This window comes from Microbacterium sp. NPDC080005, assembly GCF_040702445.1.
GTDB classification, from domain to species: domain Bacteria; phylum Actinomycetota; class Actinomycetes; order Actinomycetales; family Microbacteriaceae; genus Microbacterium; species Microbacterium oleivorans_D.
The window spans coordinates 1308263-1365933 of sequence record NZ_JBFBLD010000001.1; the positions used below are offsets into that span (position 1 = coordinate 1308263).

Consider the following 57671-nt stretch of genomic DNA (forward strand, 5'->3'; position numbering starts at 1 on the left):
GATCACAGCGGGCCAGGTGATGGGGCGGTCGTTGAAGCGGCGGTTCCCGAGCCAGATGAACGCGGGGGTGAGTGCGAACGACGCGTTCCCGATGGCGATCGCGACGGCGCCGCCGATGCCCGAGGCCCACGAGATGTAGGCGAAGGTCGTCGCCGTTCCGCAGAGGTAGCCCACGGCCCAGAGGCGGCCCGCTCCGGTGTCGCGGCGGCGCAAAGTCTCCACGACGAAGATCCCCGCGGCGGTCAGAGCGACGATGGCCGTCATGACGGTCACCGAGAAGAGGTCCAGGGTCATCGCTCGTCGTCCCCCGAGGCGGAGCGATCAGCCGCTTCGGCCGCGGTGTCCGCCGTGGCGGGCAACCGCACCATGAAGGTCGTCCCGAGCCCCAGCGTCGATGTCACGGTGATGTCGCCGCCGTGGGCCCGGACGATCTCCCTGCTGATGGCGAGACCGAGCCCGGTGCCCGGCACTCCGCTCTCGGCGCGGAAGAAGCGCTCGAACACCCGCTCCTGATCTTCCGAGGAGAGCCCGATGCCGCTGTCACGGACGAGGAACCAGGAGTGCCTGCCGTCGGTCGACGCGCCCACGGTGATGGTGCCGCCGTCGCGATTGAACTTGATGGCGTTGCTGAGCAGGTTGTCGGCGACCTGCCGGACGCGCGCCGCGTCGATGAACGCGGGGGTCGGGAGCAGGTCGCTCGTGTCGATCCGGATCGCCCGGTCGCGCGCCACCGGTCCGAGATCGGATGCCGCCGCCGCCACGACGTCGGCGAGGTCCGTCTCCTGCGGAGAAAGGGTGACCTCGACCGACATGCGCGACGCGGTCGAGGCGGCGAGGATCCCCGAGACGATCCCGAGGAGACGTTCGCTGTTGCGGTAGGCGACGTCGACCTGGCGAGCGATCGCCGGAGGCAGATCCTCGTGGTCGAGGACGAGCTCGAGGTACCCGATGATCGAGGTCAGCGGCGTCCTCAGCTCATGGGAGACCGACGCGACCAGGCTGTCCCGCGCCTTGAGGGCGGTGCGCTCCTCGGTGACGTCGCGCGCGACGAGGACGATGCCTGCGGGCCGCCCGTCGGCATCCTTCATGCGACGTGCGGTCAGGCTGATCGCGGCCCGTCGGGACTCCGAGATGGGGAACCAGACGACGAGGTCGCTGAAGGTCTCGCCCCGGAGGATGCGGGCAAGGGGGCGTTCGTCCGGTGCGAGGGGGGTCTCGCCGTCGGCGGCGTAGATCTCCTGCGTGGCGCCGAGCCGGCCGAAGCTCGGGATCCGCTGCTGGAACTTGCCGAGAGCGTCGTTGACGAAGGTGATCTCCCCGTCCGTGCCGACACGGAGCACCCCGAAGTCGACGGTGTCCAGGACCTCGGTCAGCAGCTGCTCCTGACGGCTGGCGTGCCGGAGGGCCGCCGCCAAGCGGACATTCTGCTTGTCGAGGAGTGCGCGCTGAGCCTGGAAGCGACGCGTGCCGTTGTAGGTGGTGACACCGATCGCTATCACGACCGCGGGGAGGACGATGATCCCCCAGGTGAATTCGAATGACGGCGCGAGGGCGAGCGCGATCCAGTAGGCGCTGATCGATCCGACGCAGCCGACGATCAGCCAGACCCGCCCGAGGCTCGACAGCCACATGGTGGGGAACGCCCACAGCAGGGCGACCCCGGGCACGTCCGACGTGCGCATCAGCCCGATGGCGACGATGTCCACCAGCGGGACGATCGCGACCCACGACGGGGGGATGCGCGACCAGGGCACGGCCAGGCTGGCCAGGGCGGCGACGACGACGAGCACGACGCCAACCGCGAAGGTGGAGGCCTGCGCTATCCATCCACCGGGGAAACCGGACAGGAATATGCCGGCGACGATCGCGGTCAGCAGGATCTGATTGTTCGCGACGACCCGATCGCGCAGCTCCGTCAAGGGCACGCGCGAGCGCGCAGCCCGCTCGGCGCGCGCGCCGGTGGCGGGCGGAGCCGTGGGCACGCTGTCGGCGTGAGCCGCGCCCTGATCCGCATCTGCCACACGAGAACGTTACCGGCCCGGACGCCGCCGCGGCATCCGCCCGGAAACGACCGAGGGGCCGGAGCACTCGGCTCCGACCCCTCGGTGATGCGGGTGTCGATCAGCGACCGGACAGCTTCTCGCGGAGAGCAGCCAGCGCCTCGTCATCGGCGAGGGTGCCGGCACCGCTCGAGACCTCGGACGAGAAGGACGACGAGCCCGAATCGGCGGGAGCAGCAGCCTCGGCCTCGAGAGCCTTGGCGACGGCGGCCTTGTGAGCCTCCCAGCGACCCTGAGCAGCGGCGTACTCGGCCTCCCAGGCGAGGCGGGCCTCGTCGAAGCCTTCCTTCCACTGGTTGGTCTCGGGGTCGAAGCCCTCGGGGTACTTGTACTCGCCGTTCTCGTCGTACTCGGTGACCATGCCGTAGAGGGCCGGGTCGAACTCGGTGCCGTTGGGGTCGACCGACTCGTTGGCCTGCTTCAGCGACAGCGAGATGCGGCGGCGCTCGAGGTCGATGTCGATGATCTTGACGAAGACCTCTTCACCGACGGAGACGACCTGCTCGGCGAGCTCGACGTGCTTGCCCGACAGCTCGGAGATGTGCACGAGGCCCTCGATGCCGTCGGCCACGCGGACGAACGCACCGAACGGGACGAGCTTGGTGACCTTGCCCGGCGCGACCTGACCGATCGCGTGGGTGCGGGCGAAGACCTGCCACGGGTCCTCCTGCGTCGCCTTCAGCGACAGGGAGACGCGCTCGCGGTCGAGATCGACCTCGAGGATCTCGACGGTGACCTCCTGGCCGACCTCGACGACCTCGGATGCGTGCTCGATGTGCTTCCACGAGAGCTCCGAGACGTGGACGAGGCCGTCGACGCCACCGAGGTCGACGAACGCACCGAAGTTGACGATCGACGAGACGGTGCCCTTGCGGACCTGACCCTTGTGGAGGTTGTTGAGGAAGTTCGAACGCGACTCGGACTGCGTCTGCTCGAGCAGGGCGCGGCGCGAGAGCACGACGTTGTTGCGGTTCTTGTCGAGCTCGAGGATCTTCGCCTCGATCTCCTGGCCGAGGTACGGCGTCAGGTCGCGGACGCGACGCAGCTCGATGAGCGACGCGGGCAGGAAGCCGCGGAGGCCGATGTCGACGATGAGACCACCCTTGACGACCTCGATGACGGAGCCGGTGACGACACCGTCGTTCTCCTTGATCTTCTCGACGTCTCCCCAGGCGCGCTCGTACTGTGCGCGCTTCTTGGAGAGGATCAGGCGGCCTTCCTTGTCCTCCTTCTGGAGGACGAGGGCCTCGACCTGGTCGCCGACGTTGACGACCTCGTTGGGATCGACGTCGTGCTTGATCGAGAGCTCACGCGAGGGGATGACACCCTCGGTCTTGTAGCCGACGTCGAGGAGGACCTCGTCGCGGTCGATCTTCACGACGGTGCCTTCGATGAGGTCTCCGTCGTTGAAGAACTTCAGGGTCTTCTCGACCGCGGCCAGGAAGTCCTCAGCAGATCCGATGTCGTTGATGGCGACCTGCTTGGTGGCCGGGGCGGTCGTTGCGTTAGTCATGTAGGGGGTTGTCCTTGGATGGTGTTGTGTTCGGGCCACGGGGCCAGTCCGCACGAGGACGTGCGGCAACCGATCGTGGCAGGGTGGTTGTTCGTGCGATGTCACGCGGGCGCGGCGCAAGGGCCACGCGTGTGACACTCCAGGGTATCAGAGAGCGTCTGCGTAGTACCAGCGACCAGCGCGCCTCAGGAACCGGCTGTCTTCCTCGAGGAGTCCGCTCTCCCCCGTCGCCGTGTCTCGCCATCGGGCCCGGAACGCTACTCGACCCGTGCGGCCGTCGGGAGCCGTCTCAGAACGGAGCACCTCCAGGCCGAGCCACGAGGTCCCGTCATCCACCGAGACGTCATCGGGCCGCGTCGCAGGCCACCAGGTGTCGGCGAGGTGCCGGGCATCCGCCAGCGCGAACGCCGTGTATCGGGACCGCATGAGGTCCTCGGGCGTCTCGGCGGGAACGCCGTCGAGGACGCGTCCGCAGCATGCGGCGAACGCTCGCCGGCCGCAGGGACAGAGCGAGTCCGGCGCAGGCCGACGCCCCCGATGAGCGGATGCCGCAGCCCCGAACGACATGTTCCCTCCCCCGCCGCATGATCGACGCCCGCGAGCTTACGCGCTGTGGAGAACCCGCGAGGAGGGCGGCCCCGGTCACTACCGTGGTCGCATGACCGCTCGACGTTGTGCTGCCCTGCTGGCGACGACCGTGCTCGCGGCGGCCCTCGCGGCGTGCGCGCCCGCGAGTGCACCGACGCCGACGCCCACGCCGACCGGCTTCGCTTCGGAAGAGGAAGCCTTCGCCGCCGCCGAGGCGACCTACCGCGCCTACGTCGACGCCCTAAACCGGGTCGACCTCAGCGACCCCGCCACCTTCGAGCCCGTCTATGCGCTCACAACTGGGGAAGCGAACGCAACCGAGCGGAGGGGGTTAAGCGAATATCACGCGGATGGCCTCAGCGTCTCGGGTGAGACAGTCGTGACGCTCGTAAAAGGTTCAGTTTGGGAATCCGAATTGGATCGAGTCGTACTCGACACGTGCATCGACGTGTCAGGGGTCGACGTCGTCGATTCCAACGGAGTATCTCAGGTCTCACCCACCCGCCCGGATGTGCAAACGCTCCGAGTGACGCTGGCCAGCTCGGCGGCCGCTGATTTGAAGATCGAGAAGATTGACGCACGCGATGAGGGCCCCGCTTGCTAGCGCTGTTAATGGCGGCAGCGATCTCTACGTTGGCCGTTGCCAGTCCTGGTTCGACCAGCTGCGGTCATCAAAGCTGGACAAACGACTGTCACGCCGTGAGCAACGGCTCCTCGGTCTCGATCGGGGCCACACGCACCGAGACCACGACCCCTCCCTCACCCGCCCGCGGCAACGAGAACAACGGCGGCGGCACGAACGCCCCGATCCTGACGCCTCCGCCCCCGCGCGACCCGAACGCGTACTACCCGGGCGGCCGCACGCGGGAGCAATGGCTGGTCGACTGCGCCTTCGACCTCGCCTGCACGGCCCCGGTCACCGCCCCCGGCTCAGCGCCACTGCCCGGTGCCGAGCAGGCGGAGCAGGAACCCGTGGACCCGGATCCCGCGCCCGCGGCACCCGATCCGACCACCGCCACCATCGACGACGTCGCGCAGTTCGCGCCCTCAGCGCCGCAGGTCGTGGGCGAGCCCGACGGGTTCGGCGTGGTGGGCATGCCGACCAACTTCGTGGTCGCTGCCACCGAGCACACGGTGGACGGTGAGATCTTCGACGTCCCGGTGACCGTTCGATTCACCCCTGTTTCCTTCGTCTTCGACTACGGCGACGGCACCACCCGCGAGACTCGGACGCCAGGGCGTTCCTGGCAGGAGCTCGACGTCCCGCAGTTCTCCGCCACCGACACCAGCCACAGCTACAGCGCACCCGGGGAGTACAGCGCGGGCGTCACCATCCGCTACGTCGCGGAGGCCGACGCGGGCGGCGGCTGGTTCGCCGTCCCGGGCACCCTCGCGATCGATGCGCCGTCGACCCTCATCCGCGTCGTCGACGTCGACACGGCGCTGGTGCAGCGCACCTGCGACGAGGACCCGAGCGGTCCGGGATGCTGAATGCGAGGATGAGCACGTGACCGGACGCCTCATGCTGCTCGACTCCGCCAGCCTCTACTTCCGCGCCTTCTACGGCGTGCCCGACACCGTGAAGGCGCCCGACGGGCAGCCCGTCAACGCTGTACGGGGATTCCTCGACATGATCGCGAAGCTCGTCACCACCTACGAGCCGACCCACCTCGTCGCCTGCTGGGACGATGATTGGCGTCCGCAGTGGCGAGTCGACCTCATCCCGTCGTACAAGGCCCACCGCGTCGCGCGGGAAGTCGCGACGGCACCGGACGTCGAGGAGGTCCCCGATCCCCTCGAGATCCAGGTGCCCGTGATCCGCGAGGCTCTCGGGACCCTCCGCATTCCCATCATCGGCGCAGCGGAGCACGAGGCCGACGACGTCATCGGCACGCTGGCCTCGACGAGCGCGATCCCCGTCGATGTCGTCACCGGCGACCGTGATCTGTTCCAGCTCGTCGACGATGCGCGCGGCGTCCGCGTCGTCTACACGGGGCGGGGCATGAGCAAGCTTGAAGAACTCACCGACGCGGTCATCGTCAGCAAGTACGGGATCCTTCCGACCCAGTACGCGGACTTCGCCGCGATGCGCGGCGACGCATCCGACGGACTCCCGGGAGTCGCGGGGGTCGGCGAGAAGACGGCGGCCACGCTCCTCGCGGCCCACGGCGACCTGCCCGGCATCCGTCGGGCCGCCGAGGCCGGCGAAGGGATGAGCGCCGGCGTGCGGACGAAGATCCTCGCGGCGAGCGACTACCTCGACGTCGCCCCGCGTGTGGTCGAAGTCGTCCGCACGCTCGAGCTGCCACAGGTCGACTCGCGCATCGTCGCGCCCGATGACACCGCGGTCGCCGGACTCGCGGAGGCCTGGTCGCTCGGATCCTCCGCGACCCGAGCCGCAGCAGCGCTGTCGGCCCGAGCGTGACTCAGCGCGACGCCTTCCAGTCCCGCAGGCGCGTCAGCGGCCACGTCGTGATGATGCGCTCGGGAGGAACCCCCGCGCGCTCCGCGCGGATCGCACCGTGATCGAGCAGGGACAACTGCCCCGGCGCGTGCGCATCGGAGTCGATCGAGAAGAGGCATCCCGCTTCGATCGCCAGGGCGAGCAGGTCGTCCGGCGGATCCTCGCGCTCCGGGCGCGAATTGATCTCGACGGCGGTGCCGTATTCGGCGCACGCTTCGAACACCGCGCGCGCGTCGAAGGTCGAGGGCGGCCGCGTCCCCCGCGACCCCGAGACGAGCCTGCCCGTGACGTGACCGAGCACGTCCACACGGGGATCGGATGCCGCCGCAACGAGCCGCCGGGTCATCGGCCCGCGTTCCATGCGGAGTGCCGAGTGCGCCGACGCGACCACGACGTCCAGCGAACGCAGGAGCTCGTCCTCCTGGTCCAATGATCCGTCGTCGAGGATGTCGACCTCGATGCCGCTCAGCAGCGTGAACGTCGCGTCGCCGAACCCGGGGATCAGCGTCAGCTGCTCGCGCAGGCGCTCGGCGGAGAGACCGCGGGCGACGCGCAGGCGCGGCGAATGGTCCGTCAGCGCCAGGTACTCGTGGCCGAGGGCACGCGCCGCCTCGACCATCAGGTCGATGGACGTGAGACCGTCCGACCACTCGGAGTGCGCGTGCAGGTCGCCGCGCAGATGCGAACGCAGCGCCGACGCGACGGGCGGTGATACGCGCTCCCGGAGGTCCGCGAGGTAGGTGGGCACCCGACCGGACATCGCCTCGCTGATCACGGCGAATGTGGATTCGCCGATCCCCTTCCGCGCACGGAGGCGGGGCAGGTCGGCTCGCTCGTCCGCGGTCAGGTCCGCCAGGGTCTTCGCGGCGGCGCGGAACGCCTTCGACTTGTACCGGGAGGCGCGATCACGCTCGAGGAGCTCAGCGATCTCCGTCAGCGCCTCGATCGGATCCATGTCGGCCTCAGCGCCCGGATGCCGCGACCCAGGCGTCGAGCTTCGCCGCTGCCGCGCCCGAGTCGACGGCCGCCGCCGCTTCGGCATACGCCTCCGCGAGGCGTTCCACGAAGGACAGCTGCAGCTGACCGGCATCCCGGAACAGGCGGTACGACACGATGCCTGCGGCGGCGTTCAGGAGGACGATGTCGCGCACCGGTCCCGTCTCACCCCGCAGGACACGGCGGACGACGCCCGCGTTGTGCTCGGCGTCCCCGCCGAGGAGGTCGGCGATCTCCGCACGCGGGATGCCCAGATCACGGGGGTCCAAGTCGTGCTCGCGGACGTCGCCTCGACTGATCTCCCAGACCCGGCTGTGACCCGTCGTGGTGAGTTCGTCCATGCCGTCGTCACCCCGGAAGACGAGCGCCGTCGCGCCGCGCGTCTGGAAGACGCCCGTGATGAGCGGCACCCGGTCGAGGTGTGCCACGCCGACGGCGTTGGCCTCCGCGCGCGCCGGGTTGCACAGCGGGCCCAGGAAGTTGAAGACGGTCGGGATGCCGAGCTCGGCGCGCGTGGGGCCGGCGTGACGGAACCCGGGGTGGAAGGCGGACGCGAAGGCGAAGGTGATGCCCACCTCGTCGAGCACCTCGGCGACCCGCTCCGGCGTACTCGTCAGGTCGACGCCGAGCGCGGCGAGCACGTCCGACGACCCCGACTTGGAGCTGGCGGCGCGGTTGCCGTGCTTCACGACCGGGATGCCGGTGGCCGCCACGATCACCGACGCCGTGGTCGAGACGTTCACGGTCCCGTAACGATCACCGCCCGTGCCGACGATGTCCAGCACATCGGCCGGCACCGGGAGAGGCACCGCGGCCTCGAGGATGGCGTCGCGGAACCCGACGACCTCGTCGACCGTCTCACCCTTGGCGCGCAGCGCCACGAGGAAGGCGGCGAGCTGGGAGGGAGTCGCGTCGCCCTGCATCACCTGGCGCATCGCCCACGTCGACTCCGACACGCTGAGGTCCTGCCCGGAGAGCACCGAGGTGAGGATTTCGGGCCAGGAGTACATGTCCGCCATGCCTCCCGATCCTACTCAGCACTCTGTCAGGCGACTCGCGGCCCGGACATCGCACGATCCGATGCCGGAGAAAGGGGCGAGTACCTTCAGGAATGCGAAACCCTCCCCCAACATCGGCCATAATGGGGAGCGTGACGACCACTCCCGCGACATACAACCAGGCACTGCGTTCGGTGAAACGACCGGACCCGGTGGCCGTCGGCACGATCGTGTGGCTCGGCAGCGAAGTCATGTTCTTCGCCGGCCTCTTCGCCATCTACTTCACGATCCGCAACACCTCGCCGGAGCTGTGGGCCGCCCGCACCGAGCTGCTGAACATCCCGTTCGCCGCGGTGAACACCCTCATCCTGGTGCTGTCGTCGTTCACGGCGCAGGCCGGCGTCTTCGCCGCCGAGCGCTTCCAGCCCTACCGCCGCGGTTCCCTCTGGAACTTCCGCCAGTGGGGCATGGTCGAGTGGTTCTACGTGACCTTCATCATGGGCGCCGTCTTCGTGTCCGGTCAGGTGTGGGAGTACGCCACCCTGATCGCGGAGGGCATGCCCATCAGCGCCGACTCGTATGCGTCGGCCTTCTACCTGACGACGGGCTTCCACGCTCTCCACGTGACGGGTGGCCTCATCGCCTTCCTGCTCATCATCGGACGCGCCTTCGCCGTCAAGAACTTCGGTCGAAAGGAGATGACCTCCGCGATCGTCGTGTCGTACTACTGGCACTTCGTCGACGTGGTGTGGATCATCCTCTTCGCCGTCATCTACTTCATCCGGTAACACAGAGCGGAGCTGAGTTCCTCAATGGCATCCAAGACCCCGCGTCGGCAGACGGGCCGTCGCAGCAAGTGGGCGGCCGCCGCTCTGATCGGCGTCGGCCTGCTGCTCACGGGTGGCATCTACGCCGGTGCGTCCGCGGCGATGGCCTCGACGACGTCGACCGAGACCTCCACGCTCACCGTCGAGGACGGCAAGAAGCTGTTCCAGGCGAACTGCGCGACGTGCCACGGCCTCGACCTCGAAGGCACGGCGGACGGCCCCTCCCTTTACGGAGTGGGAGAGCTGTCCGTCGAGTTCCAGGTCTCCACCGGCCGCATGCCGCTGCAGGCCCAGGGTCCGCAGGCTCCTCAGAAGGCTCCGCAGTTCACCGAGGACCAGATCAAGGCGATGGCCGCCTGGGTGCAGTCGGTCGCCCCCGGCCCGACCTACCCGGACGAGCGGATCCTCGACGGTGAAGGCAACCTCACCGAGGGCGCCGAGCTCTTCCGCATCAACTGCGCGATGTGCCACAACGTCGCCGCCGCCGGTGGTGCTCTGACCGAGGGCAAGTACGCTCCGGCTCTGACCAAGACCAGCCCACTGCACATCTACGCGGCCATGGTCACCGGCCCGCAGAACATGCCGGTCTTCAACGACATGACCATCACGCCCGACGAGAAGCGCGACATCATCTCGTCCCTGATGTACCTCCAGAAGAGCGAGCCCGTGGGTGGCTTCACGCTCGGATCGCTCGGACCGGTCTCCGAGGGTCTGTTCATCTGGATCTTCGGGATCGGCACGCTGATCGGCATCGCGGTGTGGATCACCGCGAAGTCCAACTGACCCACCACTGACGCACAGAATTTCACGGACGAGGAGCACAATGTCACACGAGGAAGAGCCGCAGGCGCTCGAGAAGGCTCCTCAGCCTTCGTCGGGTCTCGTCGTCGCGGTCGCCGACCCCGTGCAGAACCCCGGTCTGCCGCCGCACCGCGAGCGCGTGACCGACAAGGATCCGGCGGCCATGGCCCGCGCGGTCCGCACCGTCTACACGCTGTTCTACATCTCTCTCGCCGCCAGCCTCTGGGCTGTCGCCGCGTACATGCTGTTCCCGATCGAGAGCGGCGCCTTCGGCGACATCCGGGCGAACAACCTGTTCATCGGCCTCGGCATCGGGTTCGCGCTGCTGACCATCGGTATCGCTGCGATCCACTGGTCGAAGGCGATCATGCCCGACAAGGAGCACATCGAGGCGCGCCATTCGACCCGCGGCAAGGAGTCGACACGCGAGGCTGCCGTCGACGTCTTCCGCGAGGCCAACGAGGAGTCCGGGTTCGGCCGTCGCACCGCCATCCGTGGCGGTCTCATCGCTGCCCTCGTCGCCTCGATCGTCCCGGGCGTGACGCTGTTCCGCGGCCTGGCGCCGCACGCCTCCGAGGAGCACCCGCTCGCGGGGGACCCGGTCGCGCTGCTCAAGCACACGATGTGGAAGGAGGGTGAGCGCCTCGCGCACGACCCGTCCGGACTCCCCATCCGCGCCGCCGACGTTGCGCTCGGCTCCGCTGTGCACGTCATCCCCGAGTCCCTCAAGGACGTCGACCACCTGGATGGATACCTCGAGGAGAAGGCCAAGGCCATCGTCCTCCTGATGCGGTTGCTCCCCGAGCAGCTGCCCGCCGAGTACAACCGCCTCGACTGGTCCTACGACGGGATCGTCGCGTACTCGAAGGTCTGCACGCACGTCGGATGCCCCGTCGCGCTGTACGAGCAGCAGACCCACCACCTGCTCTGCCCCTGCCATCAGTCGCAGTTCGACGTGTCGCGCGGCGCCGAGGTCATCTTCGGCCCGGCCGCCCGCCCGCTCCCCCAGCTGCCCATCACGGTCGACGCAGACGGATACCTGATCGCCAAGAGCGACTTCGAAGAGCCCGTCGGGCCAAGTTTCTGGGAGCGTCATTGAGCACCGTGACTGAATCCTCGTCCACCACAGCGGTGGCCAAGCCGGCTGAGAAGCCGCTCGGCGGCCGCTTCATCGGCGCCACGGCCAACTACCTCGACGAGCGCACCAGCATCTCCGGGCTCGTCAAGGAGATCGGCCGCAAGATCTTCCCCGACCACTGGTCGTTCATGCTGGGCGAGATCGCGCTCTGGAGCTTCGTCGTCGTCTTCCTGTCGGGCTCGTTCCTGACGTTCTTCTTCGAAGCCTCGATGGCGCCCACGCACTACAACGGCGCGTACGCACCGCTGCGCGGCATCGAGATGTCCGCTGCTCTCGAGTCGACGCTGAACATCTCCTTCGACCTCCGCGGTGGTCTGCTCGTCCGCCAGCTGCACCACTGGGCCGCGCTGCTGTTCATCGCCGCGATCGGCGTGCACATGCTGCGCGTTTTCTTCACGGGCGCGTTCCGCAAGCCGCGTGAGCTCAACTGGGTGATCGGGTTCGTCCTGTTCATCCTCGCCATGGCGCTCGGATTCACCGGCTACTCGCTGCCGGACGACCTGCTCTCGGGCAACGGCCTCCGCATCATCGACGGCATGATCAAGGGTCTGCCGCTGATCGGCACCTGGACCTCGTACCTCCTCTTCGGCGGCGAGTTCCCGGGTATGGCGATCGTCGGCCGCCTCTACACGCTGCACATCCTGCTGCTGCCGTTGATCCTCATCGCCCTGATCGCAGCTCACCTGATGCTGATGATCATCAACAAGCACACCCAGTTCGCCGGTCCCGGCCGCACGAACGACAACGTCGTGGGCTACCCGATGGTCCCGATCTACATGTCGAAGATGGGCGGCTTCCTGTTCATCACGTTCGGTGTGCTCGTCCTCATCGCCTCGATGTTCACGATCAACCCGATCTGGAACTACGGTCCGTACGACCCGTCCCCGGTCTCCGCGGGTACCCAGCCCGACTGGTACATCGGCTTCGCGGACGGCGCCCTGCGTCTGGCACCCTCGAACCTCGACCTGGTCCTGTTCGACCACACGTTCTCGTTCGGCATCCTGCTCCCGGTCGCGGTGCTCGGTCTGTTCATCGTCCTCGTGGCGGTCTACCCGTTCATCGAGGCGTGGGTCACGGGTGACAAGCGCGAGCACCACATCGCGCAGCGGCCGCGTCACGCGCCGACCCGCACCGCCATCGGTGTCGCAGGCGTCATCTTCTACGCCGTCCTGTGGGCAGCCGCGTCGTCGGACATCATCGCCACGCACTTCCACCTGACGATGGAAGGGGTGATCCACTCCCTCCAGGCGCTGCTGTTCATCGGTCCGATCGTCGGCTACTTCGTCTCGAAGCGGATCGCCATCGCACTGCAGAAGAAGGACCGCGAGATCGCGCTCCACGGCTACGAGTCGGGTCGTATCGTCCGCCTGCCCGGCGGCGAGTACATCGAGGTCCACCAGCCCGTCGACGCGTACGAGCGTGTCAAGCTGATCGATTTCGAGGTCCACGAGCCCCTGGTGGTCCGTCCCAACGACAACGGCCGTATCCCCTGGCACCAGAACGTCCGCGCCTCGCTGTCGCGCTGGTTCTTCGAGGACCGCCTCTCGCCGGTCACGCAGACCGAGCTGGATGCTGCGATCGCCCACCAGCACCACGCGCTCGAGCACATCGCGCACGAGGAGCAGGAGGAGCTCCGCGGGGCTCACGAGCGTGCCGGCGTGCCGAACGCGCCGCTGCACCCGATCGACGACGGCCACAACCCCGAGACCGCCAACCGCCCGTCGAACATCATCGTGGTCGACGACGCGCCGCGGAAGAAGGACGACAGCTCGAACAGCTGACCGCCTCTCTGGCAGAAATGCGGCGGGGTCTGACCGACAGGTCAGGCCCCGCCGCATTGTCATTCCCTTAGCGTCGAGACATGACCTCCTCCCCCACAGACGCACTCGCCTACTTCCAGACGAAGCTGCAGCACGAGACGGACCCCAGCGACGTCTACGCCGCTCAGAAGGCCGGCGACCGGTTCGTGCTCGTCGACGTGCGCAACCGAGAGGCGTGGGACCAGGGACACGCGCGTGGCGCGCTGCACATGCCCTACCGGGAGATCGCGACCCGCGCACCGCAGGAGATCCCGGCGGGCACCCCGGTGGTCGTCTACTGCTGGAGCCCCGGTTGCAACGGCGGCGCCCGCGGCGCGGTCGAGTTCGTGCAGCTCGGCTACACCGTGCGCGAGATGATCGGCGGGTTCGAGTACTGGGCTCGCGAAGGGATGCCGGTGGACGCGGCATCCGGCCCGCTCCCCCGGGTCTTCGACCCGCTCGTGATGCCGGTGCGCGCTGAGGCGTAGTCGCCGCCGAGCGCCCGCTCAGGCGCTCGCCAGGCCCGCCTCGATGACCTCGGTCCAACGAGAAGCCGCAGCACCCGCGATCACCGGCACCACGGTGGCGTCCGGCTGATCGCCCACGACGTCGCAGACGACGGCCGTCACGTTGTCGCGGGACGCCGCCTCGAGCGCGAGCTCGACGACAGCGTGTGCCGCTCGGACCGGGTCCGTCTCCCCGTGGAGGACCTCTGCCAGTGCGTCCTCGGGTAGGTAGTCGGTGACGCCGTCGCTGCAGAGGAACCATCGATCGCCGGCACGTACGTCGCGCGTCTCGACCCGGATGACGTCTTCGTCGTTGCCGCCGAAGGATGCGGTGATGACGTTGCGGCGCGGGTGCGTCCAGGCATCCTCGGGACGGACGAGCCCCCGGTCGACCAGGGCCTGCACGAAGGAGTCGTCCCGCGTCTGACGCACGAAGCCGCCGTCCCGCAGGAGGTAGGCCCGGGAGTCGCCGGTGTGCGCCACGATGAGCTCCTCACCGGCGGTGAGCCACACACCGGTCAGTGTGCTCGCCATCCCCGCGAGTGCGGCATCGCGGCGGATGTGTGCACCGATGTCCCAGTTCGCGGCTTTCAGCCGCTCGATGAGCTCTGCCGCGGACGGGAGTGCACCACGCAGGGTGATCAGCTTGTGGATGATCGCTGCGGATGCGAGGTCGCCGGACGGACCACCGCCGACGCCGTCCGCCACAGCTGCGGCGAACGGCGATGCGAAGGCGGCGTCCTGGTTGACGTCGCGGTAGCCTCCGACGTCCGATCGGACGCCTGCATGGATGCGCACGGGGACTCAGCGGGCGAAGTAGCCCCGGTAGTACTCGTAGACCCAGCCGACGATCGCGACGACGAAGATGCCGAGCCCGATCGGGATCATGAACTCGCCGACGGCGAGCCCGATGAACGCGACGGCTGCCGAACCGGCGAGCACCAGCGGCCACCAGGACCAGGGGGAGAACTCGCCCATCTCGGGGTCGCCGTCGTCGATGTCAGCGGTGAGCGAATCCTCGGGGAGGACGCCGCCCTGCGCCTTCTCGACACGGCTCGTGTAGAACGCGATCATCGCACCCATCGCCGTCACGAAGACGAGGGCGACGGAGCCGACCCACTCGATCCGGTTGAACACCGGGAGCTGCGGGTGGGCGATGATGTTCCACGCCACGTAGACGACGGCGACGAGACCGAAGAACGCGGTCAGGATCCACCAGAGGTTGACGTTGGTCTTCACTTACTTGACCTCACCGTTCGTCAGATCGACCACCGGGGCGTCGGGTGCGTCCTTCGCGGGACCCACGCCGACCGGAATGCCGGCTTCGGGGTGGTTCAGGTCGAATGCGGGGCGTTCGCTGCGGATACGCGGGATCGACGTGAAGTTGTGGCGGGGCGGCGGGCAGCTGGTCGCCCACTCGAGCGAGCCTCCGTAGCCCCACGGGTCGTTGACCGTGACGCGAGGCGCGGTGCGGGCCGTGATCCAGACGTTCAGAAGGAACGGGACCATCGATGCCGCGAGGATCATCGAGCCGATCGTCGACACCTGGTTCTGCCAGGTCCAGCCGTCCTGCATCGCGTAGTCGGCGTAGCGTCGCGGCATGCCATCGGCGCCGAGCCAGTGCTGGATGAGGAACGTCATGTGGAAGCCGATGAACAGGAGCCAGAAGTGCACGAGGCCGAGGCGCTCGTTCAGCATCTTGCCGGTCCACTTCGGCCACCAGAAGTAGAAGCCGGCGAACATCGCGAAGACGACGGTTCCGAAGACGACGTAGTGGAAGTGCGCCACGACGAAGTACGAGTCGGAGACGTGGAAGTCCAGCGGCGGCGAGGACAGGATGATGCCCGTCAGACCACCGAAGACGAACGAGACCAGGAAGCCCAATGCGAAGACCATGGGCGTCTCGAACGTGATGGAACCCCGCCACATCGTGCCGATCCAGTTGAAGATCTTCACGCCCGTGGGGACGGCGATGAGCATCGTCATGAGGGCGAAGAACGGCAGCAGGACGGCACCCGTCACGTACATGTGGTGCGCCCAGACCGACACCGAGAGGGCCGCGATCGCGATGGTCGCGTAGACGAGGGTCTTGTAGCCGAAGATCGGCTTGCGGCTGAACACCGGGAAGATCTCCGAGACGATGCCGAAGAACGGCAGCGCGATGATGTACACCTCGGGGTGGCCGAAGAACCAGAACAGGTGCTGCCAGAGCAGGACACCGCCGTTCGCCGGGTCGTAGACGTGAGCGCCGAGGATGCGGTCGGCTGCCGCGGCGAAGATCGCCGCCGCCAGGACCGGGAACGCCATCAGGATCAGGATGCTGGTGACCAGCGTGTTCCAGCTGAAGATCGGCATGCGCCACATCGTCATACCCGGCGCGCGCATCGTCATGATCGTGGTGATGAAGTTGACGCCACCGAGGATCGTGCCGAAACCGCTCATGCCGAGGCCCAGCATCCAGAGGTCACCACCGGCACCCGGGCTGAAGCTCTCGCTCGCCAGCGGCTGATAGGCGAACCATCCGAACGCGGCCGCACCCTGCGGGGTGAGGAAGCCGGCGACGGCGATCGTCGAGCCGAAGGTGAAGAGCCAGAACGCGAAGGCGTTCAGTCGCGGGAACGCGACGTCGGGCGCGCCGATCTGCAGCGGCAGCAGTGCGTTGGCGAAGCCGGCGAACAGCGGCGTCGCGAACATCAGCAGCATGATCGTGCCGTGCATCGTGAACAGCTGGTTGTACTGCTCCTTGGTCGGCACCACCTGCATGCCGGGCTCGAAGAGCTCCGCACGGATGATCAGCGCCATGACGCCGCCGAGCATGAAGAACAGCACGGACGCGATCAGGTACATGTACCCGATGGTCTTGTGATCGGTGGAGGTGATCCACTTCACCACGATGTTGCCCTTGTGCTCGACGCGCGAGCGGCTCAGCAGTGCCGCCTGGCGAGGGGGAAGGGTCGGTGCCGGAGGCGTGATGGTGGCCATCAGTTGTTCTCTCCCTCAGCGGCAGGTGCGCCGGTGCCCGGTGCGTTCTGCTGTCGATCGAGGACGTCATCGATGTCGCCGGTCTGCCCCTGGGCCTCGAGCGAAGCGATGTAGTTCTCGTATTCGGACTCCGAGACGACCTTCACGTTGAAGAGCATCATCGAGTGGTACTGGCCGCAGAGCTCGGCGCACTTGCCGACGTACTCGCCCTCCTTGGTGGGGACGAAGGACCAGTAGTTGTCGCGTCCCGGGTACATGTCCTTCTTGTAGAGGAAGTCCACGATCCAGAACGAGTGGATGACGTCGCGAGACTCGAGCTGCAGCGTCACCTTCTTGTTGACGGGGAGGACGAGCTCGGGGAGCTCGTTGGTGATGTTGCCCTGCGCGTCGGTCTGCGCCTGGACACCCATCGTCCAGACGGACTCCTCGGTGTCGTTGCAGTCGGAGCCGTTGTACTGGAAGTCCCATGCCCACTGCTTGCCGATCGCGGTGATGCAGACGTCAGGGGTCTCGTGCTGCGTCTCGATGATCGTCTGATCGCGAGCGGTGAAGGCGAAGAAGCCCAGCACGAGGATGACCGGAGCGATCGTGAAGAACATCTCGATCGGCATGTTGTAGCGCAGCTGCACGGGCAGACCCGACTGCCCCTTACGACGCCGGTAGGCGATGGCCGCCCAGCCCATGAGGGCCCAGGTGATGACGCCGACGGCGAGGACGACGATCCACGACGTGGTCCAGAGGCCGGCGATCATCGACGTGTGGTTCGTCGCCTGGCCGCCCTCCTCGTCGAAGCCGGGGAGGAAGCCGTTCGCTGTCGTGGGGCTGCAGCCCGCCAGCGCGACCGCGGAGGCGATCGTGAGCGGGAGAGCTACCCAACGGAGTCGGCGATTGACGCGCACAGTGCACCTTTCGGGGACATGAAGGTCAGACTCATGCCAGTCTAGGGCAACCTCTTACGGAGTTCCGGCCATCCGCTCAGGATGGCCGGCACCGATCGAGGGAGCCCGGGATGGATCAGTGGAAGCTGTCGCCGCAGGCGCAGCTGCCGGCGGCATTGGGGTTGTCGATCGTGAAGCCCTGCTCCGAGATCGTGTCCTTGAAATCGATCTTCGCGCCGTCGAGGTAGGGCACCGACATGTCGTCGACGATGACCTCGACGCCGTCGAAGTCGACCGTCTTGTCGCCGTCGAGGTACCGCTCGTCGAAGTAGAGCTGGTAGATCAGGCCCGAGCATCCGCCGGGCTGGACGGCGACCCGGAGCCGCAGGTCGTCGCGGTTCTCCTGCGACAGCAGGCTCTTCACCTTCTCGGCGGCGGCGTCTGTGAGGGCGACGCCGTGGGCGGGAACGGTGTCGGTGGACTGCGTGGCGATGTCGGTCATGACTCTCCCCATGGTCGGGCCGCCAGTGCTCTTCAGGAACGGGGGCGGCGTGCTCTCTCGATTCTACGTCCCGGCGCGCCCGTCGGACCGGCGACCCGAGTGGATCGTCGCGCGGGATCAGTCGGATGCGTCGAGTGCCGCGAGCAGCAGCGCCTCGGACACCAGCGCGTTGCGGAACGTCTCGACGTGCAGGGACTCGTTGGGGCTGTGCGCCCGGGCATGCGGATCCTCGACACCGGTCACGAGGATCTCGGCCCCCGGGAACTCCCGCACCAGATCGGCGATGAAGGGAATCGAGCCGCCCACACCGATGTCGATCGGGGTACGGCCGTAGCCGCTCTCGAGCGCAGCACGGGCAGCTTCGACGGCCGGGCCGGAGGTGTCGACCAGGAAGGGATTTCCGAAGTCGACGTCACGGAATGTCAGCCGCGCGCCGAACGGTGCCCGGCTGCGGAGGTGCGCCTCGATCGCGGCGAACGCGTCGGCAGCCGCCTGGCCGGGAGCGACACGGGTGCTGAGGACGACGGAGACCTTCGGCGACAGCGTGTTCGATGCGTTCCGCACGCTGGGCGCATCGATGCCCGTGATGGTGATCGACGGCTTGTTCCAGATGCGGCTCAGGATCTCATCGCGCCCGATCGGCGACACACCCTCGGGCAGCCCCGCCTCGCTGCGCAGCGTCTCCTCCGAGTACGGCGGGGTCTCGGCGTCCCGCAATTCGAGCCCGTCGACGGCGACCGCACCGTCCCCATCCCACAGCGTCGCGAGCAGCGTGACGGCCGCGAGCATGGCATCGGGGACGGCTCCTCCGAACATCCCGGAGTGCGAGGCGTGCTCGAGCGTCTCGATGTCGAGGGTGAAGCGGACGTTACCGCGCAGCGACACCGTCAGCGCCGGTGTCTCGGAGTCCCAGTTTCCCGAGTCCGCGACCACGATGACGTCGGCGCGCAGCGCATCGGCGTTGTCGCTCAGGAACTGCGCGAACGACGCGGACCCGGCCTCTTCCTCCCCCTCGAAGAAGAGGTTCACGCCGAGGTCGAAGTCCGGACCGACCGACTCGACCAGCGCACGGAGCGCACCGATGTGGGCCATGATGCCCGCCTTGTCGTCGGCCGCACCGCGACCGTAGATGCGACCGTTCCGCAGGGTCGGCTCGAAGGGCGGGGACTCCCACAGCGACTCGTCGCCGACCGGCTGCACGTCGTGGTGCGCGTAGAGGAGGATCGTCGGCCGACCGTTTCGCGCGGGTCGCGTGGCCAGCACCGCCGGCATCCCCTGCTCTCCCGTCTCGGGGATGACCGCGGTCCGAATCTCCACCCGCTCGAAGATCCCCAGGTCGTCGACGATCGCCTTGACCGCCTCGGCGCTGCGCTGCACCTCGGCGCGGTCGAATCCGGGGAACGCGATCGAGGGGATGCGGACGAGGGAGCCGAGGTCGGCGAGGGCGGCGGGAACCTGGGTGAGGGCCGCCTCCCGCACCGCGGAAGACCGGGTGGTGTCGGAAGTCATGCGGGTAATCTTATGTCGCACGCCTTTTTCGCCGATTCCGAGGAACCGCCCCGTGGCAAAGACACCGCCTCCCGCCGACACCGCCCCCGACGCCCCCACCGGCGCCGGGAAGAACCGCCCGACGCCCACGCGCGCCGAGCAGGAAGCGGCGCGCAAGCGGCCTCTCGTGGCGAACACGAAGGAGGCTCGTGCGCGAGCGAAGGCGGAGCTCGCGGCCCAGCGCGAGAAGGCCCGGATCGGCATGGCCAACGGCGACGAGCGCTACCTGACGCCTCGCGACCGCGGCCCGCAGCGGCGCTTCGCGCGCGACTACACCGACGCCGGCTGGCACTTCGGCGAGCTCGTCATGCCGCTGCTCGTCATCGTCATCCTCTTCGCCCTGGTCCCGAACACCGCCGTCGTCTTCTACGCGTACATCGGCCTCTGGGCCTACCTGCTCTTCGTGGTCGCCGACATGATCATGCTCTCGCGCAAGGTGAAGAAGCTCGCCGCCGCCAAGTGGGGCGACCGCCGCGAGAAGGGTCTCGGCTGGTACGCGGCGATGCGCTCGGTGCAGATGCGGTTCATGCGTCTGCCGAAGCCGCAGGTCAAGCGGGGCGAATACCCGAGCTGAGCCCCGGACAACCACGACGGCCCCGCACCGGAAGGTGCGGGGCCGTCGTCGTGGGTGGAGCGGATGCCGGGGCTCAGCGCACCAGCCCGCGGTTAACCTCGCGCGCCCAGAGCGGTCCGCGATAGATGAATGCGCTGTAGCCCTGCACGAGGTCGGCACCGGCGGCGAGCCGCTCACGAATGTCCCTGGCGGTCTCCACTCCCCCGGCGGCGATGACGCAGAAGTCGGCGGGCACCGCCGCGCGCACCCGGCGGAGCACGTCGAGCGAGCGCTGCCGGAGCGGGGCACCGGAGAGGCCTCCGGCCCCCATCGCCTCGACGCGTGCGGCATCCGTCGTCAGTCCCGTCCGAGCGATCGTCGTGTTCGTCGCGACGATGCCGGCCAGCCCGGTGTCGACCGCGAGAGCGGCGATGCCGTCGATCTCGTCGTCCGTGAGATCAGGGGCGATCTTCACGAGGAGCGGTGTGGCGCCCGCGGCATCCTTCACCGCGGTCAGCAGAGGACGCAGGGTCTCGACGGCCTGGAGACCGCGCAGCCCCGGGGTGTTCGGGGAGGAGACGTTCACGACGAGGTAGTCGGCCACCGGGGCGACGAGTCGCGTGCTGGCGACATAGTCCGCCGTGGCGTCGGCGACGTCTACGATGCGCGACTTGCCGATGTTCGCGCCGAGGACCGGGCGGTGCGCGCGTCGCCGCATGCGCGCCAGACGGCCTGCGACGACAGCGGCGCCCTCGTTGTTGAACCCCATGCGGTTGATGAGCGCGCGGTCGGCGGGGAGGCGGAACAGGCGCGGGCGCGGGTTGCCCTCCTGAGGGATCGCCGTGACGGTACCCACCTCAATGTGCCCGAATCCGAGAGCGTGCAGGCCGAGCGCCCCGACGGCGTTCTTGTCGAAGCCCGCGGCCACGCCGAAGGGTGAGTCGAAGACCAGGCCGAGCGCCTCGGTACGCAGCCGCGGGTCCGGTCGCGTGAGAGCTCGCGCGACCCAGGAGAACGGGGGGACGCCGGCGAGGCGGATGACGACCATCCCGAGATGGTGGGCCGTCTCGGGGTCCAGTCGGCGGAGGACGAGGTCGAAGAGGAGTCGATACATCGGCTCCCAGCCTAGGGCGACGGCGCAGACGCCGTGATCAGACCTCGTCCCGCGGGACCCGCTGCGCGTGATCCGCGCGGAGCAGCGCGATCGCCTCGTCGAAGTCGTCGAGCGTCTCGAAGGCCTGGTACACGCTCGCGAAACGCAGGTAGGCGATCTCGTCCAGTTCGCGGAGAGGCCCGAGGATCGCCAGACCGATCTCGTTCGTGTCGATCTGCGAGACACCGGTCTGGCGGACGGCCTCTTCGACGGCCTGGGCGAGCATGGCGAGATCCGCCTCGGTGACGGGGCGACCCTGGCACGCCTTGCGGACGCCCGACATGACCTTCTCGCGGCTGAACGACTCGATCACGCCGGAGCGCTTGATGACGTTCAGACTCGCCGTCTCGATCGTGGAGAACCGTCCACCGCACTCAGGGCACTGCCGACGACGACGGATGCTGAGCCCGTCGTCGCTCGTGCGCGAGTCGATGACGCGGGAATCGGAGTGACGGCAGAACGGGCAGTGCATGGCGGCATCCAGCCTACGCGTCGAAGCGCGCCGTCACGGCCTCACCGTGCGCCGGCAGGATCTCGGCGCCGGCGAGCGTCACGATGTCGTCGTGCACCGCCTCGAGTGCCTCGCGGTCGTAGGTGATGACCTGCTGCGGGCGGAGGAAGGTGGATGCCGAGAGGCCGGACGCGTATCTCGCCTGACCGCCCGTCGGCAGCACATGGTTGCTGCCCGCGAGGTAGTCGCCCAGACTCACCGGGGTCCAGGCGCCGACGAACACGGCGCCGGCGTTGACGAAGTCCTCCGGGTGCGGATCGGCCAGGTGCAGCTCGAGGTGCTCGGGCGCGTACGCGTTGCTGAACGCCGTCGCCGTGGAGATGTCGTCGACGAGGACGACGGCGGACTGCGGACCGGCCAGCGCCTGCGCGACGCGGTCGGCGTGGTGCGTCGCGGCCGAGCGCCGCTCGACCTCGACCACGACCGCCTCGGCGAGGGCGGGTGCGTCGGTCACGAGGACGGCTGCCGCCTGCTCGTCGTGTTCAGCCTGACTGACGAGATCGGCGGCGACCAGCCGCGCATCGGCGGAGTCGTCGGCCACGATCAGGATCTCGGTGGCGCCTGCTTCGGAGTCCGTGCCGACCATGCCGGCCACGACACGCTTGGCGAGGGCGACGAAGTTGTTGCCGGGGCCCGAGATCACGTCGACCGGGTCGAGGCCGAGCCCGGGAACGCCGTGCGCATAGGCGCCGATCGCCCCGGCGCCGCCCATCGCGTAGACCTCGGTGATCCCGAGGAGCCGTGCCGCGGCCAGGATGACCGGGTGCACCCGGCCGCCGTGATCGCGCTGAGGCGGGGAGGCGAGAGCGACCTGCGCGACGCCGGCGACCTGCGCGGGCACGACGTTCATCACGACACTCGAGGGATAGACCGCTTTGCCGCCGGGCACGTAGACCCCAGCCCGGCGGACGGGCCGCCAGTGCTGCTCGACGCGCGCTCCGGGACCGATCTCGGTCACGACGGGCGCCGGAACCTGGGCGGCCGACGCCCGGCGGACCCGATCGATCGCCTTCTCGAGCGCACGACGGATCGCCGGGTCGAGGGAGGTCAGTGCCTCATCGAGGTGGGCGGCCGGGACCCGGATGTCGTGACCCTCCACGCCGTCGAACCGCGCGGCCTGCTCACGCAGGGACGCCTCGCCCCGGGCCGCGACGTCCGCGACGACCGCTGCCGCCGTCGTCAGCGCCTCGTCTCGCGCAGCGGTGGCACGGGGAACAGCGGCGAGGAGGTCGGCCGGGGAGGCGGCGCGACCGCGGAGGTCGATCGTGCGGAGCATCCCACCAGGGTACCGGCGGCTCAGCCCCGGGTGACGCCCGAGACGTCCGTCAGGTAGCCGATCCGGCCGTCCTCGTGGCGCACGACGAACGAGTCCCCGCGGTCCTCGATGACGAGCGCCCACGCGGTCGGGCCGATGCGGAACAGCGGGGTCCCGTTCTCGTCCACGACGTCGCGCTCGACCGGGGCGAGCGCCCAGAACGCCTGGTGCGCGGAGGCCGGAGCCGGCGCAGGCTCGTCGTCCTCGATCGGGTCACCGAGCGGTGCCGGGTCGGGGTCGACCGACGGCGCCGCCATCGTGAAGCGGGCGTCGGAGATCGGACGCGCCACGACGGGGCGCGCGCCGCGGGCGACGCGGTGCGAGACGGTCTCGCTGCGGTGGAGGAAGTCCTCGTGGAACGGCGGGATGAAGGGAGCCACCACGGTCAGCGCGACACCGGCGGCCATGAGGATGACCTCGACCCACACGACCCAGCTGCTCAGCCAGATGCCGGTGGCGGCGCCGCGGGCGATGTTGTTCCAGAGCCAGCTCAACCAGAGCACAGCCGAGACGGAGAAGGCGACGGAGGCGAATTGATCGATCCCCAGGGAGCCGACCCGACGGATGCCGTCGGGCGAGAAGCGGCGGAGCACGAGCAGGAAGACCGCCACCGTCGGCACGCCGATCGCGAGGATCCAGTCGATGCCCGACGACCATACGCTCGAGTCACCCAGAAGCTGGGTGTAGGGGCTGTCCCCGTAGAGCGGGAAGAACGAGAAGATGAATGCGAGTGCCCAGACGCCGAGCAACGACACCTCGCGCAGCGAGAACGGCCCGATGCCGTACTGCGGGGGGATGTGTCCGGGCTCGGCGGGGCTCGTGGGATCCGCTGGGTCGATCGGCTCTGCCGCGTTCGTCGGCTCTGCCATGTGGGTCGGATCGACGGGGGCGACGACAGGCTCGTCCGGGGCCGAGGCGGGGACCTCGTCGGCGGGCTGCGCGACGGTGGGCGCCTCGGTCTCTGCGGGGACGGGAGCCCCGGCATCCGCCGAGAAGTCGTACGCCTCGGTCTCGTTGTCGGCGGACGAGGTGTCGTACACCGCAGTCTCGGGCGCACGGACCACGGTGATGTCGAGATCCTCGACACTGCTTCCGTTCTCGTCGGGCGTCTCGGGGGTCGGCTTCTGATCGGTCACGATGCTCCTTCCGCGCGGCGCCGGGGGGCACCGCCTGCGATCCTACCCCGCTCGGTTCAGCCGACTCAGCCGAGACACTGGGGTCCCAGCAGACCCTTCAACTCGCCATAGAGGTCGACTGTCACCCCCACCTGCGCGGGGACCTCGAAGACCTTGGCGACGCCTGCCCGATGCAGCTTGAGCGTCACCTCCGTGTTCCCCGGATGCCGGTCCAGGACCGCCGCGAGCTGACCGATCGTCGTCTCCGTCGCCCGATGCTCGGGGAGGAGGAGGACGAGCGGCCCCGCCGCATCCACCGATCCGAGGTCGGGTACGAACGCGGACTGACCGTGCAGGTTGCGCCCGTCGTCGCGCTGGGAGACCCGACCTCGGACGACGAGGATCGAGTCGGCCTGCAGCATCGACTGGAACTCGGTGTACGTCTTGCCCATGAACATGACGGTCACCTCACCGTCGAAGTCCTCGACGGTGATCATGCCGTACGGATTGCCGCTCTGCTTCGCGACGCGGTGCTGCACACTCGTGACCAGACCCGCGATCGTGACGATGTCCCCGTCGGAGATGTCCTCGGAGACGAGGAGGTCGTGGATGGAGGTGGAGGCGTGTTTGGCCAGCGGGATCTCCAGCCCGGCCAGCGGATGATCGGAGACATAGAGGCCGAGCATCTCGCGTTCGAAGGCGAGCTTGTCCTTCTTCGTCCACTCCGGACGCTCCGGGACACGCGCGACCTGCTGCGGCTCGTCGTCGCCCCACAGGCTGTCGAAGTCGAATCCGACCTCGCCGTTGGCCTCGCGGCGCTTGTCGAGGACCGCCTGCTCGGTCGCGTCCTCGTGGATCTCCATGAGCGCGCGCCGCGTGGAACCGAGCGAGTCGAACGCCCCTGCCTTGATGAGCGATTCCACGGTCCGCTTGTTCGCGACGTGGGCGGGGACCTTCGCCAGGAAGTCGTGGAAGCTCGCGTACGCTCCATCCGCTCGCGCCGAGACGATCCCGTCCACGACGTTGGTGCCGACGTTGCGCACAGCGCCGAGCCCGAAGCGGATGTCCTCGCCGACCGCCGCGAAGTAGCGGATCGACTCCCCCACGTCGGGCGGCAGCACACGGATGCCCATCCGACGGCATTCGTTCAGGTACACCGCCATCTTGTCCTTCGAGTCGCCGACACTCGTGAGGAGGGCGGCCATGTACTCGGCGGGATAGTGCGCCTTGAGGTACGCGGTCCAGTAGGACACCAGCCCATAGGCGGCGGAGTGGGCTTTGTTGAACGCGTAGTCGGAGAAGGGCAGCAGGATGTCCCAGAGGGCCTTGATCGCGCCCTCGCCGAAACCGCGTTCCTTCATGCCGCCCGAGAAGCCCTCGTACTGCTTGTCGAGCTCGGACTTCTTCTTCTTGCCCATCGCGCGCCGCAGGATGTCGGCCTGACCGAGCGAGAAGCCGGCCACCTTCTGCGCGATCGCCATGACTTGTTCCTGATAGATGATCAGGCCGTACGTCGTGTCGAGGATCTCCCGCAGCGGCTCCTCGAGCTCCGGGTGGATGGGGGTGATCGGCTGCACGCCGTTCTTGCGCAGGGCGTAGTTCGTGTGCGAGTTCGCCCCCATGGGGCCCGGTCGGTACAGCGCGATGACGGCCGAGATGTCCTCGAAGTTGTCGGGCTTCATGAGGCGCAGCAGCGACCGCATCGGCCCGCCGTCCAGCTGGAAGACGCCGAGTGTGTCACCGCGACTCAGCAGGTCGTAGGCCGCACGGTCGTCCAGCTCCAGGTGCTCGAGATCGAGCTCCTCCCCGCGGTTGCTGCGGATGTTGTCGAGGGCGTCGGAGATGATCGTGAGGTTGCGCAGCCCCAGGAAGTCCATCTTGATGAGGCCGAGGGTCTCGCACGACGGATAGTCGAACTGCGTGACGATCTGACCGTCCTGCTCGCGCCGCATGATCGGGATGATGTCGATCAAGGGCTCGCTCGACATGATGACCCCGGCCGCGTGCACACCCCACTGGCGCTTCAGACCTTCGAGGCCGATCGCCCGGTCGAAGACCGTCTTCGCCTCGGGGTCCGTCTCGATGAGCGAGCGGAACTCGCTCGCCTCCTTGTACCGCGGATGCTTCGCGTCGAACATGCCGCCGAGCTCCATGTCCTTGCCCATGACGGGCGGAGGCATCGCCTTGGTGAGGCGCTCGCCCATGGAGAAGGGGAATCCGAGGACCCGACCGGCATCCTTCAGCGCCTGCTTCGACTTGATCGTGCCGTAGGTGACGATCTGCGCGACCCGCTCGGAGCCGTACTTCTCGGTCACGTAGTCGATGACCTCGCCGCGGCGGCGGTCGTCGAAGTCGACGTCGAAGTCGGGCATCGAGACGCGGTCGGGGTTGAGGAACCGCTCGAAGATCAGGCCGTGCTCGAGCGGATCGAGGTCGGTGATGCGCATGGCGTACGCGACCATCGAGCCCGCACCCGAGCCACGGCCGGGACCGACGCGGATGCCGTTGTCCTTGGCCCAGTTGATGAAGTCGGCGACGACGAGGAAGTACCCCGGGAAGCCCATCTGCAGGATGATCCCGGTCTCGTACTCGGCCTGCTTGCGGACCCGGTCGGGGATACCGTCCGGGTAGCGGTAGTGAAGGCCCGCCTCGACCTCCTTGATGAGCCAGCTGTCCTCGGTCTCGCCCTCGGGGACCGGGAAGCGGGGCATGTAGTTCGCTGAGGTGTTGAACTCGACCTCGCACCGCTCCGCGATGAGCAGGGTGTTGTCGCAGGCCTCGGGATGATCGCGGAAGAGCTGGCGCATCTCCTGCGCGGTCTTGATGTAGTAGCCGTCGCCGTCGAACTTGAAGCGGTTCGGGTCGTCGAGCGTCGATCCCGACTGCACGCAGAGGAGGGCGGCGTGAGCGTCGGCCTCGTGCTGGTGCGTGTAGTGCGAGTCGTTGGTCGCGACGAGCGGAATGCCGAGGTCCTTCGACAGGCGGATGAGGTCGGTCATCACGCGACGCTCGATCGACAACCCGTGGTCCATGATCTCGGCGAAGTAGTTCTCCTTGCCGAAGATGTCCTGGAACTCGGCAGCGGCGGCTCGGGCCGCCTCGTACTGCCCCAGTCGCAGTCGGGTCTGCACCTCGCCCGACGGACAGCCGGTCGTCGCGATGAGGCCCTTGCCGTAGGTCTGCAGGAGCTCGCGGTCCATGCGCGGCTTGAAGTAGTAGCCCTCGATGCTCGACAGCGAGCTGAGCCGGAAGAGGTTGTGCATGCCCTCGGTGCTCTGACTCCACATCGTCATGTGGGTGTACGCACCGGAGCCGGAGACGTCGTCGCTCTTCTGATCGGGCGAGCCCCAGGCGACACGGGATTTGTCGCCGCGGTGGGTGCCCGGCGTGACGTAGGCCTCGAGACCGATGATCGGCTTGACCCCGGCGGACTGGGCGGCACGGTAGAACTCGAAGGCGGCGAAGGTGTTGCCGTGGTCGGTGACGGCGATCGCCGGCATCCCGTAATCAGCTGCCGCCTGCGTCATCGCGCCGATCTTCGCGGCCCCGTCGAGCATCGAATATTCGCTGTGCACGTGCAGATGGACGAAGGAATCGGATGCCACGGATCGAGTCTACGTTCCGGGTCCGACACGGGACCTAGGCTGGTCGGCATGGTCACTCCCGAGTTCGTCCTCGCCCTGCGCGAGAAGATCGGCACTGCCCCGCTCCCCCTCGTCGGAGTCACCGCGATCGTCTTCCGCGACGAGAAGGTGCTGATCGGACGGCGGGCGGACAACGGGTCGTGGCAACCCGTGTCGGGCATCGTCGATCCCGGAGAGGAGCCCGCCGACGCGGCCGTGCGGGAGTGTCGCGAGGAGGCGGGCGTCGTGGTGCGCGCCACCCGCCTCGCCGCCGTCCAACAGATCCCCCGCATCGAGTACGCCAACGGCGACCAGGTCGACTACCTCGACCTCGTCTTCCGCTGCGACTGGGTGTCGGGCGAGCCGCATCCGGCCGACGGGGAACTCACCGAGGTCGGGTGGTTCGGCCTCGGCGAGCTGGTGGACGTCGATCAGACCCACGTTCGCAAGATCGCCCTCGCCATCGCCGAAGACGATCCCGCGAGCTTCGCCGGCGGCCGCTGACTTTCAGGGCAGGTCACGGTGCTCCGCTCCGAGGATCACGACTGGTCGCGCAGCATCTCCAGGGCGTGGGCGAGGTCCGCCGGATACTCCGAGCGGAAGGTCGACCACACCCCCGTCGCGGGGTGAGCGAAGGAGAGCTCGCGCGCGTGGAGCCACTGCCGGGTGAGCCCCAGCCGCTGCGCGAGCGTCGGGTCGCCGCCGTAAAGGGGATCTCCGACGCACGGATGCCGGTGGGCGGCCATGTGCACCCGGATCTGGTGCGTGCGCCCCGTCTCGAGATGCACCTCGAGCAGCGAGGCACGGGGGAACGCCTCGAGCGTCTCGTAGTGCGTCACCGAGTCCTTGCCGTCGGGGGTGACCGAGAACTTCCATGAGTGGCTGGGGTGGCGGCCGATGGGCGCGTCGATGGTCCCGACCAAGGGGTCGGGGTGGCCCTGGACGACCGTGTGGTAGATCTTGTCGACCTCGCGTTCCTTGAACGCACGCTTCAACGCGGTGTACGAACGCTCCGTCTTCGCGACGACCATGAGACCGCTCGTGCCGACGTCCAGCCGGTGCACGACACCCTGTCGCTCGGCGGCGCCCGACGTCGCGATACGGAACCCTGCCGCCGCCAGGGCCCCGACGACGGTCGGGCCCTCCCACCCCAGCGAAGGATGCGCGGCGACACCCGCCGGCTTGTCGACCACGACGATGTCGTCGTCGTCGTGGACGATACCGAGATCGGGTACGGCGATCGCGACGATCTCAGGACCCCGCTTGTCCTCCCAGTCGACCTGCAGCCAGGCGCCGGCGGCGAGCTTGTCGGACTTGCCGACGGTGCGCCCGTCGAGTTCCACCCCCCCTGCCTCCGCCACCTCTGCCGCGAAGGTCCGGGAGAAGCCGAGGAGCTTCGCCAACGCGGCGTCGACCCGCGTGCCGTCCAAGCCGTCGGGAACCGGGAGACTACGGCTGGGCATGAGGATCAGCGGGCGCCGACGACTCCTCGTCGACGGCGGTCGCCGCAGTCGCGGCATCCTTCTCCCGTGATCCGTCGAAACGGATGCCGAGGAGGACGAGGATCGCGACGGCGAGCATCATCGTGACGATGAACGAGTCGGCGACGTTGTAGATGGCCGACGGGAACCCCAGCCAGAGCCACGGCGTGTGGATGAAGTCGACGACGTGTCCGACGAGGAATCCGGGGGCGCGGAACAGACGGTCGCCGAGGTTTCCGAGGATGCCGCCGAGCAGCAGTCCGAGGACGATCGCCCAGGCTCGCGAGCGCACCCGCGTGACCGCGAGCACGACGATCGTCACGGCGGCGGCGGCGAGGACGAGGGTGAACACCCAGGTCACTCCCTCACCGAGGGAGAAGGCCGCTCCGGGGTTGAAGGTCAGGTACAGCTGGAAGAAGTCTCCGAGCACCGGGACCGCCTGCCGCTCGGGCAGGTTCTCGAGAGCGAGGAACTTCGTGAACTGGTCAGCGGCCAGCACCAGCACCGCGAGGATCGCGATGGTGGTGCCGGCCGCTGCGGCGCGCAGTGTCGTCCGCGACGCGGACGTTCGGCTCGACAACGTGCGAGTGGTCAGGACGCGGGGATGGGCGTCGAGCCCGAGGTGCCGGCGACGTCGAGGTCGCGCAGCTTCTCCTCGATGAAGCCACGCAGCTGGACGCGGTAGTCGCGCTCGAACTGACGCAGCTCGCTGATGCGGCCCTCGAGGGTGCCGCGCTCGCTCTCGAGGCGCGAGATCTCGTCGCGGGCCTTGGAGCGGGCCTCGTTGAGGATGGCGTCGGCCTCGGCCTGCGCCTCGGAGATGAGCTTCTCCTTCTGGGCCTTGCCCTCGGCCACGTGCTCGTCGTGCAGGCGCTGTGCGAGCTCGATGATGCCGGCGGACGCGGCTGCAGGAGCGGTTGCGCCGGCGGCGGGCGCTTCGGCGACGGGCTCGGACGGAGCCGGGGCCTCTTCGACGACCTCATCCTGCGGGGCGGATGCAGCGGCCTCGGGGGCGGGCGTCTCACCGGACTCGTAAGCCGCGAGCTTCGCCTTCAGCTCCTCGTTCTCAGCGATGGTCTTGCGCCACTCGACGACGATCTCGTCGAGGAAGTCGTCGACCTCATCCGGGTCGAAACCCTCCTTGAAGCGAACATGCTGGAACTGCTTGGTGACGACGTCTTCGGGAGTCAAAGGCATGTGTCTTTCCTCTTTCGGGGCTCAGGAAGCGGGCCGGTCAATGAAGACCCGCGAGGCGCGAGCCGTACCCCGACAGCATAGTCCGCGGCCGTCGTGGGTGCGACGACGGGGGGCGTCACACGCGGCTCAGGACCTGCGTGACGGACAGGAGCACGAAGCAGCACAGCATCGTGATCGGGAAGGCGAGATCCAGCGCGATGGGACCGATGCGCAGGGGCGGGATGAAGCGCCGGAAGAACTTCAGCGGCGGGTCGGTGACGGTGAACACGACCTCGGCGAAGACGAGCCACCCGCCGCGCGGACGCCACTCCCGGTTGAACATCGGGATGTACTCCAGCACCAGGCGTGCCAGGAGGAACAGCACATAGATGAGCAGGAGCGCGTTGAGGATCCCGGCGATGAGGCCGATGACCGACACGACGTCAGTGGGCGAAGGGGGCGGAGTCGGCGTCGCCCTGAGCGATCGCGCCTTCGCCGGAGACCGCGACGTTCTCGGGCGACAGCAGGAAGACCTTGCTCGTCACGCGCTCGATGCGGCCGTACAGCCCCAGCGAGAGGCCGCTGGCGAAGTCGATGAGACGACGGGCGTCGGCATCGCTCATCTGCGACAGGTTGATGATGATGGGGATGCCGTCCCGGAAGTTCTCGGCGATCATCTGCGCGTCGCGATACTGCTTCGGGTGCACCGTGACGATCTCGCTCACGGTGGCCGGAGCGGGCTGACGGACGACGGCCGGACGGTGGATGGGCGTCACGGGAGCGGTCTTGTTCTCGACCTGCTTCTCGCGGCGGGGAGCCGGCTCCTCGTAGACCTCTTCCTCGTCGGCGAGGCCCAGGTACACCATGGTCTTCTTGAGCGGGTTCGACATCGCATCCTCCGTATTGCTCGTCTGTGATGAGGCTAACCGTGCAGGGGCCTCGGGCCGGTGATTGCCGATCCGATCCGCAGGTGTGTCGCACCCGCGGCGATCGCCTCGGCGAAGTCGCCGGTCATCCCGGCGGAGATCCAGTCGGCATCGGGCGCCACGCGGCGCAGTTGCGCGGCGTGGGCGGCGAGCCTCGCGAAGGCCTCGGCGGGTTCCTCGCCGAGGGGTGCCACGGCCATGACGCCGCGCAGTCGCAGTGATGGGCAGGATCCCACGACATGCTCGGCGAGAGCCTCCACACCCGCGGGCTGAACGCCCCCGCGACCCGGGTCGTCGGTGAGGTTGATCTGGATGAGGACATCCAGGATGCTCTCGTCTCCGTCTTCGCGGGCGGAGTCGAGCGCGTCGGCGAGTCGCGCGCGGTCGACCGAATGCACCGCATCGGCATCCCGCCGCACGGCCTTCGCCTTGTTCGTCTGCGCCTGACCGATGAAGTGCCAGCGCAGCGGGCTTCCCGCGTACGCGACGCGTTTGGCGCTGAGTTCCTGCTGCCGGTTCTCACCGACATCGGCGACTCCGAGGGCGGCGAGGTCCTGCACGAGTTCGACGGGGTGGAACTTCGTCACGACGATGCGGGTGATCGTCGCGGGATCGCGGCCCGCCGACCGAGCGGCATCCGAGATGCGCGCGTCGATGTCGGCGAGCCGCGAACGCAGATCCACGAGGGATTACTTCAGGAAGTCGGGGATGTCGAGGTCGTCATCGCCGAAGGCCGAGTCGTAGTCACTCGACGAGGACGCGGGGGCGGACACCGTGACCGACTCGCGACCGCTGTGCTCGGCCGCGGCGAGGTCGCGAGCGACCGTGTCGGCGGGCAGCGGCGGCAGCACCGGAGCGGATGCCGGGCGCGACGCCGTGATCGGCTCCACCTTGACCTGCGGCTCGCCTCCGTCGAAGCCGGCGGCGATCACCGTGACGCGCACCTCGTCGCCGAGCGTGTCGTCGATGACGGTACCGAAGATGATGTTGGCCTCGGGGTGCGCGGCCTCCTTGACGAGCTGCGCGGCGTCATTGATCTCGAAGATGCCGAGGTTCGAACCACCCTGGATCGAGAGCAGCACGCCGTGCGCGCCTTCGATCGACGCCTCGAGCAGAGGCGACTCGACGGCGAGCTCGGCCGCCTTGATCGCGCGATCGGCACCGCGAGCGGATCCGATGCCCATGAGGGCCGAGCCCGCGCCCTGCATGACGGACTTGACGTCGGCGAAGTCGAGGTTGATGAGACCCGGGGTCGTGATCAGGTCCGTGATGCCCTGCACACCGGCGAGGAGAACCTGGTCGGCCGTGGCGAACGCCTCGATCATCGAGATGCCGCGGTCGCTGATCTCGAGCAGACGGTCGTTGGGCACGACGATGAGGGTGTCGACCTCTTCCTTGAGCTTTGAGACGCCCGCCTCGGCCTGCGTCTGACGACGACGCCCCTCGAACGAGAACGGCTTCGTCACGACACCGATGGTCAGTGCACCGATGGACTTCGCGATCCGCGCGACGACCGGAGCACCGCCGGTGCCGGTGCCGCCGCCCTCGCCCGCCGTGACGAAGACCATGTCGGCGCCCGCGAGCGCCTCCTCGATCTCCTCGGCGTGGTCCTCGGCGGCGCGACGACCCACCTCGGGGTCGGCGCCGGCGCCCAGACCTCGCGTGAGCTCGCGGCCCACGTCGAGCTTGATGTCGGCGTCGCTCATCAGCAGCGCCTGGGCGTCCGTGTTGACGGCGATGAACTCGACGCCGCGAAGGCCGAGCTCGATCATGCGGTTGACGGCGTTCACACCGCCACCGCCCACGCCAACGACCTTGATCACAGCAAGGTAGTTCTGGTTCTGGCTCACGCCGGCCTCCGTATCGTCCTGAACCTCGAGTGCAAACCTTCAACCTCAACCAGAGGTTTAAAGAATTGCCGAGTATGCAATTCCTGATTCCGAAGGTAAGCGGCCAGGCGACGCGCGGCCGCAGCGACGTGGGCGTGTCGCGCGATCTGATCCGGCTCAGCGGATGACGACCGCGCCGGGCGAGGAGATGTCGTATTCGTCGACCTCGGACGGGGGCTTCGCAGCCATCGCAGCCGTGAGGACGCGCGACTTCTCCACCGGGTCGTCAGAGCTGCCCCACACGATGTCCGCCCCGTCGATCGTGAGGGTCACATCGTCGGGAGTCGTGGCGGCCATCGCGGTCACCTGGGTGCGCAGATCCTCGGGAAGCGAGCGATACACCGCACCGACTGCGCGGAACGCGCGCGATCCGACGCCACCGGTCGCCTCGATCGCCGGATACCCCTTCGGCGCCTCCTCGGAGGTGGACAGGACGACCCCGGCGGCATCGACGAGGGAGAACCCACCGCGGGTCGAGACCACGCCGACCGGAGTCCGTTCGATGATCCGCACCACCAGCTCCTGAGGCGGACGAGCCTCGATCGAGTAGCTCTCCACGAGTGGGAAACCGACGAGTGCCGCCTTCACCGCACTGGAGTCCACGAGCGCCAGCGGCGTGCCCTTCTCCCCCGCCAGCGCGGCCTCGACCGCGTCGGGATCGAGCCGATCCGTGCCGAGAACCGTGATGCGGGAGACGGCGAACAGAGGACTGTAGGCGGTCGCGACGGCTCCCAGTCCGACGACCAGGACGGCCGCGAGCGAGGCGATCCAGACGGAGCGGCGGCGGCGCTGACGGACGGTGAACCGCCGCACCTCGCGACGGAGGGCCCGGCGGCGGGCGCGCGCCGCCGCCCAGACGTCTCGCACGCCGAGCGGGCGGTCACCGGCATCCGGAGTCTTCTCGTCGGGGACGACGTCGTCGGCGGCGACCGTCGGCGCGAACGGGACGAGACGGCCGGGCCGCGCCGGCTCGATGACCTCGGTGATCTGTTCCGGCGACGGGTCCCGGTCGGGTGCCGTCCGTTCCGCGTGGGGCGGGCCGGTCGGAGCCGGCTCGACCGGAGTCGCCTCCGCGGCGGGTCGACGTGCCGGCGGCGTCGTCGGCAGGGGGGACGGCCGCCGCATCGTCACTCCTGCCCGAGCGCGTCGAGGACCTGCGGGATGATGCGGTAGACGTCGCCGCAGCCGAGGGTGATGACGTAGTCGCCGGGCCGGGCCACCGAGGCCGTGTACTCGGCCGCCTGCTGCCAGTCGGCGACGAAGCGCACCCGGTCCTGATCGGCGAACGCGCCGCTGACGAGGGCCCCGGTGACACCCGGGACGGGGTCCTCACGGGCGCCGTACACGTCCAGGACGACGGTGTGGTCGGCACGCGATTCGAGGACGTCTGCGAATTCGCGGTACATGGCCTGCGTGCGCGAGTAGGTGTGCGGCTGATGGACGGCGATGATGCGCCCGTCGCCGACGACCGTACGCGCCGCCGCCAGCGCGGCGTCGACTTCGGTCGGGTGGTGGGCGTAGTCGTCGTAGACCGCGACCCCCGCGCGGACGCCGTGGAGCTCGAACCGACGGATGGTCCCGCCGAACTGTTCGACCGCGCGCAGCGCCGGCTCCAGCTCGTACCCGAGGGTGAGGAGCACCGCGACGGCACCGGCGGCGTTGACGGCGTTGTGCGCACCGGGGACGCTGAGCGCACCCGAGGCGGACCGCCCGCCGTGGTGGAGCGTGAACGAGACCGGTCCGTCGGTGAGGATGTCGCCCACACGGACATCCGCCTCGGCGGCCGTCCCGAAGGTCACGACGTTGCCGTGCGACAGCGACGCGGTGACCTCGCGGGCTCCGGGGTCGTCGGCGGAGATGACGACGGCCTGCGAGGCTGCATCCGCGAAGCGGACGAACCCCTCGTAGAACGCCTCGCGCGAGCCCCAGTGGTCGAGGTGGTCCGGGTCGACGTTGGTGATCAGCGCGACGGCGGTGTCGTAGAGCCGGAACGACCCGTCCGACTCGTCGGCTTCGATGACGAAGAGGTCGCCCGAACCGGTGCCGCTGGAGACGCCGAGCGAGGCGATGACACCGCCGTTGACGAAAGTCGGATCCGCACCGATCGCGCGGAGCCCCGTCACGATCATGCCGGTCGAGGTGGTCTTGCCGTGCGCTCCCGCCACGCTCACCAGGCGGCGACCGCCGACGAGCCAGTGGAGCGCCTGCGACCGGTGCAGAACGGGCACTCCCCGCTCCTTCGCCAGGAGGTACTCCGGGTTCTCGGGCCAGATGGCGCCGGTGAACACCACCGCGTCGACGTCGTCCGGCAGGTTCGCGGCGTCGTGCCCGACGTGGACCGCCGCGCCGCGCGCCGCCAGCGCCTGCATCGCCGCACTGTCGGAGCGGTCGGATCCCGATACACGGATGCCGCGATCGAGGAACATCCCGGCGAGACCCGACATCCCGGAACCGCCGATCCCGATGAAGTGGGCGGCGGTGATGTCCGCAGGGATGGGGAGCGTGAGATCGGGGCGAATCATGGCCCGTCAAGTCTAGGTCGGGCGGGCTGCGGGGTCGTCGCGGCGCGCTGGCCGCCCGCTCTCGGACCTCAGCGCGCCAGCGCTCGGTCGATCAGACCGATGACGTTCTCGCTGCCCGAACGGGTGCCGACCTGCGCCGCCGCCGCCCGCATGCGCCCTAGTGCAGAGGAGTCCGTCAGGAGCGGCACGACGGTCGACCGGATGCGGTCGCCCGTCAGTTCCGCGTCGGGGATGATCACGGCCGCACCGGCCGCGACCGCGGATGCCGCATTGAGGGCCTGTTCCCCGTTGCCGACGGCGTAGGGAACGTACACGGCGGGGATTCCGAGTGCGCTGAGCTCGCTGACGGTCGCCGCGCCAGAACGCGAGACGACCGCGTCGGCGAGGGCGAAGGCGAGGTCCATGCGGTCGATGTACGGCACGATCCGGTAGGCGGGGTCACCGGGATCGGCGATGTCGTTGCGCTCGCCCGCGGCGTGCAGGATCTGCCAGCCTGCGGCGACGATGTCCTCCCACGCGTCCGCGAACGCCCGGTTGAGTCGGACGGCGCCGAGCGACCCGCCGAACACGAGCAGGACGGGACGGGCGGCATCCAGTCCGAACTCCGCGGCGGCGTCGGCACGGAGGGCATCCCGGTCGAGGGTCACGATCTCGGGGCGCAGCGGCATCCCGACGACCTCGGCACCCCGCAGCGGGGTGCCCTCGAAGGCGACACCGGATGCCGCGGCGCCGCGCGCGCCCAGTACGTTGGCCAGTCCGGGCTTGGCGTTAGCCTCGTGCACGACGACCGGAATCCGCGCGCGACGTGCGGCGACGTAGGCGGGAGCCGAGGCATACCCCCCGAAACCGACGACGACATCGACCGAGCGCTCCCGGATGTGACCGCGGACCTGACGCACCGCGCGCGCGAACCGGGCAGGGAACCGGAGCGCCGCGGCATCCGGTCGACGCGGGAACGGGACCTTGTCGACGAACAGCAGCTCGTATCCGCGCTCCGGGACCAGTCGGGCCTCCAGGCCCTCGCGGGTACCCAGCACCAGCACGGTGGCGTCCGGGTCGCGGGCCATCAGGGCGTCGGCGACGGCGAGCAGCGGATTGACGTGGCCCGCGGTGCCACCGCCGGCCAAGAGGTACGTGGTCACCGGATCGAGCCTACCGGCGGGCAGGACGGGCCATCGGCGCCGACGTGGGCAGCGACCGCGCGAAGGCCAGGAGCACACCGCACGCCATCAGCACCGAGACGAGCGACGTCCCGCCCTGCGACATGAAGGGCAGCGGGACGCCGAGCACCGGGAACACGCGCAGCACGACACCGATGTTGATGAGCGCCTGACCGACGATCCACACGGTGATGCCGCCCGCCGCGATGCGGATGAACGGGTCGTGGGTCTTTCGGATCACGTGGAAGGCGCCGACCGCGAAGAGTGTGAACAGCGCGAGGACCACGATGCACCCGATGAGGCCGAGCTCCTCGCCGACGATCGCGAAGATGTAGTCGTGGGATGCCGCGGGCAGCCATGCGTATTTCTCGCGCGAGTTGCCGAGCCCCAGACCGAAGACACCGCCGCTGGCGAGGCCCCAGATGCCGTGCAGGGGCTGGTAGCACGACGTCAGGTACTCGTCGATGCAGTTCGGGTTCAGGAAGCTCGCGATGCGCGCCATGCGGTTCGCGCTCGTCAGCGCGAGCACCGCGACCGCCACGACGGCGATGACCACGGGGATGATGAACACCCGCAGCTTCACTCCCGAGAAGAAGAGTGCGCCGAGCAGGATGAGCACCAGGATCATCGCGGTTCCGAGGTCTTTACCGGCGATGACCGAACCGATGACGATGGCGCCGACGGGTACCACCGGGATGAACACATGGCGCCAGAGTCCGAGCAGCGTGTGCTTGCGGTACAGCACATAACCGAGCCACAGCGCGAAGGCGAGCTTCAGGAACTCCGAGGGCTGCGCCTGGACACCCGCGATGGAGATCCAGTTGCGGTTCCCATCGAACTCGTAGCCGAGGGGTGTGAAGACGAGCAGCTGGAAGGCCAGGGCCGCTCCGAGCGCGATCCACGAGATGCGCTTCCAGAACGTCACCGGCAGCCGACTGAAGACGAACATGAGCGGGACGCCGAGGATGGCGAACATCGCCTGCCGCATGACGGTCTGGAAGGGGCCGCCATCGCCTGCGGTCGCCATCGTCGCCGACAGCACCATGACGAGTCCGAAGATCGTGAGAATCAGCGCCGTCGAGGCGATGAGGAGGAACTCGCTCGGAACCGGGGCGAACACCCGCCCGAGCGCGACTCGCGCAGTGAAGGGCGAGGAACCTCGGTCAGCCGGATCCGACGGGGCCGGACGGTCGGTCGTAGTCGTCACCGGCGTCCTTTCCCATCCGTGCGTTCACCGCGTCGGCGAAGCGTCGGCCGCGGTCCGAGTACGAGGCGAACTGGTCGAAGGACGCCGCCGCCGGAGCGAGGAGGACCACGTCTCCGTCCTGCGCGACGCCCGCCGCCAACGCGACGACCTCGGTCATGACGTCCTCAGTCTGAGCGTGGTCGACCTCGAAAACCGGCACCGTCGGCGCGTGTCGCGCGAATGCCGCAACGATCGCCGAGCGCTCGACGCCGATGACGATCGCCGCCTTGACCGCGGGACCGCGGGCCGCGACGAGGTCGTCGATGTCCACGCCCTTCAGCTGTCCGCCGAGGACCCAGACGGCACCGGGGTACGCCTGCAGGGAGGATGCCGCCGCGTGCGGGTTGGTCGCCTTCGAGTCGTCGATCCAGGTGACACCCTCGGCGACCGCGACGACCTCGATCCGATGCGGATCCAGCCGGAAGCCACGGAGCGCGTCGCGGATCGCCGCCGGCGGGACATCCAGCGAACGCGCCAGCGCGGCAGCCGCCAGGATGTTGGCGACGACGTGCGGCGCGGCCAGCCCCGTCTGCGAGAGCTCGTCCAGCGTCGTGAGCTCGAGAGCGTTCGTCCGTCGTTCCTCGAGGAAGGCACGGTCGACGAGGATGCCGTCCACGACGCCGAGATCGCTCGGGCCCGGGACACCGAGGTCGAAGCCGATGGCGCGGCATCCCTCGACGACTTCCGCGTCCTCCACCATCTCGCGCGTCGCGATGTCGCTCTTGTTGTAGACGCACGCGACGCGGGTGTTCTGGTAGACGAACGCCTTCGCATCCCGGTACGCGTCGAAGGATCCGTGCCACTCGAGGTGGTCGGCGGCGAGGTTCAGGCAGACGCTCGCGTGCGGCGAGACCCGATCGTCGCCGGCCTGCAGGCTGAGGTACCAGAGCTGGTGGCTCGAGACCTCGATGACGAGGACGTCGAAACCCGCGGGGTCGCGCACCGCGTCCAGGACCGGCACACCGATGTTGCCGCAGGGCGCAGCGCGCAGTCCGCCTGCCACGAGCATGGTCGCCGTCAGCTGCGTCGTCGTGGTCTTGCCGTTGGTCCCGGTGACCAGCACCCAGTCCGCCGGTGATCCGTCGGCGCGCAGCACCTTGTCGCGCACCCGCCACGCGAGCTCGATGTCGCCCCAGACGGCCACACCCGCCTCTCGTGCCCACGACACGACGGGGTGGTGCGGCGGGAATCCGGGAGAGGCGATGACCACGTCGGGCCGGTGGGCGATGAGCTCCTCCGGAACGCTGTCGAGCGCGCCCTCCCAGAGCCGCGCACCGATGACGGGAAGCAGCCGCGCATATTCCTCGTCGGCCTTCTCCGTCACGACGAGGACGTCCGAGCCGAGCTCCGCGAGCGTGTCGGCGACCGAGAACCCGGTCATCGAAAGACCGAGGACGGCGACCCGGAGTCCTGACCAATCGGCGTTCCAGCTCGTCAGCCGGCTGAGGTCGGCGGTCATACGGCGGCCAGCCAGCCGACGTAGAAGAGTGCGACGCCGAAGATCGCGAAGATGCCGGCGATGACCCACATGCGCACGACGATCGTGATCTCAGGCCATCCGCGCATCTCGAGGTGGTGGTGGAACGGGCTCATGAGGAACAGGCGTTTGCCACCGGTCGCCTTGAAGTAGTACCGCTGCAGGATGACGGATGCGGGAGCGATGATGAAGACGCCGGCGAGGATGACCGAGAGGATCTCGGTGCGGCTGAGGACGGCCATCGCGACGATCACGCCGCCGATCGCCATCGAGCCCGTGTCGCCCATGAACAGCTTCGCCTTGGGCGCGTTCCACCAGAGGAATCCGACGAGCGCGCCCACGAACGACGCGGCGACGATCGTGAGACCCATGGGGTCGCGTGTGTCGTAACAGGCCGCGGTGTACTCGGTGGCGAGGGCGGCGGAGTGGCAGCGCTGCTGGAGCTGCCAGAACGTCACCAGGCTGTAGGCCGAGACGGTGAAGATGCCGGCGCCGGTCGCCAGGCCGTCGAGGCCGTCGGTGAGGTTGGACGCGTTGGACCATGCCACCGACATGAACGAGATCCACAGCAGGTAGAGGATCCAGCCCGCGACCGCTCCGAGCGCCATGAAGGAGAGCGTCGGGATGTCGCGGAAGAACGAGATGTACGCGGACCCCGGGGTCTCGCCGTACTGGTTCGGGAAGTTCAACGCCATCACGCCGAACGGGACGGCGACCGCCACCTGGCCGACGATCTTGCGCCATCCCGAGAGACCGAGGCTGCGCTGTGACCGGACCTTCATGTAGTCGTCGATGAAGCCGATGATGCCGAGGCCCACCATCATCCACAGGACGAGCAGACCGGAGACCGTCGGTTCGGTGCCGCCCGTGTAACTGCCGACGAAGAAGCCGACCATCGTGCCCAGGATGAAGACGATCCCGCCCATCGTGGGCGTGCCGCGCTTCGTGTGGTGACTGGGGTTGTTGATGTCCTCCGGGGTGCGGATGACCTGGCCCCACCCGATCTTCCGGAAGATCCGGATGAACAGGGGCGTGAGGAAGAGGGTGAATGCCAACGAGATCGTCGCAGCGGCCAGCAGGGATCTCACGAGAACGATTCTCCCAGACGATCGCCGAGGAACCTGAGCCCCGCGGAGTTCGAGGACTTCACGAGCACCCGGTCGCCGTCGCGGAGCTCTGTCATGAGGTACTCGTAGGCCTCGTCGGCCGTCTCGAAGAACACCGCCTCGCCGTCCCAGGATCCTTCGCTGATGGCGGCGAGGTACAGGCGTCGCGCCGCCGAGCCGATGACCACGATGCGCTCGTATCGCAGCCGCACGGCTTGGAGCCCGATGCGGTCGTGCTCCTCCCCCGCCTGCTCGCCGAGCTCGGTCATCGCCCCGAGGACGGCGACCTTGCGCTGCCCGGGCGCGGTGATCTGGGCGACGGTGCGAAGGGCTGCCGCCATCGAGTCGGGGCTCGCGTTGTAGGCGTCGTTGATGATCCGCACGCGGTCGCTTCCGAGCGGCTGCATCCGCCAGCGCTCCGCGATCTCGACCGTGCCGATGCGTTCGACGGCGTCGGCGGGGTCCACCCCGAGGACGTGCGCGACGGTGATGGCCGCGAGCGCGTTCATGACGTGGTGCTCGCCGAGCACTCGGAGGTGCAACGGCAGACGCCGGCCGTCGACCAGGATGGTGGCGGTCGTCCCGGATGCCGTGACGTCGACGTCCACGGCGCGGACATCGGCGGAGGGTCCGCGCCCGAACCACCGGACGTCGGCACCGCGATTCTCGGCCGCGGAGGCCATCGCCGCGACCCGGGCGTCGTCCGCGTTCAGAACAGCGGTTCCGCCCCGGCGGAGCGCCTGGACGAGTTCGGTCTTGGCCTTCTGGGTCGCTTCCACGCCGCCGAATCCGCCGGCGTGCGCGAGCCCCACCATCAGCACGGCGCCGATGTCCGGGGTGATGAGGCCCGCGAGTTCGGCGATCCGCCCGGGCCGGGAGGCACCGAGCTCGCTGACGAGGAACCGGGTGTCCTCGGTCACGCGGAGCATCGTCACCGGAGCACCGACCTCGTTGTTGAAGGAGGCTCGAGGGGCGACGGTGGGCCCCTCGTCCTGGAGGACGCGAGCGAGGAGGTTCTTCGTCGTCGTCTTGCCGTTCGAGCCGGTGATCCCGACCACGCGGAGCTCGCCCCGCGCGCGGACACGGGAGACCACCTCGCGGGCCAGCGCGCCCAGGGCGGCGACGGCATCCTCGACGACGACCTGCGAGACCGGCACGTCGACCTGTCGCTGCACGATCGCCAGGCCCGCGCCGGCCGCGACGGCGTCGCCGACGAACAGATGACCGTCCGTCGCGTCACCCGGCTTGGCGACGAAGACCGAGCCCGGGCCCATCTCGCGCGAATCAGTGTCCACGGTGCCCGAGACGATCGTCTCGGGCGTGTCGGCGCCGTGGAGCTGAAGGGTGCCGCCGACGGCGTGCGTCACCTCGGCGAGCGTCATCCGGATCATGCTGGGGTGTCTCCTCGTGCGCTCGGGTTCAGCCTGTGACGGGCAGGAGGGGGGTCTCCGAGCCCGACGGCATGACGCGGTAGTGCGTGAGCACCTGCGCCATCGCCTTCTTGAACACCGAACGGTTGGCCGACGACATGCGCTGCTTCTTGGGCTCGTCGAAGACCGTCAGGACAACATACTTCGGATCCTCCGCCGGAGCGAAGCCGACCAGGGACGTGAAATACGTGTTCGGCTTGTATCCGCCCTTGCCGTCGGAGATCTGAGCCGTGCCGGTCTTGCCGCCCATGCGGTAGCCGGGAAGGGCGATGTCCTCGGCGAGCGTTCCCTGCGCGAAGACGTTCTCGAGCATGAGGGAGACTTCGTCGGCGGTCTCCTTCTTGATGACCTGCTCGGGCTCGGCGAGATCGGGTTTCACCACGGTGCCGTCGGGCTTCGTGCACGACTCGACGAGTGATGCCGGCATCCGCAGACCGTGGTTCGCGAAGGTCTGGTAGGCGCTGGCGACCTGGACCGCGGTGACGGTGAACGCCTGCCCGAAGGTGGTCGCGTACTTCGTCTGGTTGTCCCACGTGTCGGCCGGCGCGATCGTCGTCTTCGGCTCACCCGACCAGTCGAGACCCGTCGGCTGGCCGGCGCCGAACCTGGTCAGGTAGTCGTAGCGCGTCTGGGGGTCGACCATGCCTCCGAACTGCGACATGGCGACGTTGGACGAGGTCACCAGACCGCCGTTGAGGGTCAGGTTCTCCGTCGCGTGATTCTCGGAGTCGTTGACGACCGCACCGTTGTCGAAGACCATCCTGTCGGGAACGGTCACCGTCGATTCCGGGGTCACGCCCGCCTGCTCGATGGCCGTCGCGGCGGTCACCGGCTTGAAGGTAGAGCCGGGCTCGAAGGAGAACCGCAGCAGCCTCGACCCGCGATCCTCGGGTTCGCTGGCGCCGGGGTCGTTGGGGTCGACCGTGGGGGTCTCCGCCAGCGCGCGGATCTTGCCCGTCGAGACCTCCATGACGATGATCCCACCCCAGTCCGCCTGATATCGCTCGGTCTCTTCGGCGATCAGCTGCTGCATGTACCACTGCAGGTCGGCGTCGATGGTCAAAGCGAGGGTGCCGCCGTCCTTCGCGGGCTGCTCGACCGCCGTCCCCGGGATGACCACCCCGTCAGCGCCCTTCTGGTAGCGGATGCTGCCATCCGTGGGCTCGAGGCAGGAATCCTGCAGCGCCTCGACGCCTTCGAGCGGCTTGCTGTCCGATCCGACGAATCCCAGGATGTTCCCGGCGACCGCACCGTTCGGGTACGACCGCGAGGCGACCGGATCGAACGAGATGAACGGGATCTGCAGGTCGGCCAGGGCGCGGAACTCCGCCGTCGAGACCGATCGTTTGATCCGCGCCCAGCGCGAGCCCGCGTCCTTCGCGATCGCGTCGTCGGCGACCGCCTGGACCTCTGCGGCCTCCTGTCCGGTGATCTCGGCGATCTGCGCCGCGATCTCGGGCCACGTCACGCGGACTGTCGTCTTGCCGTCGTCTTCCTTGACGAGGGAACCGTTCTCGTCCCGGAGGGACATGCCCTTCTCCGCCAGCATCGGGTCGACGACGACGTCGTAGCGCAGGATGCTGGTGGCGAGCGGGGTGCCGTGGGTGTCGACGATGGAGCCTCGGGCACCCTCGAGTGTCGAGGTGACCCGCATCCCCTTGCTGAATGCGTCGTCGACGTGCTGACTCGCGTTGACGACCTGGATGTCGATCAGCCGGGCGACGAACGCGATCAGGACGACCAGGACGACGGCGAGGGCGACGACGGTGCGACGGCGCGGGCCTCGGGTTGCTCGTGTCGTCATGTTCTCAGTGTGTGCTCGGGGTCGGCAGTCCGTCGGTGATGGCAGGGGGTGTCGGCGTATTGGCCAGCAGCTCCTCATCGATCGAGACGCCCGAGTCCAGGCTCGCCTCCGGATCGGTGACGAGCGGGACGCCGGCGACGAGTGCGTTGGAGACGGCTGCGCGGGAGAGCGCCTCGATCGAGGAGGCGTCCGATGCCCCCTTCTGCGGTCCGAGCGTCGTGCCGTCGCTCAGGCGCAGGTAGTTCGGCTCGCCACCGGCGACCAGGCCGAGCGCGGCGGCGTTCGCCGCGAGGAACTGCGGCGAGCTGAGGCCGGCGATCTCCTCCTCGAGGATCTGCTTCTGGTAGTTCGCGTCCCGCTGCTGCGCCGTCAGGTCCTTGACCTCGTAGGCGCCCTGCGTCGTGACGATGGACAGTCCCATCTGCACGCCGGCGATCGCGAGCGCGCCGGCGACGGCGACGATGCCGAACACGAGTCGAGGACGGCGACGCGGGTGCATCGCGATCCCGACGCCCGCGCGACCCAGCGGGCGCAGGACCGGCGCGGTCGACTCGACGACGGCGTTGTCGATGGCTGTGGTGGCCAGGGCCGGAGCGGTCATGACGCCTCCCTCACTCGCTCTGCCGCGCGCAGACGCACCGGGGTGGCGCGCGGATTGCGGGACTTCTCTTCGTCTGATGCCACTTCCGCGCCCTTGGTGAGCAGGCGGAAGCGGGGGGCGTGCTCGGGCGGCTCGATGGGGAGGCCGGCCGGCGCCGTGGACCGGGTCGCCTCGGCGAAGACGCGCTTGATGAGCCGGTCCTCGAGCGACTGATAGGACATGACGACGATCCGACCGCCCACCGGCAGGATGCCGAGGGCCTCGGGCATTGCACGTTCCAGCACGGCCAGCTCGCCGTTGACCTCGATCCGCAGCGCTTGGAACACCCGCTTGGCGGGGTGCCCGCTGAGCGCTCGCTGCACAGCCACCGGGGTCGCCGCGATGAGGATCTCGACGAGCCGCCCGGAACGGTCGATCGGAGCCTCCTCGCGCGCGGCGATGATGGCGCGGGCGTAGCGCCCGGCGAGCTTCTCCTCGCCGTACCGCTCGAAGATCCGACGCAGGTCGCCCTCGCCGTAGGTGGCGACGATGTCCGCCGCCGTGGTCGGCGCGGTCTGATCCATCCGCATGTCCAGGGGCGCGTCCTTCGCGTACGCGAACCCGCGCTCCGCCTCGTCCAGCTGCAGGGACGACACACCCAGATCGAACAGGATGCCGTCGGCCTTCGCGACACCCGCACTCCGCACGGCCTCGGCGATGCCGTCGTAGACGGTGTGCACCAGGGTCACGCGGTCGCCGAAGCGTGCGAGCCGCTCCCCCGCGATCCGGAGCGCGTCGGTGTCGCGGTCGAGGCCGATCAGACGCACGCCCGGGAACCGCTCGAGGAGCGCCTCGGAGTGGCCGCCCATGCCTTCGGTGGCGTCCACGACGACGGCGCCTTCGCGCTGCAGCGCGGGCGCGAGCAGCTCGACGCAGCGGTCGAGGAGGACGGGGGTGTGGATGTCGTCGTGGCTCATGGTGCATTCGGTTCTGTCGGTGGCCCTCGGCCCCGATCCCCATCCGCTCCGACCTGGCGCCGGGGAAGTGCGTCAGGGCGAGCGGCTGGGAGTCGCGGTCGAGGATCAGAAGAGTCCCGGGATCACCTCCTGCTCCATGTCCGAATAGGTGTCCTCGTTGCTGTCGGCGTACGCGTTCCAGGCGTCGGCGTTCCAGATCTCGGCGTGTGCGCCGACACCCGTGACGACGAGTTCGCGTTCGAGGGCCGCGTAGGTCCGCAGGTGCGGAGGGATGGTGATGCGGTTCTGGGAGTCGGGCTTCTCGGCACTCGCGCCGGAGAGGAACATGCGCTGGAAGTCGCGCGCCTGCTTGTTGGTCAACGGCGCTTCCCGGATGCGCTCGTACACCCGCTCGAACTCCGCCGAGCTGAACACGTACAGGCAGCGTTCCTGACCGCGGGTGATCACGACGCCTGGGCCGAGGTCGTCGCGGAACTTGGCCGGCAGGATGACCCGGCCCTTGTCGTCCAGCTTGGGGGTGTGAGTGCCCAACAACATCGCTCGGTCACCCCCTTCGTCCGGCCCGCTCCAGGATGACGCCACTTTACTCCACTTTCCTCCACTAAGCGACAGATCCACGCCCCCATCCCTTCGTGGTCCGGCTGCGCGCGGCTCCACGGCGATGAAGGTGTGCGGGAAGCGTCGCCGCACGGGCGCAAAAAAAGCACCGACCCGGAGGTCGGTGCTTCAGAAGTGGAGTGAGGTGGAGGGTCAGATCATCGATCGTCGTTCCGGCGATCCCAGCGATCGTTCATCCGGTCCATGAAGGACGCGGATGCCGGTGCCTTCGCGGCACGCGGCTTGCGGGAGCCCGATGCGGCGCGCGCTGCCGCCGCACCCTTCGCGGGAGTGAAAGCGAGGACGACACCGCCCACCATGATCACGAAGGCGATCACACCGATGATGGTGAGAGAGGTGGCCACACCGACGACGAGCCCGGCGATGCCGAGCAGGACGATGACGGACCCGTAGACGATGTTGCGGTAGCTGAGGGGGGCGGCTCCCCGGTCCGCGCTGACAACATCGGCGTCGTTGCGCATGAGATGGCGTTCCATCTCGTCCAGCAGACGCTGCTCCTGCTCTGACAGTGGCATGCATCCCCCTCGGGTCGGTCCATCAAGTGTACGCGTGCGCGCGATCACTAGGCTAGGCCCGTGTCCCCTTCCCCCGACCCGATCGTGGCCGTTTCCCAGCGAGTCGAGAGGTTCCTGCAGGACCAGCGGGATGCGGTCGCGGAATTCGGTGACGAGGCCCGCTCCTTCGTCGATTCCGGAGCCGCCGCGGCCACGGGAGGCAAGGGCTTCCGCGCCCGCTTCTGCCTCGCCGGATGGCGCGCAGTGGCCACGGCCGGCACACGGGATGCGGAACACGTCCCCGACGTCGTGACGGCGGCATCCGCAGCCCTCGAGATCTTCCACGCCGCGGCCCTGGTGCACGACGACGTCATCGACCGCTCCGATACGCGGCGGGGCCGCCCAGCGGCCCATCGCGCGTGGGAGGCGACCCATCGCGGCGGCCGCTGGGCGGGCGACGCCGCGGACTTCGGCACGTCGGCCGCGATCCTCCTGGGCGACCTGCTCGTGGCGTGGAGCGACGACCTGCTCGAAGAGGGCCTCTTCGCCGCGGACCCGACGGCCGCCGCCCGCGCGCGCGCCGAGTTCGGCCGCATGCGCCGAGAAGTCACCGTCGGCCAGTTCCTCGACATCGCGGAGGAATCCGTCTACGTGATCGCGCCGGTGGACACGCACCCCGACCGTGCGCTGCGCGTGGCCTCCCTCAAGTCAGCGCGCTACAGCGTGCAGCATCCGTTGCAACTGGGCGCGGTGCTCGCTGGCGCCGACGACGACCAGTACGCCGCCCTCGCCGCGTTCGGTCATCCGGTCGGTCTCGCCTTCCAGCTGCGTGACGACGTTCTCGGTGTGTTCGGCGACACGGCCGTGACCGGCAAGCCCGTCGGCGACGACCTGCGCGAGGGAAAGCGGACGCTCCTCATCGCCTACGCGCGCGCCGCCTTGCCCCCGGGAGCCCTCACCGTCTTCGACGAACTCATCGGGGACAGGGAGCTCACGTCGGATCAGGTCGCGCACCTGCAGCAGACGATCGTCGAGACGGGCGCGCTCGCACGCGTCGAGGAGCGGATCACCGCGTGGGCGACCGAAGCGGACCGCGCCCTCCGCGGCGCGCGCCTGGGTCACGCGGCGGTCAGCGAGCTCCGCGACCTCGCGCGGGCCGCGACGGTGCGCGCCGCCTGAGAGCCCGACGCAGCGGCGCTCAGGCCAGCGACTGGGCGACGCGGCGCACTTCGCTCTTCCGGCCCTGCCGGAGAGCTTCGATCGGCGCGAGACCGATGGACTCCTCAGGGGCGAGCAGCCAGTCGATCGCTTCGTCGTCGGAGAAGCCGGCATCCTGCAGGACGATGATCGTCCCCCGCAGGGAGGAGATCGGCGCGCCGTCGACGAGGAAGACGGAGGGGACCCGGGGCGCGCCGAAGCGGCGCGACGCCACGAGCTGGTGCTCGTCGAGCATCCGGCGCACGCGCCCGAGGGGCTCACCGGTCAGGTCGACCAGCTCAGGGAGGCTCAGCCAGTCAGTGGACACGGACGCATCTGTAGTCACCTCTCCACTATCGCATCCGGGGTCCGGGCGACGTGAATCACAACAGTCACATGCGCCACATGCATTGACACCAGCAACATCGGCGTGACACGGTTCTGCGGGGGAATCGACGAGCTGGGACCGAACGAAGGAACACCTGTGCGCCGCTACGACGTCCTCACCGCTGCCCTGCGCGACAACCGCACTCCCGCCGTGATCGGCTCGATCGCCCTGTCCATGTCCCTGGTGCCCCTCGATGCCGCGCAGGCCGAGGACCGCCACCGGACCGCGCCGGAACCGGTGGCCGTGCGGGCTCACGCGGAGTCGGCGTCGTCGACGCGAGTCGTCGGCACCCCGGCTGCACAGACGGCGGTGAGGACCCATGTCGTCACGCGCGGCGACACCGTCAGCGCGATCGCCGCAGCCAACGGTGTCCGTACCGCCGACGTCCTGGCGTGGAACGGGCTGGGCTGGACGTCGATCATCCGGCCCGGTGATGTCCTGCAGCTGGGACCGAAGAAGGCGGATGCCCGCGCGCCGCGCACCGCGACGCCGACCACGCCGGCATCCACCTACACGGTTCGATCCGGCGACACGCTGTGGGCGATCGCCGCGCGGCACGGCATGAGCGTCGCCGCCCTCTCCCGCGCGAATGACCTCGGGTCGTCCACCATGATCCACCCGGGTCAGAAGCTGCGCGTGGGAGCTCTCACGGCCGCACCCGCCGCCGCGTCCCGCACGTCCGCGCCGCAGCCGGAAGCGACCGGTCCCGCGCACGAGGTCGCGACGGGCGAGACACTCTGGGCGATCGCGAAGCGCAGCGGAGTCAGTCTGTCTCGACTGCTGACGGTGAACGGGCTCGACGAGCGCTCGATCATCTATCCCGGTCAGAAGCTCCGGATTCCGGTCGCCGCTGCGGCCGTGGCCGCGCCCACTTCTGCGGCCGACGTCAGGCTGGATGCGGAGCAGATCGAGAACGTGAAGACGATCATCGCGGTGGGTCGCGAGCGCGGGGTCTCACGCGACGGCATCGCGATCGCGTTGGCGACCGCCATGGTCGAGTCCTGGATCCGCAACCTCGACGGCGGCGACCGCGACTCGGTGGGACTGTTCCAGCAGCGCCCGAGCGCGGGCTGGGGGTCGATCGCGCAGATCCGCGACCCGCGCCGGTCCGCCGCCGCGTTCTTCGGTGGGCCGGGCGACCCCAACGGTGATCGCACGCGCGGACTCCTCGACATCGACGGCTGGGAGGGCATGGCCTTCGGCGATGCCGCGCAGGCCGTGCAGATCTCCGCATATCCCGAGCGCTACGGCCCGTGGGAGGAACAGGCGTACCGCTGGCTCGACACATACGGGTGAAACCCCGCGTCGCAGCCGCCTTGGGGGTGAGCCGTTACGCGGGCTCGCAGGGTCGGCTCCGTAGACTTCTGACGTGAACGCCACCCCGCAGACCGACCCGCTGATCGGCCGCCTGGTCGACAGTCGGTACCGGGTTCGCGGGCGCATCGCGCGCGGCGGCATGGCCACCGTCTATGTCGCGACGGACCTGCGCCTCGAGCGTCGTGTCGCGCTCAAGGTGATGCACGGACACCTGTCGGACGACACCGTCTTCCAGAACCGCTTCATCCAGGAGGCGAGGTCGGCCGCGCGCCTGGCCGACCCCCACGTGGTCAACGTGTTCGACCAGGGCCAGGACGGCGAGATGGCCTATCTCGTCATGGAGTACCTGCCGGGCATCACCCTGCGCGAACTGCTCCGGGAACAGAAGCGTCTGACGCTGCCACAGACGATCACGATCATGGACGCGATCCTGTCGGGCCTCTCCGCCGCACACCGGGCGGGCATCGTCCACCGTGACGTCAAACCCGAGAACGTGCTGCTGGCCGAGGACGGTCGCATCAAGATCGGGGACTTCGGGCTCGCCCGCGCGACCAGCGCGAACACGGCCACCGGCCAGATGCTGCTCGGGACGATCGCCTACCTGGCGCCCGAGCTCGTCACTCGCGGGACCGCGGACGCGCGCAGCGACATCTACGCCCTCGGCATCATGCTGTACGAGATGCTCGCCGGCGAACAGCCCTACAAGGGCGAGCAGCCGATGCAGATCGCGTACCAGCACGCGACCCATTCGGTCCCCCGCCCGAGCGTCAAGAACCCCGGCGTTCCGGAGCAGCTCGATGAGCTCGTCCTGTGGGCCACGGAGCGATCCCCCGAGGATCGACCCAGCGACGCCCGGGAGATGCTGGAGCGCCTGCGCGAGATCGAGAAGCAGTTGGGGGTGTTCCCTCAGGTCGTGCGCTCCACGCCCACCGGAACGAAGGTCGTCGTCGACGATTCGCTCGATTCGGACGAGATGACGCGCGTGATGCCGGGGACCTTCACGGCCCCGAGCGTCACCACGGAAGTCGACAACGCGACGCGCCTGCGCCGTCGGACGCATCGCAACGCGGTGAAAGGGGGCTGGCTGCTCGCCGTCGTCCTCGTGCTCACGGCCGGGGCGGCAGCGGCGGGATGGTGGTTCGGCAGCGGACCGGGGTCGCTCGTCAGCGTGCCGGCCGTCTCGGGGATGAGCTTCGAGGAGGCCGAGGATCTCCTCGTCGACAATGCGCTGGTGGCGCGCCGCAGCGAGGTCCACAGTCTCGACGTCCCGACCGGTGACGCTATCGGGACGGATCCCGGCACCGGCGTCTGGGTGGACCGCGACTCGACGGTCACCGTGAACATCTCCGCAGGACCGGCCACCGCCGAACTCCCGACGCTGCAGGATCGGGCGACGTCGGAGGTCGAGGCACTCCTGCAGGACAACGAGATCACGGTCGCCACGACCAAGAAATACTTCACGAGCTTCGCTCCGGACCGGGTCGTACGCGTCTACGTCACGCAAGCGGGCTCGGCCGACCCGATCGAATGCACCGACGGGTGCTCGGTCCTCGAGGGCTCGACTGCCGAACTGCGGGTCTCCCTCGGCCCGCTCCCCGATGTCGTCGGGGAACCGGCCGCCGAGGCGGCGCAGACGCTCGAGGATGCGGGCATGAAGGTCGAGGAGACACGCGAGTACAGCAGCGACGTCGCCGATGACCTCGTCATCCGTGTCGCCGACCGTCCCGGCGGCGGATCCTGGCAGCAGGGCGAGACGCTGACGCTCGTCGTCTCCGACGGCCCCCGACCGGTGGAGGTTCCCAACGTCGTCGGCGAGACCGTGCGAACGGCAGTCGAACGCCTCCAGTCCGCCGGGTTCACGGTCAACCCCAACATCGAGGACGCGGAGATCCCCCTCGGCGGCCGCTACTGGGATGTCTACCGCGTACGTTCCATGACACCCGAGGGCGGGACCATGCAGCGCCCGGGCACCACCGTCAGCCTCACGCCGCAGTTCCAGCCGTTCGGCTGACCTGTCACAACGCGACGTACGACGAAGGCCCGGCGTCGCCGCCGGGCCTTCGTCGTACGTGCGTCAGCGGTTGCCGAGCTCCTCGGCGACGAGGAAGGCGAGCTCGAGCGACTGCATGTGGTTCAGCCGCGGGTCGCACAGCGATTCGTACCGCGTCGCGAGCGTGGCTTCATCGATCATCTCGGAACCGCCGAGGCACTCCGTCACGTCGTCGCCGGTGAGTTCGACGTGGATGCCGCCGGGGAAGGTGCCGACGGCGCGGTGCGCCTCGAAGAAGCCGCGGACCTCGTCGACGACGTCGTCGAAGCGACGCGTCTTGTACCCCGTGGGCGTCGTGATCCCGTTGCCGTGCATCGGGTCCGTGACCCAGAGCGGGGTGGCCCCGGCATCCTTCACCGCCTCCAACAGCGGCGGGAGCGCGTCGCGGATCTTGCCCGCGCCCATCCGGGTGATGAAGGTGAGGCGTCCGGGCTCGCGCTCGGGGTCGAGCTTGTCGATGAGCGCCAGCGCCGTCTCGGGGCTCGTGGTGGGGCCGAGCTTCACGCCGATGGGGTTTCGGATCTTCGAGAAGTAGTCGACATGGGCACCGTCGAGCTCGCGGGTGCGCTCCCCGATCCACAGGAAGTGGGCCGAGGTGTTGTACGGCGTGTCCGTGCGGGAGTCGATACGCGTCATGGGGTGCTCGTAGTCCATGAGCAGCCCCTCATGGCCGGTGTAGAACTCGACGCCGCGCAGCTCGTCGAAGTTCGCGCCGGCGGCCTCCATGAACTTGATGGCGCGGTCGATCTCACCCGCGAGGCGCTCGTACCGCTGGTTGGCAGGGTTCTTGGCGAAGCCCCGATTCCAGCTGTGCACCTCGCGCAGGTCGGCGAAGCCACCCTGCGTGAAGGCCCGGATGAGGTTCAGGGTGGACGCCGCCGTGTGGTACCCCTTCAGGAGCCGCTGCGGGTCGGCGGTGCGTGAGGCCTCGGTGAAGTCGTAGCCGTTGACGATGTCGCCGCGGTAGGCCGGCAGCGTGACGTCGCCGCGCGTCTCGGTGTCGCTCGACCGGGGCTTGGCGAACTGGCCGGCCATGCGTCCCATCTTCACGACCGGCATCGATGCGCCATAGGTCAGCACGACAGCCATCTGCAGGACCGTCTTGATGCGGTCGCGGATCTGCTGCGCCGTGGCACCCGCGAAAGTCTCGGCGCAGTCGCCTCCCTGCAGCAGGAAGGCCTGGCCGGCCGCGGCGTTCGCCAGCCGGGCGCGGAGGTTGTCGACCTCGCCGGCGAAGACGAGGGGCGGAAGGGTCGCGATCTCGGCGGATACGGCCGCGACCGCATCCGCGTCGGGCCACAACGGCTGCTGCTTGATCGGGAGCGAGCGCCAGTGGTCGAGAGGAGTGGGCATCCGCCAATTCTAGCCGCGGCAGACACCGGCTCCGGTCGTGTGACGGGCGCCCGGGATGCGCTGAGGCGCGGTCAGGAGGCGGATGCCGGGCGCCGGTGCTTCACGGTGGATGCGTACACGTCCTCGTACTCCTGCTCCCCCATGCGCTGCAGCGCGACCATGATCTCGTCGGTCACCGAACGCAGGACGAACCGGTCGGACTCCATGCCGTGGAAGCGGCTGAAGTCGAGCGGCTCCCCGATGACCATCCCGACTCGACCGACCCGCGGGATGGACCGCCCGATGGGCATCACGTCATCCGTCCCGATCATCACCACCGGGATGACGGGGACCCGAGCCGTCAGGGCCATGCGAGCGAGTCCGGTGCGACCGCGGTAGAGCTTGCCGTCGGGGCTGCGCGTGCCTTCGGGATAGATGCCCAGGAGATCGCCGCGCCCGAGAACCTGCAGTCCGGTGTTGAGCGACGCCTCGGAGGCCTTGCCTCCGGTTCGGTCGATCGGGATCTGGCCGGTTCCCTGCATGAAGACGCGCGTGGCCCAGCCCTTCAGCCCCCTGCCGGTGAAGTAGTCGCTCTTGGCGAGGAAGGACATGGGCCGATCGATCATGAGCGGCAGGAAGATCGAGTCGCTGACCGACAGGTGGTTGCTGGCGATGATGGCGGCCCCGCTGGTCGGGATGTTGCTCCGACCCACGATCCACGGACGGAAGATCGCCTTCACGATCGGCCCGATGATCAGGTACTTGAGGACCCAGTAGACCATCTCAGACCCGGCCCCCGGCGAGGTCGGCCACGCCGATGAGGCCGGCATCGTTGCCGAGGGTGGCGATCGCGAACGAGGCGATCGGTCGCTCGCCGTATCCGGGGAGCGCCGTCGCGTAGGCCTCGCGCACCGGGTGCAGCAGCCGCTCGCCCAGGTCGGCGACACCGCCGCCGATGACGAAGAGCGCCGGGTCGAGAACCGCCTGGAACCCACCGCATGCCTCGCCGAGGGCGGTGGCGACCCGGTGGACCGCCTCGAGGGCGCCGGCGTCGCCGTCTGCGATGAGTCGCTCCATGGCCGCGGCCGGCACGATCCCGTCGGCGGTCCGCGCCGCGGCGAGGCCCGCACCGAGGGCGCCGGATGCCGCGATGTCCGCCGCCTCGCGCTGCAGGGCGCGGCCCGAGGCGTACTGCTCGAGGCACCCGTTCTGGCCGCAGCCGCACGTCCGGCCGCCGCGTTCGAAGCGGATGTGGCCGAGCTCGCCGCCGATGCCGTTCCCGCCCACGAGCAGTTCGCCGTCGATGATCGCGGCTCCGCCCACTCCCGTGCCGAGCGTGATCATGACCATGTCGCGGACGTCGCGACCGGCGCCGAAGCGGAACTCGCCCCATCCGGCTGCGTTGGCGTCGTTCTCCAGAGTCACGGGGCGTCCGATGCGACGTTCCAGTTCGTCACGAAGCGGCTCGTCGGTCCAGTCGATGTTGGGGGCGTGCAGGATGACAGACCGGGTCGCATCGATGAAGCCCGCCGCCGCCACACCGACGGCGTGCACCACACGGTCGGTGACGAGGTCATCCACCATGGCGGCGACGGCGTCCGCCAGCGCGTGGGGGTCAGCCGGGGTGGGGACTCGGCGGCGGTCGACGATCGTGCCGTCGGGGTCGACGACGCCTCCGGCGATCTTGGTCCCACCGATGTCGATGCCGACGTTGAGCACACCACTCCCCTCCGCGCGTGCGGGCGCACGGCATCCGTGAGTCTAATGCGGCCGCGCGGGCGGCCGCGGCCGTGGGATCGAGGATCACGATGGCCTAGACTCGGTCGCACCTGACGCCACCCGGTACCGAAGGAGTTGCCGCCCATGAGCGCCGTACAATTCGACGTCCCCGCCGTCGTGCCCGCCGACCCGACCGCGAACACCTCGGACATCCTCGTCGAGCGGGTGAAGGCCACGCCGTCGCTCGCCCTGTTCGCCGTCCCGGACGGGGACGGATGGCGAGACGTCACCGCAGCGGAGTTCCATCGCGAGGTGATCGCACTCGCGAAGGGATTCGCGGCCAGCGGCATCCAGCCGGGCGACAAGGTCGCCTTCCTCGCGCGGACGACCTACGACTGGACCCTCGTCGACTTCGCGCTCTTCTTCGCGGGCGCCGTCATGGTGCCGGTCTACGAGACCAGCTCCGCGTCGCAGATCAACTGGATCCTCACCGACTCGGGTGCCGTGGCGATGGTGGTCGAAAGCGCGACCCACGCGGAGCGCGTCGCCGAGATCCGCTCGGAGGTCTCGCTCGTCCGCGAGGTGTGGACGATGGGCACAGGTGATCTCGACAGCCTCCGCGCACGGGGCTCCGAGATCACCGACGAGGAGATCGAGCGTCGCCGCTCGCTCGCGAACGCGGACGACATCGCGACTCTCATCTACACGTCGGGGTCGACCGGGCGACCGAAGGGCTGCGTGCTCACGCACAAGAACTTCGTCGAACTCTCGCGCAACTCCGCCAAGGCGCTCCACGAGGTGGTCGAGCAGCCCGGCGCAGCGACCCTGCTCTTCCTCCCCCTGGCGCACGTCTTCGCGCGTTTCATCTCGATCCTCAACATCCACGCGGGCGTGAAGACGGGCCACGAACCCGACACCACGAAGCTGCTGGCGGGCCTCGGCTCGTTCAAGCCGACGTATTTGCTGGCGGTGCCGCGCGTGTTCGAGAAGGTCTACAACTCGGCCGAGCAGAAGGCGGAGGCCGGCGGCAAAGGCAAGATCTTCCGCGCTGCCGCCGCCGTCGCCGTCGAGCACTCGCGCCGGCTGCAGGACGGCGAGTCGATCCCCCTGGGGATGAAGATCAAGTTCGCTCTGTTCGACCGCCTCGTCTACAGCAAGCTGCGCACGGCCATGGGCGGGCGGGTGACGCACGCCGTCTCGGGATCCGCGCCGCTCGGCCCGCGCCTCGGTCACTTCTTCCACAGCCTCGGCGTGCAGATCCTCGAGGGCTACGGGCTCACTGAGACCACCGCGCCGGCGACCGTGAACCTCGCCACGAAGTCCAAGATCGGGACGGTGGGCCCCGCTCTCCCCGGGGTCGGCGTCCGGCTGAGCGAGGACGGCGAGATCGAGGTCCGGGGCATCAACGTGTTCAAGGAGTACTGGCGCAACCCTGAGGCGACTGCGGAGGCCTTCCACGACGGCTGGTTCCGCACCGGGGATCTGGGTTCGTTCGACGGAGAGGGCTACCTCACGATCACGGGCCGAAAGAAGGAGATCATCGTCACCGCGGGCGGAAAGAACGTCGCGCCCGCCGTCCTCGAGGACCCCATCCGCGCCAACCCGATCGTCGGTCAGGTGGTCGTCGTGGGTGACCAGAAGCCGTTCATCGGCGCTCTCATCACGCTCGACCGCGAGATGCTGCCGACGTGGATGTCGAACAACGGACTCGCCGCCGACATGCCCATGTCTCAGGTGATCACCCACCCCAAGGTGACCGCCGAGGTGCAGTCCGCCGTCGACCGGGCCAACAAGGCGGTCTCGCGCGCGGAGTCGATCAGGAAGTTCGTGATCCTCGACACGGAGTGGACGGAGGCATCCGGTCACCTCACCCCGAAGATGAGCATCAAGCGGAACGTGATCCTGTCGGACTTCGCGGCCGACATCGACGAGCTCTACCAGGCCAACGTCTCGACGACGAACATCTCGCTCGGACACTGAACCCACGCACACCGAACAAGAGGAAGGGCCCCGGGAAACCGGGGCCCTTCCTCTTGCGATCAGAACCAGTCGGACTCGCGCACCTCGCGCATCGCCTGCCGTCGGACATCCTTTGGCAGACGGTCGAGGTAGAGCATCCCGTCCAGGTGGTCGCACTCGTGCTGCAACGCCTGGGCGAGGAGTCCCTCGCCCTCGATGACGAGCTCCTCCCCCGTCAGATCGATACCCGTGACCCGCGCCCACGGGTGGCGGATCGCCTCATGCCAGAGTCCGGGCACGGAGAGGCATCCCTCCCCCGTCGGAACGGGGTCCCCGGCGACCTCGAGCGTCGGGTTCAGGATGTATCCGATGACGCCGTCGACGTTGTAGCTGAACGCACGAAGGCCGACACCGATCTGCGGAGCGGCGACGCCAGCCCGACCCGGTTCGGCGACGGAGTCGACGAGGTCGGTGACGAGGGCGATGACACCCTCGTCGATGTCGTCGATGGGTGCGCTCACGCTCCGGAGGACCGGGTCGCCGAAGAGGCGGATCGGACGGACGGCCATCAGCGCCCCGACCCGGGGGTGCGCAGGCCCTCCACCACGACTGCGGCGAGCTCGCGCGCGGCGAGACGCGTGGCGCCCGCGAGGTCACGGAACGAGATCGGGCCGCCGGTGGCGATGTGCGCGTCGTAAGGGATCGTCACCACGGCACGCACGCGTGTGCGGAAGTGGGACTCGAGCTCACTCGGCTTGATGAGGCTCGCGCCGGGCCGGGACGTGTTGAGGACGACGACGGCGTTGCGGGCGAGCTCGCTGTAGCCGTTCGTCTCGAGCCAGGAGAGGGTCTCGGAGGCGAGCTTCGCCTCGTCGACACTCCGTCCGGCGACGATGAGCAGCTGATCGGCCAGCTCGAGGGTCGCGTCCATGACGGAGTGCACGATGCCGGTG

General features: G+C 68.9%; 56 protein-coding genes (2 of these 56 running past the window's edge). 14 read left to right on the top strand and 42 right to left on the bottom strand.

The features are described 5' to 3' along the window. The 4 genes from AB0259_RS06385 to AB0259_RS06400 form a co-directional block, all read right to left on the bottom strand. A protein-coding gene (locus AB0259_RS06385; RefSeq protein WP_366220004.1) for a diguanylate cyclase crosses the window boundary here: on the bottom strand, window positions 1-294 show its 5' portion. Its footprint begins 894 nt before the window's first position; only the first 294 of its 1188 coding nucleotides appear in the window; it begins with the start codon at window positions 292-294; its stop codon lies beyond the left edge, outside the window. After that, window positions 291-2021, bottom strand: coding sequence for an ATP-binding protein (locus AB0259_RS06390; RefSeq protein WP_366220003.1), 1731 nt, complete (start codon window positions 2019-2021; stop codon window positions 291-293). Before AB0259_RS06390 ends, AB0259_RS06385 begins: the two co-directional genes overlap by 4 nt. 100 nt (window positions 2022-2121) lie before the next feature. Further along, window positions 2122-3573: a 30S ribosomal protein S1 gene (gene rpsA, locus AB0259_RS06395; RefSeq protein WP_064002307.1), complete on the bottom strand. Its 1452-nt coding sequence runs from the start codon at window positions 3571-3573 to the stop codon at window positions 2122-2124. A gap of 147 nt (window positions 3574-3720) precedes the next feature. Next, a complete protein-coding gene (locus tag AB0259_RS06400) occupies window positions 3721-4140 on the bottom strand; it encodes a YchJ family metal-binding protein (RefSeq protein WP_366220002.1) in 420 nt (139 codons plus the stop codon). A 91-nt stretch (window positions 4141-4231) separates the two neighbouring features. Between AB0259_RS06400 and AB0259_RS06405 the strand changes: the two genes are divergently transcribed. From AB0259_RS06405 to AB0259_RS06415, 3 genes are all read left to right on the top strand, one after another. Beyond that, on the top strand, window positions 4232-4765 hold the full coding sequence (locus AB0259_RS06405) for a hypothetical protein (RefSeq protein ID WP_366220001.1): 534 nt from the start codon (window positions 4232-4234) through the stop codon (window positions 4763-4765). Between the two features lie 95 nt (window positions 4766-4860). After that, window positions 4861-5652, top strand: a complete 792-nt coding sequence (locus AB0259_RS06410; RefSeq protein ID WP_366220000.1) for a hypothetical protein — start codon at window positions 4861-4863, stop codon at window positions 5650-5652. 16 nt (window positions 5653-5668) lie between these two features. After that, window positions 5669-6586, top strand: a complete 918-nt coding sequence (locus tag AB0259_RS06415; RefSeq protein WP_366219998.1) for a 5'-3' exonuclease — start codon at window positions 5669-5671, stop codon at window positions 6584-6586. A gap of 1 nt (window position 6587) precedes the next feature. Here the strand turns inward: AB0259_RS06415 and AB0259_RS06420 are convergent, their stop codons facing one another. Next, window positions 6588-7580: a PHP domain-containing protein gene (locus AB0259_RS06420; protein WP_366219996.1), complete on the bottom strand. Its 993-nt coding sequence runs from the start codon at window positions 7578-7580 to the stop codon at window positions 6588-6590. 7 nt (window positions 7581-7587) lie between these two features. After that, complete coding sequence (gene trpD, locus AB0259_RS06425) at window positions 7588-8640, bottom strand: anthranilate phosphoribosyltransferase (RefSeq protein WP_366219995.1); 1053 nt, start codon at window positions 8638-8640, stop codon at window positions 7588-7590. 122 nt (window positions 8641-8762) lie between these two features. Between trpD and AB0259_RS06430 the strand changes: the two genes are divergently transcribed. The 5 genes from AB0259_RS06430 (at window position 8763) to AB0259_RS06450 (ending at window position 13672) form a co-directional block, all read left to right on the top strand. Beyond that, window positions 8763-9407 (top strand): heme-copper oxidase subunit III, encoded by a 645-nt coding sequence (locus AB0259_RS06430; RefSeq protein WP_064002312.1) that lies wholly within the window; start codon window positions 8763-8765, stop codon window positions 9405-9407. Window positions 9408-9431: 24 nt separating this feature from the next. Continuing rightward, window positions 9432-10229, top strand: a complete 798-nt coding sequence (locus tag AB0259_RS06435) for a cytochrome c (protein WP_251580514.1) — start codon at window positions 9432-9434, stop codon at window positions 10227-10229. Between the two features lie 40 nt (window positions 10230-10269). After that, complete coding sequence (locus tag AB0259_RS06440; RefSeq protein WP_251580513.1) at window positions 10270-11346, top strand: ubiquinol-cytochrome c reductase iron-sulfur subunit; 1077 nt, start codon at window positions 10270-10272, stop codon at window positions 11344-11346. Next, entirely contained in the window at window positions 11343-13166 is a 1824-nt protein-coding gene (locus AB0259_RS06445) for a cytochrome bc complex cytochrome b subunit (protein ID WP_251580512.1), read from the top strand. The genes AB0259_RS06440 and AB0259_RS06445 overlap by 4 nt, the downstream gene beginning before the upstream one ends. An 80-nt stretch (window positions 13167-13246) precedes the next feature. Continuing rightward, window positions 13247-13672, top strand: a complete 426-nt coding sequence (locus AB0259_RS06450) for a rhodanese-like domain-containing protein (RefSeq protein ID WP_366219994.1) — start codon at window positions 13247-13249, stop codon at window positions 13670-13672. An 18-nt stretch (window positions 13673-13690) separates the two neighbouring features. On the opposite strand, the gene AB0259_RS06455 is transcribed toward AB0259_RS06450, so the two are convergent. The 6 genes from AB0259_RS06455 to AB0259_RS06480 all read right to left on the bottom strand — a co-directional run bounded on the left by AB0259_RS06455 (window position 13691) and on the right by AB0259_RS06480 (window position 19561). Then, entirely contained in the window at window positions 13691-14488 is a 798-nt protein-coding gene (locus tag AB0259_RS06455; protein WP_366219993.1) for a protein phosphatase 2C domain-containing protein, read from the bottom strand. Between the two features lie 6 nt (window positions 14489-14494). Next, window positions 14495-14929, bottom strand: coding sequence for a cytochrome c oxidase subunit 4 (locus AB0259_RS06460; RefSeq protein WP_251580509.1), 435 nt, complete (start codon window positions 14927-14929; stop codon window positions 14495-14497). Next, complete coding sequence (ctaD, locus tag AB0259_RS06465) at window positions 14930-16672, bottom strand: cytochrome c oxidase subunit I (RefSeq protein ID WP_251580508.1); 1743 nt, start codon at window positions 16670-16672, stop codon at window positions 14930-14932. Next, window positions 16672-17571, bottom strand: a complete 900-nt coding sequence (gene coxB / locus AB0259_RS06470) for a cytochrome c oxidase subunit II (protein WP_251580507.1) — start codon at window positions 17569-17571, stop codon at window positions 16672-16674. The genes ctaD and coxB overlap by 1 nt, the downstream gene beginning before the upstream one ends. Window positions 17572-17686: 115 nt before the next feature. After that, the gene (erpA, locus tag AB0259_RS06475) at window positions 17687-18052 is read right to left on the bottom strand and encodes an iron-sulfur cluster insertion protein ErpA (protein WP_251580506.1); all 366 of its coding nucleotides are present in this window, start codon (window positions 18050-18052) and stop codon (window positions 17687-17689) included. Window positions 18053-18169: 117 nt separating this feature from the next. After that, window positions 18170-19561 carry a dipeptidase gene (locus AB0259_RS06480; protein WP_366219992.1) on the bottom strand — a complete coding sequence of 464 codons (1392 nt, stop codon included), beginning with the start codon at window positions 19559-19561 and terminating at the stop codon, window positions 18170-18172. Window positions 19562-19613: 52 nt separating this feature from the next. On the opposite strand from AB0259_RS06480, the gene AB0259_RS06485 reads away from it, so the two are divergent. After that, on the top strand, window positions 19614-20174 hold the full coding sequence (locus AB0259_RS06485; protein WP_217531295.1) for a DUF3043 domain-containing protein: 561 nt from the start codon (window positions 19614-19616) through the stop codon (window positions 20172-20174). A 73-nt stretch (window positions 20175-20247) separates the two neighbouring features. On the opposite strand, the gene AB0259_RS06490 is transcribed toward AB0259_RS06485, so the two are convergent. The 5 genes from AB0259_RS06490 to dnaE all read right to left on the bottom strand — a co-directional run bounded on the left by AB0259_RS06490 (window position 20248) and on the right by dnaE (window position 27852). After that, complete coding sequence (locus AB0259_RS06490) at window positions 20248-21267, bottom strand: quinone-dependent dihydroorotate dehydrogenase (protein ID WP_366219991.1); 1020 nt, start codon at window positions 21265-21267, stop codon at window positions 20248-20250. 37 nt (window positions 21268-21304) lie between these two features. Then, window positions 21305-21778, bottom strand: coding sequence for a transcriptional regulator NrdR (gene nrdR, locus AB0259_RS06495; RefSeq protein WP_251580503.1), 474 nt, complete (start codon window positions 21776-21778; stop codon window positions 21305-21307). Between the two features lie 13 nt (window positions 21779-21791). Further along, on the bottom strand, window positions 21792-23093 hold the full coding sequence (hisD, locus tag AB0259_RS06500; RefSeq protein ID WP_366219990.1) for a histidinol dehydrogenase: 1302 nt from the start codon (window positions 23091-23093) through the stop codon (window positions 21792-21794). Between the two features lie 20 nt (window positions 23094-23113). Beyond that, complete coding sequence (locus AB0259_RS06505; protein ID WP_366219989.1) at window positions 23114-24268, bottom strand: hypothetical protein; 1155 nt, start codon at window positions 24266-24268, stop codon at window positions 23114-23116. A gap of 65 nt (window positions 24269-24333) precedes the next feature. Then, window positions 24334-27852: a DNA polymerase III subunit alpha gene (gene dnaE / locus AB0259_RS06510; RefSeq protein WP_308222248.1), complete on the bottom strand. Its 3519-nt coding sequence runs from the start codon at window positions 27850-27852 to the stop codon at window positions 24334-24336. Window positions 27853-27900: 48 nt separating this feature from the next. On the opposite strand from dnaE, the gene AB0259_RS06515 reads away from it, so the two are divergent. After that, window positions 27901-28374 (top strand): NUDIX domain-containing protein, encoded by a 474-nt coding sequence (locus tag AB0259_RS06515; protein WP_366219988.1) that lies wholly within the window; start codon window positions 27901-27903, stop codon window positions 28372-28374. 35 nt (window positions 28375-28409) lie between these two features. Here AB0259_RS06515 and AB0259_RS06520 read toward each other — a convergent pair whose 3' ends face one another. The 19 genes from AB0259_RS06520 to AB0259_RS06610 all read right to left on the bottom strand — a co-directional run bounded on the left by AB0259_RS06520 (window position 28410) and on the right by AB0259_RS06610 (window position 46777). Beyond that, on the bottom strand, window positions 28410-29333 hold the full coding sequence (locus tag AB0259_RS06520) for an RluA family pseudouridine synthase (protein WP_251580499.1): 924 nt from the start codon (window positions 29331-29333) through the stop codon (window positions 28410-28412). After that, window positions 29320-29931, bottom strand: coding sequence for a signal peptidase II (lspA, locus tag AB0259_RS06525; protein WP_251580498.1), 612 nt, complete (start codon window positions 29929-29931; stop codon window positions 29320-29322). The genes AB0259_RS06520 and lspA overlap by 14 nt, the downstream gene beginning before the upstream one ends. A gap of 11 nt (window positions 29932-29942) precedes the next feature. After that, entirely contained in the window at window positions 29943-30548 is a 606-nt protein-coding gene (locus tag AB0259_RS06530; protein ID WP_366219986.1) for a DivIVA domain-containing protein, read from the bottom strand. A gap of 115 nt (window positions 30549-30663) precedes the next feature. Next, window positions 30664-30966 (bottom strand): YggT family protein, encoded by a 303-nt coding sequence (locus AB0259_RS06535; protein ID WP_064002334.1) that lies wholly within the window; start codon window positions 30964-30966, stop codon window positions 30664-30666. Window positions 30967-30970: 4 nt separating this feature from the next. Then, entirely contained in the window at window positions 30971-31417 is a 447-nt protein-coding gene (gene sepF / locus AB0259_RS06540; RefSeq protein WP_251580496.1) for a cell division protein SepF, read from the bottom strand. A 32-nt stretch (window positions 31418-31449) separates the two neighbouring features. Next, on the bottom strand, window positions 31450-32136 hold the full coding sequence (locus AB0259_RS06545) for a YggS family pyridoxal phosphate-dependent enzyme (protein ID WP_251580495.1): 687 nt from the start codon (window positions 32134-32136) through the stop codon (window positions 31450-31452). A gap of 6 nt (window positions 32137-32142) precedes the next feature. Next, complete coding sequence (gene ftsZ / locus AB0259_RS06550; protein WP_251580494.1) at window positions 32143-33303, bottom strand: cell division protein FtsZ; 1161 nt, start codon at window positions 33301-33303, stop codon at window positions 32143-32145. A gap of 156 nt (window positions 33304-33459) precedes the next feature. After that, window positions 33460-34467, bottom strand: coding sequence for an FtsQ-type POTRA domain-containing protein (locus AB0259_RS06555; RefSeq protein ID WP_366219985.1), 1008 nt, complete (start codon window positions 34465-34467; stop codon window positions 33460-33462). 2 nt (window positions 34468-34469) lie between these two features. After that, window positions 34470-35864 (bottom strand): UDP-N-acetylmuramate--L-alanine ligase, encoded by a 1395-nt coding sequence (murC, locus tag AB0259_RS06560; RefSeq protein WP_366219983.1) that lies wholly within the window; start codon window positions 35862-35864, stop codon window positions 34470-34472. Window positions 35865-35932: 68 nt separating this feature from the next. Then, window positions 35933-37006 carry a UDP-N-acetylglucosamine--N-acetylmuramyl-(pentapeptide) pyrophosphoryl-undecaprenol N-acetylglucosamine transferase gene (locus AB0259_RS06565; protein WP_366219981.1) on the bottom strand — a complete coding sequence of 358 codons (1074 nt, stop codon included), beginning with the start codon at window positions 37004-37006 and terminating at the stop codon, window positions 35933-35935. 10 nt (window positions 37007-37016) lie between these two features. Continuing rightward, entirely contained in the window at window positions 37017-38231 is a 1215-nt protein-coding gene (gene ftsW, locus AB0259_RS06570; RefSeq protein ID WP_366219979.1) for a putative lipid II flippase FtsW, read from the bottom strand. Then, window positions 38188-39729, bottom strand: coding sequence for a UDP-N-acetylmuramoyl-L-alanine--D-glutamate ligase (murD, locus tag AB0259_RS06575; RefSeq protein ID WP_366219977.1), 1542 nt, complete (start codon window positions 39727-39729; stop codon window positions 38188-38190). The genes ftsW and murD overlap by 44 nt, the downstream gene beginning before the upstream one ends. Continuing rightward, on the bottom strand, window positions 39726-40835 hold the full coding sequence (gene mraY / locus AB0259_RS06580; RefSeq protein WP_251580488.1) for a phospho-N-acetylmuramoyl-pentapeptide-transferase: 1110 nt from the start codon (window positions 40833-40835) through the stop codon (window positions 39726-39728). Before mraY ends, murD begins: the two co-directional genes overlap by 4 nt. Next, window positions 40832-42244, bottom strand: a complete 1413-nt coding sequence (murF, locus tag AB0259_RS06585) for a UDP-N-acetylmuramoyl-tripeptide--D-alanyl-D-alanine ligase (RefSeq protein ID WP_366219975.1) — start codon at window positions 42242-42244, stop codon at window positions 40832-40834. The genes mraY and murF overlap by 4 nt, the downstream gene beginning before the upstream one ends. Before the next feature lie 28 nt (window positions 42245-42272). Continuing rightward, entirely contained in the window at window positions 42273-44087 is a 1815-nt protein-coding gene (locus tag AB0259_RS06590; protein ID WP_251580486.1) for a penicillin-binding protein 2, read from the bottom strand. Window positions 44088-44091: 4 nt separating this feature from the next. Continuing rightward, window positions 44092-44688, bottom strand: a complete 597-nt coding sequence (locus tag AB0259_RS06595; RefSeq protein WP_366219972.1) for a hypothetical protein — start codon at window positions 44686-44688, stop codon at window positions 44092-44094. Next, a complete protein-coding gene (gene rsmH, locus AB0259_RS06600) occupies window positions 44685-45644 on the bottom strand; it encodes a 16S rRNA (cytosine(1402)-N(4))-methyltransferase RsmH (RefSeq protein WP_366219970.1) in 960 nt (319 codons plus the stop codon). The genes AB0259_RS06595 and rsmH overlap by 4 nt, the downstream gene beginning before the upstream one ends. Window positions 45645-45749: 105 nt before the next feature. Continuing rightward, complete coding sequence (mraZ, locus tag AB0259_RS06605; RefSeq protein WP_064002348.1) at window positions 45750-46181, bottom strand: division/cell wall cluster transcriptional repressor MraZ; 432 nt, start codon at window positions 46179-46181, stop codon at window positions 45750-45752. Window positions 46182-46399: 218 nt separating this feature from the next. After that, window positions 46400-46777 carry a DUF3040 domain-containing protein gene (locus tag AB0259_RS06610; protein WP_251580483.1) on the bottom strand — a complete coding sequence of 126 codons (378 nt, stop codon included), beginning with the start codon at window positions 46775-46777 and terminating at the stop codon, window positions 46400-46402. 60 nt (window positions 46778-46837) lie between these two features. On the opposite strand from AB0259_RS06610, the gene AB0259_RS06615 reads away from it, so the two are divergent. Beyond that, window positions 46838-47935: a polyprenyl synthetase family protein gene (locus AB0259_RS06615; protein WP_251580482.1), complete on the top strand. Its 1098-nt coding sequence runs from the start codon at window positions 46838-46840 to the stop codon at window positions 47933-47935. A 19-nt stretch (window positions 47936-47954) separates the two neighbouring features. Here AB0259_RS06615 and AB0259_RS06620 read toward each other — a convergent pair whose 3' ends face one another. Next, complete coding sequence (locus AB0259_RS06620) at window positions 47955-48281, bottom strand: Rv2175c family DNA-binding protein (RefSeq protein ID WP_251580481.1); 327 nt, start codon at window positions 48279-48281, stop codon at window positions 47955-47957. Between the two features lie 156 nt (window positions 48282-48437). On the opposite strand from AB0259_RS06620, the gene AB0259_RS06625 reads away from it, so the two are divergent. Further along, window positions 48438-49637, top strand: coding sequence for a LysM peptidoglycan-binding domain-containing protein (locus tag AB0259_RS06625; RefSeq protein WP_366219967.1), 1200 nt, complete (start codon window positions 48438-48440; stop codon window positions 49635-49637). A 73-nt stretch (window positions 49638-49710) separates the two neighbouring features. Further along, on the top strand, window positions 49711-51669 hold the full coding sequence (gene pknB / locus AB0259_RS06630) for a Stk1 family PASTA domain-containing Ser/Thr kinase (protein WP_251580479.1): 1959 nt from the start codon (window positions 49711-49713) through the stop codon (window positions 51667-51669). Between the two features lie 63 nt (window positions 51670-51732). On the opposite strand, the gene AB0259_RS06635 is transcribed toward pknB, so the two are convergent. The 3 genes from AB0259_RS06635 to AB0259_RS06645 all read right to left on the bottom strand — a co-directional run bounded on the left by AB0259_RS06635 (window position 51733) and on the right by AB0259_RS06645 (window position 54759). Then, complete coding sequence (locus tag AB0259_RS06635; protein WP_251580478.1) at window positions 51733-53061, bottom strand: class II 3-deoxy-7-phosphoheptulonate synthase; 1329 nt, start codon at window positions 53059-53061, stop codon at window positions 51733-51735. Window positions 53062-53132: 71 nt separating this feature from the next. Then, on the bottom strand, window positions 53133-53822 hold the full coding sequence (locus AB0259_RS06640) for a lysophospholipid acyltransferase family protein (protein ID WP_251581241.1): 690 nt from the start codon (window positions 53820-53822) through the stop codon (window positions 53133-53135). A 1-nt stretch (window position 53823) separates the two neighbouring features. Beyond that, on the bottom strand, window positions 53824-54759 hold the full coding sequence (locus AB0259_RS06645) for an ROK family protein (protein WP_251580477.1): 936 nt from the start codon (window positions 54757-54759) through the stop codon (window positions 53824-53826). A gap of 144 nt (window positions 54760-54903) precedes the next feature. Between AB0259_RS06645 and AB0259_RS06650 the strand changes: the two genes are divergently transcribed. Continuing rightward, window positions 54904-56739, top strand: coding sequence for an AMP-dependent synthetase/ligase (locus AB0259_RS06650; protein ID WP_366219963.1), 1836 nt, complete (start codon window positions 54904-54906; stop codon window positions 56737-56739). Between the two features lie 59 nt (window positions 56740-56798). On the opposite strand, the gene AB0259_RS06655 is transcribed toward AB0259_RS06650, so the two are convergent. Both AB0259_RS06655 and AB0259_RS06660 read right to left on the bottom strand, forming a co-directional pair. Then, entirely contained in the window at window positions 56799-57287 is a 489-nt protein-coding gene (locus AB0259_RS06655) for a peptide deformylase (RefSeq protein ID WP_251580475.1), read from the bottom strand. Next, window positions 57287-57671 carry the 3' portion of a MinD/ParA family protein gene (locus AB0259_RS06660; protein ID WP_366221384.1) on the bottom strand. Its footprint extends 1001 nt past the window's final position, so the window shows 385 of its 1386 coding nt (coding positions 1002-1386); its start codon lies beyond the right edge, outside the window — the gene reads right to left on this strand; the stop codon is at window positions 57287-57289. The genes AB0259_RS06655 and AB0259_RS06660 overlap by 1 nt, the downstream gene beginning before the upstream one ends.

Bases quoted from the DNA above. Each gene is read 5' to 3' on its own strand.
- AB0259_RS06530 (WP_366219986.1), bottom strand. From the start codon at position 30,548: ATGCCTTTGACTCCCGAAGACGTCGTCACCAAGCAGTTCCAGCATGTT.
- erpA (WP_251580506.1), bottom strand. From the start codon at position 18,052: ATGACCGACATCGCCACGCAGTCCACCGACACCGTTCCCGCCCACGGC.
- AB0259_RS06515 (WP_366219988.1), top strand. From the start codon at position 27,901: ATGGTCACTCCCGAGTTCGTCCTCGCCCTGCGCGAGAAGATCGGCACT.
- AB0259_RS06490 (WP_366219991.1), bottom strand. From the start codon at position 21,267: ATGTATCGACTCCTCTTCGACCTCGTCCTCCGCCGACTGGACCCCGAG.
- AB0259_RS06640 (WP_251581241.1), bottom strand. From the start codon at position 53,822: ATGGTCTACTGGGTCCTCAAGTACCTGATCATCGGGCCGATCGTGAAG.
- AB0259_RS06420 (WP_366219996.1), bottom strand. From the start codon at position 7,580: ATGGATCCGATCGAGGCGCTGACGGAGATCGCTGAGCTCCTCGAGCGT.
- AB0259_RS06590 (WP_251580486.1), bottom strand. From the start codon at position 44,087: ATGACGACACGAGCAACCCGAGGCCCGCGCCGTCGCACCGTCGTCGCC.
- AB0259_RS06595 (WP_366219972.1), bottom strand. From the start codon at position 44,688: ATGACCGCTCCGGCCCTGGCCACCACAGCCATCGACAACGCCGTCGTC.
- AB0259_RS06440 (WP_251580513.1), top strand. From the start codon at position 10,270: ATGTCACACGAGGAAGAGCCGCAGGCGCTCGAGAAGGCTCCTCAGCCT.
- murC (WP_366219983.1), bottom strand. From the start codon at position 35,864: ATGATTCGCCCCGATCTCACGCTCCCCATCCCTGCGGACATCACCGCC.
- rsmH (WP_366219970.1), bottom strand. From the start codon at position 45,644: ATGAGCCACGACGACATCCACACCCCCGTCCTCCTCGACCGCTGCGTC.
- AB0259_RS06655 (WP_251580475.1), bottom strand. From the start codon at position 57,287: ATGGCCGTCCGTCCGATCCGCCTCTTCGGCGACCCGGTCCTCCGGAGC.
- AB0259_RS06480 (WP_366219992.1), bottom strand. From the start codon at position 19,561: ATGACTTCCGACACCACCCGGTCTTCCGCGGTGCGGGAGGCGGCCCTC.
- sepF (WP_251580496.1), bottom strand. From the start codon at position 31,417: ATGTCGAACCCGCTCAAGAAGACCATGGTGTACCTGGGCCTCGCCGAC.
- AB0259_RS06610 (WP_251580483.1), bottom strand. From the start codon at position 46,777: ATGCCACTGTCAGAGCAGGAGCAGCGTCTGCTGGACGAGATGGAACGC.
- nrdR (WP_251580503.1), bottom strand. From the start codon at position 21,778: ATGCACTGCCCGTTCTGCCGTCACTCCGATTCCCGCGTCATCGACTCG.
- AB0259_RS06435 (WP_251580514.1), top strand. From the start codon at position 9,432: ATGGCATCCAAGACCCCGCGTCGGCAGACGGGCCGTCGCAGCAAGTGG.
- mraZ (WP_064002348.1), bottom strand. From the start codon at position 46,181: ATGTTGTTGGGCACTCACACCCCCAAGCTGGACGACAAGGGCCGGGTC.
- AB0259_RS06400 (WP_366220002.1), bottom strand. From the start codon at position 4,140: ATGTCGTTCGGGGCTGCGGCATCCGCTCATCGGGGGCGTCGGCCTGCG.
- AB0259_RS06430 (WP_064002312.1), top strand. From the start codon at position 8,763: ATGGGGAGCGTGACGACCACTCCCGCGACATACAACCAGGCACTGCGT.
- hisD (WP_366219990.1), bottom strand. From the start codon at position 23,093: ATGCTCCGCACGATCGACCTCCGCGGTCGCGCCGCCTCCCCGGCCGAC.
- AB0259_RS06635 (WP_251580478.1), bottom strand. From the start codon at position 53,061: ATGCCCACTCCTCTCGACCACTGGCGCTCGCTCCCGATCAAGCAGCAG.
- ctaD (WP_251580508.1), bottom strand. From the start codon at position 16,672: ATGGCCACCATCACGCCTCCGGCACCGACCCTTCCCCCTCGCCAGGCG.
- AB0259_RS06555 (WP_366219985.1), bottom strand. From the start codon at position 34,467: ATGCGGCGGCCGTCCCCCCTGCCGACGACGCCGCCGGCACGTCGACCC.
- murD (WP_366219977.1), bottom strand. From the start codon at position 39,729: ATGACCGCCGACCTCAGCCGGCTGACGAGCTGGAACGCCGATTGGTCA.
- rpsA (WP_064002307.1), bottom strand. From the start codon at position 3,573: ATGACTAACGCAACGACCGCCCCGGCCACCAAGCAGGTCGCCATCAAC.
- AB0259_RS06405 (WP_366220001.1), top strand. From the start codon at position 4,232: ATGACCGCTCGACGTTGTGCTGCCCTGCTGGCGACGACCGTGCTCGCG.
- AB0259_RS06450 (WP_366219994.1), top strand. From the start codon at position 13,247: ATGACCTCCTCCCCCACAGACGCACTCGCCTACTTCCAGACGAAGCTG.
- murF (WP_366219975.1), bottom strand. From the start codon at position 42,244: ATGATCCGGATGACGCTCGCCGAGGTGACGCACGCCGTCGGCGGCACC.
- AB0259_RS06650 (WP_366219963.1), top strand. From the start codon at position 54,904: ATGAGCGCCGTACAATTCGACGTCCCCGCCGTCGTGCCCGCCGACCCG.
- AB0259_RS06520 (WP_251580499.1), bottom strand. From the start codon at position 29,333: ATGCCCAGCCGTAGTCTCCCGGTTCCCGACGGCTTGGACGGCACGCGG.
- trpD (WP_366219995.1), bottom strand. From the start codon at position 8,640: ATGGCGGACATGTACTCCTGGCCCGAAATCCTCACCTCGGTGCTCTCC.